Origin of the sequence: Microbacterium sp. 22195 (assembly GCF_052056515.1) — a bacterium.
Classification (GTDB): domain Bacteria; phylum Actinomycetota; class Actinomycetes; order Actinomycetales; family Microbacteriaceae; genus Microbacterium.
Genome location: NZ_JBQEPE010000001.1, coordinates 1 through 54,706, shown reverse-complemented (window position 1 = coordinate 54,706; position 54,706 = coordinate 1). Strand labels below are relative to the sequence as shown.

Below are 54,706 nucleotides of genomic sequence, written 5' to 3'. Positions count from 1 at the left end.
CGTCGCCGGGCGGCGAGATCCGCGGCCTCGCTCTCGATCGCGGTCCGCGTCTCGATGACGGCGAGGATGTCGGCCCGGCGCAGCACGTCGTCCCAGTCGCTCCGCACGTCGAGGGCGGTCAGGAAGACGCCTGCGCCCTGCCGGGTCTGCAGCACGCTCTTCGCGGCGAGCTGGCGGATCGCCTCGCGCACCGTGGATCGGCCGACTCCGAGCTGGGGCGCGAGCGTGGTCTCGCCGGGCAGTCTCTCTCCGAGCGCCCATTCCCCGCTCCGGATCCGGTCGAGCAGCAGCTGCGCCGCCCGGTCAGCCAGTGTCTCGCGCATCACCTGTGCCATCTCAACCCATCTGCTTGTCTGAGGAGTTGTGTTACAGTCTAGCCATGCATCACCAGGGTCTCCTCCTTCGTCGCCACGACGGGGCCTAGTTCGATCGGCTCCCCGTCGTGGAGCCTCGACGTCCCCAGGCCGGTCGCACTCACCAGACCGGAAGAAGAGAACCATGTCCGCATCCATCACTCCTCCCTTCCCCGCCGCCGACTCCGAGCGAGTCGCGCCGGCGTGGAACCGGCAACGGCATTCGCCGATGCCCTCGCACCGGTACTCCGATGCCTTCTCCCGCGTGTCGGTGCCCCTCGGAGACGAGCGGCAATGGCCCGCCCGACGCCCGACCACGGCGCCCCTGTGGGTTCCCGTCGACCTGCGCGACGGCAATCAGGCCCTCGCCGAGCCGATGAGCCCGCAGCGCAAGCGCCGCTTCTTCGAGCTCATGGTCGCGATGGGCTACAAGGAGATCGAGGTGGGCTACCCGTCCGCCTCGCAGACCGACTACGACTTCGTGCGGCTGCTCGCCGAGACCGCTCTGGCACCGGATGATGTCACGATCGTGGTGTTCACGCCCGCCCGACGGGACCTCATCCAGCGCACAGCCGCCGCGATTCGCGGCATCCGGAACGATGTCGTCATCCACCTCTACACGGCCACCGCTCCGATCTGGCGCGATGTGGTGCTGGGCCGCAGCCGGAGCGAGCTGCGGGAGCTGATCCTGGGCGGTGGCCGGGACGTGCTCGAGGCCGCGGGCGATCTGCCGAACGTCCGCTTCGAGTTCTCCCCCGAGGTGTTCAACCAGACCGAGCCCGACTACGTGCTGGAGATCTGCGACGCGATGACCGCACTGTGGGATGCGTCGCCTGATCGCCCCGTGATCATCAACCTGCCGGCCACGGTGGAGATCGCCACGCCGAACGTCTACGCGGATCAGATCGAGTACATGCACCGCAGTCTCGCACGGCGGGATTCCGTGATCCTCTCAGTGCATCCGCACAACGATCGCGGCACCGGCGTCGCGTGCGCGGAGCTGGCGATGCTCGCAGGGGCCCAGCGCGTGGAGGGCTGCCTCTTCGGCAACGGCGAGCGCACGGGGAACGTCGACCTCGTGACGCTCGCCCTGAACCTGCACACCCAGGGCATCGACCCGATGATCGACTTCTCGGACATCGACGAGATCCGCACGACGGTCGAGGAGTGCAATCGCATCGAGGTGCACCCGCGGCATCCGTATGCCGGATCGCTGGTGCACACGGCGTTCAGCGGCACGCACCAGGACGCGATCCGCAAGGGACTGGCCGAGCACCGGAGCCGTGCGGCCGCGGAGGGGCGCAGCGAGAGCGAGATCGCCTGGCGCGTTCCCTACTTGCCGATCGACCCGGCCGACATCGGTCGAGGCTACGAGGCCGTCATCCGCGTCAACTCGCAATCGGGGAAGGGCGGCATCGCGCACCTCCTGGAGGCGGCGCACGGCATCCAGCTCACACGCGAGGAGCAGGTCGAGCTTGCGGTGCGGGTGCAGCAGCACACCGATGCGACGGGTGGGGAGATCACGGCCGACGAGGTGCTGCGGATACTGCAGGACGGGTGACGGCACCGGCATCGTCGAGCGCGGTGCGGCCCCGTGCATCCACGATCGCGGGGTCCGCGCCGACGCCGGATGATGCCGTCAGCGCCGCGGGATCGGGACCGACCAGAGCGACTCGGTGACGCGGTATCCCTCGCGCTCGTACAGCCGTCGCGCGCCCGGGTTGCTGCCGAAGACGTTCAGGGCCAGCACGCCGAGCCCCGCGCGCGCCGTCTCCGCCGCCGCTGCGCGCAGCGTCTGCGTGCCGAGTCCCTGTCCCCGACGATCCTCATCCATGGCGATGTCGTAGATGAACCCAAGGTTCTCGCGCAGATGCAGCCACAGGATCCCCGCACTCCGGTCATCGCCGTCGCGGACGGTCCAGAATCGGTTCCCCGACGTCTGCAGCCCGTCGGGCAGCAGCTCGAGCATCTGCTCGGCCGTGGTCCGGCGCGCGGCCTCGATCGTCGGGTCGGCGCCGGAGTCGAAGCGCTCCTGGGCGTACTCCTCATCCGACGCATCGCGGAAGGCTGCGTAGTCCGCGTCGTCCATCGGATGCAGTCGGATGCCGCTCGGCGCCGGCACCTCAGCCACTTCGACGCGCATCTTCGTCGCGACGCGGCGAGCGTCCGCGGATTCGGCGAGCGCGGCCATGAAGGCGTCGCCGCTGAAGGAGCTGAAATGCCAGATGCCCGTCCAGCCCGCCACGACCGCCAGGTCTTCGAGAAGCGTCCAGACCGCCTCGGGGTCCTGCTCGGCGGTGTGCACATCGGCGAGCACCACCTCGCCTTCGCCAGGGATGGCCCACACGGTCGCGGCGCCGTCGTCGGTCGACCAGATCTCGCCGGAGGGCGACTCGGGGGCCGGGGTCTCCTGCCGCTCGGCCGCGGCCTTCGCCCCGTACGCGCGGGCGACGGCCGCCGCGATCAGCTCGTCTCGCCGCCGGGGCTCGGTGATCTCGTCCCAGCTCACCAGAAGCGGTCCTTCGGCTCGGTGGGCTTCTTGTCCGCGCCGCCCCAGCGATTCGCCTCGGCCTTCGCGGCGCCCGCAGCAGCGTCGGCCTCGCGCAGCGCCTCCTCGGCGTCGACGGCGGCCGGCCGCTCGGGCTCCTCCGCTCGATTCTTCTCCATGACCACACTCTAGGCACCGCGAGCGCTCGGTGGGCGGGGCGGCGGTCAGTCCTCCGGCTGCTGCTGAGTCCACGCCTCGTCGCCGGGTGCGATCTCGCGCGCCATGTCCCTCAGGAAGCGGATCACCACATCGCGCTCGGCTGCGGTGAGTCTGGCCGCCGCGTAGAAGCGCTTCGCCTGCTGCCTGCCCACCGTCTCCATGGCGGCCTGATGCGTCTGCGGGGTGATCGAGATCGCCAGCGCCCGCCGGTCGGTGGGGTGCGGTGCACGCACGATGTGCCCGCCGCGCTCCAGCCTGTCGAGGAGCTTGGTGGTCGAGGCCGACGATATGCGCAGATGGTGGGCGATGCCGCCGGGGGTCGCGAGGATCCCGCGGTGGGCGCACACGATCAGGTAGTGCAGGGCTCGCATGTCGGTGTCGTTGAGCCGCATATAGCGGCGCGAGGCCTCGGAGAGCCGCTCCTCCGCGTCGCGGAGCTCCCCCAGCGACGACATCAGCTCGGTGATCTGCCGCACGTCGACGGCCGGCATGCCCTCGCGATCGACCAGCATCTGGTCCGGATCGCTGTAGTCGACGTCGTAGACGTCGGCATCGGCAAGGCCGTCGGGCGTCTGCGTCGTCCGGTCGCCTTCGGCCGGAGTGCCCGTTGCGGCGGATTCCTCTCGCATGCCCTGCATTCTAGCTTTTCCTCTATTCACGCCGAGTTGTTTTCTAGCTTGGCTAGCAATATCCTCTTCTTGATTCCAGCGAAGAAGGGCCCGGCATGTCGCACAGCACCGAGAAGACGCACCGCACCTGGCCACGAGTCCTGTTCTCGTCCGCGCTCATCCTGCTGTGGCTGGTGGGAGCCGGCCTCGGCGGACCGCTGTTCGGGAAGATCGACGAGGTCTCGTCCAACGACGCCACCGCCTACCTGCCGGATTCGGCGGCGGCCACCGAGGTGCAGAAGTCGCTGGGCAACTTCCTCGGTTCCGACTCGATCCCGGCCGTGGTCGTCTTCTCATCCGATGCCAAGATCGACGACGCCCTCAAGGACGAGCTCGCCGCCGGGCTCGAGGATGCGACCGCCGCCGAAGGCGTGAAGGGCGGCTCCTCCCCTGTGCTGGTCTCGGACGACGGTCTGGCCGCGCAGGCGTTCGTGCCGATCGACGCGGATGCCGAGGTCGGCGAGGTCACCGCCGCGCTGTCGGCCGATCTGCGCAAGAGCGTGCCCGACGGCGTCACCGTGCACATCACGGGACCGGCCGGGTTCACCGCGGACCTCCTCGCCGGGTTCTCCGGCATCGACGGCATCCTGCTGCTGGTGGCTCTGCTGGCCGTGCTCGTGATCCTCGTGATCGTGTACCGCTCGCTCCTGCTGCCCCTGATCGTGTTGTGCACCAGCATGTTCGCCCTGTGCGTCGCGCTCCTGGTCGTGTGGTGGGCCGCGAAGCTCGGTATCCTGCTGCTGAGCGGCCAGACCCAGGGCATCCTGTTCATCCTGGTTATCGGCGCCGCGACGGACTACTCGCTGCTGCTGGTCGCCCGGTTCCGCGAGGAGCTGCTCACCACCGAGAACCGCTGGACGGCCGTGCGCGCAGCGTGGAAGGGCGCCTTCGAGCCGATCCTCGCCTCCGGCGGCACGGTGATCGCAGGTCTGCTGTGCCTCCTGCTGAGCGATCTGAAGTCGAACAGCACCCTGGGCCCGGTCGCGGCGATCGGCATCGTGTTCGCCATGCTCGCCGCGCTCACGCTGCTGCCCGCGCTGCTGGGTCTCGCCGGGCGGGCGGCGTTCTGGCCGCGCCGGCCCGCCTTCGAACCGGGCCTCACGATGCAGGCCGACGCGTTGCAGGGCCGGGGCCTGTGGCCGCGGCTGGCGCGGGGCATCCGCCGTCACCCCCGCGCGATCTGGATCCCGACCGCACTCGTGCTCGCGGTGGCCGCCGCGGGCGCGGTGCAGCTCGATGCCGGCGGAGTGCCGCAGTCCGACCTCGTGCTCGGCACGTCCGAGGCGCGGGACGGGCAGGCCGTGCTCGGCGAGCACTTCCCCGGAGGCTCCGGGAGCCCGGTCTACGTGCTCGCGGAGGAGTCGCGACTGCAGGACGTCGCCGACGTGCTGCTCGCGGACGACGGCGTCGACGGCGTCTCCGTGACGGCGTCGGACTCGCCGTCCGGCAGCGCCCCGATCACCGAGGACGGCATCACCGCCTTCGGTCCTCCCGGCACCCCCGCACCTGAGCCCACGGTCGTCGACGGCCGGGTGCTGCTGCAGGGCACGCTGACGGATGCCGCGGATTCCGCGTCCGCGGAGCGCACCGTCGAGCGGCTGCGGGCAGACCTGAACGGCACGGATGCCCTGGTGGGCGGGGTCACCGCCACCGCCGTCGACACGAACGCGGCGTCGATCCACGATCGCAACCTGATCATCCCGGTGATCCTCGGCGTGATCCTGCTCATCCTCATGCTGCTGCTGCGGGCGGTCGTCGCCCCCGTGCTGCTCATCCTCACCACGGTGCTGTCGTTCGGGTCGGCGATGGGCGTCGCGGCGCTGGTGTTCAACGGCGTGTTCCGCTTTCCCGGAGCCGACCCGGCGGTGCCGCTGTTCGGCTTCGTGTTCCTGGTCGCACTGGGCATCGACTACAACATCTTCCTGATGACGCGGGTGCGCGAGGAGTCCCGCCGCCACGGCACACGCGAGGGCATCCTGCGCGGCCTCTCGGTGACCGGCGGAGTGATCACCTCGGCGGGTCTGGTGCTGGCGGCGACTTTCGCGGCGCTGTCCGTGATCCCGATCCTGTTCCTGGTGCAGATCGCGTTCATCGTGGCGTTCGGCGTGCTGCTGGACACCTTCGTGGTGCGCTCCCTGCTGGTGCCGGCGCTCTCCTACGATCTCGGCCGCGTCATCTGGTGGCCCTCCCGGCTGGCCCGGCGCGATGCCGAGCAGCCCGAGGCATCGCAGGATGCCGAAGCCCGGAATGAGGTCTCGGCATGAGGCTCTGGTCGGTGCACCCCTCGCAGCTCGACCGGGCCGCACTGGTGGCCTGCTGGCGCGAGGCGCTGCTGGCACAGGCGGTGCTCGCCGGGCGCACCCGGGGATATCAGCGGCATCCGCAGTTGGAGCGGTTCCGCGCCGCACCCGATCCGCTCTCTGCGGTGGGCGCGTACCTCAGCGGGGTGGCCGACGAGGCGGATGCCCGCGGCTATCGCTTCGATCGGTCCCGGATCATCTCCCCGTCGACCCCTGGCGCGATCCTCGATGTGGCCGAAGGGCAGCTCGCGTTGGAGTGGGAGCATCTCGGAGCGAAGCTGCGGGTGCGAAGTCCGGCGGATGCCGAGCGGTGGGCTCACGAGCAGCCTCGGCCCCACCCGCTTTTCCGCGTCGTCCCCGGCGGCGTCGCCTCCTGGGAGCGCGCGCTGCCCCTATCGTCGGACTCATGAGCTTCGATGCCGCTGACCGCTCCGCCGTCGCGCAGTTCGTCCGCACCTGCGGAGCGGGCGTGGTCGCGTCGGTCGGGTCGGATGCCGAGCCGCAGGCCGCCTTCGTGGGGCTGACCGCGACGGACGACGGGCTCCTGGTGCTCGACGCCCTCGAGAGCTCCCGGAAGGTCGCGAACGTCCGCGCCCGCCCGCGGGTGGCGGTCGTGGTCACCGACGCCGACGTGACCGTGCAGCTCGAGGGCCGAGCGCGCGTGAGCGTCGACGACGAGCGGCGACGTCTGGGCGAGGCCTACAGTGCGCGCTTCCCCGGATCGCGCGCTCTGGCCGACGGCTTCGCGGTCATCGCGGTCGAGGTGCACTGGGTGCGCGTGTACGACGCCGGCGCTCACCCGCCGCGCGTCACCGAGGCCGCCTGGGCCTGAACGCCTGACGCCCCGGCGGATCACTCGTCGGATTCGGCCCTTTCGGCGGCCAGCTCCGCGCGCAACCCGGCGTTCTCGTCCTCGAGCTCCAGCACGCGTCCGATCCCGGCGAGGTTCATGCCCTCGTCGCGCAGTCGCCCGACCCTGCGCAGACGGTCGATGTCGTTGCCGCTGTAGCGCCGGGTGCCGCCGTCACTGCGATGCGGATCGAGCAGGCCGTGTCGCTCGAAGAGGCGCAGCGTGGCCTCGGGCATGTCCACGAGCTGGGCGGCCACGGCGATCCCGTAGAGCGGTGTGGCCCTGTCAGGTTCTGTCATGTCTGAGACTTCTCCGATTGGGTTGCGATTTTCGGTGTCTTGATCTATAACAAATCTACACCTTCGGATGCAGATCCCCTGCATCCTCCACCTGAGCCCGTCTCACGGGCAGATCGAAAGGAGTACACCATGGGAATGACATTCGATCCGATCAGCCAGCTCGATCGTTTTGCTGCGAGCGTGCTGGATTCCGTTCGATCGCCTCGACTGATGCCGGTGGACCTCTTCCGCGACGGGGACGCCTACGTCCTGCATGCGGATCTCCCCGGCGTCGACCCCGGATCGATCGACGTCGACGTCGACGGGTCCCAGCTGTCCATCCGCGCGCAGCGCACCGCCGACACCGGCGAGGGCTCCCGCTGGCTCACGCGTGAGCGCAGCTCGGGAATGTTCCTGCGCCAGTTCACCCTGGGAGACGGCGTCGACGTCGACCGCATCAGCGCCTCCTACGAGAACGGCGTCCTCACCGTCGTCATCCCGGTGAGCGAGCGGGCTAAGCCGCGCAAGATCGCCGTGGAGTCGTCGGAGCACCGCGAGGAGATCGCGGCCTGACGGCGAGGGCCGGGCGCGCTCGGGCGCCCGGCCCTCCCGCCTCCGTGGAAAGGAATGACATGATGACCGCATCCGTCTCCCGTCTCGACCGTTTCCTCGCCGGGATGGAGTACCCGGCCACGACCGACGACCTCGTCCGCGAGGCGACACGGGATGGCCTCTCCGATGAGGACCTCGCCGTGCTCGACGCCCTGCCCGCCGCACGCTTCGACTCCAGCTTCGACGTGCGACGGACGATGGCGGCACGGCACGAGCTGATCGCCGCATAGCCGCGGCACCGTCGGGAGGTCCGCCACGCTGCGGGCCTCCCGGCGGCGTTCAGCGGATGACCTCGGCGGCGCGCTAGCGCCCGCGCCTCGGACCGGCCACGCCCGCAGCCGCTGCCACGGCGGACGGTCAGCGCGCTCCCGCTAGGCTTCGGGTATGGGGAGCAGAAGGCCCGCGCGCAGCCCCTGGTTGCGTCGCATGCAGCAGAAGCTGCTCGTCTCCCCCGAGGCACTCGCCGCCGACCCGCGCATCGCGTCGCGGGCGCTGCGGCCCGACGCGATCTGCGCGGTCGCCGGCGTGCCTCGTCTCGCCGAGCTCGGCCCGCGGAACACCCGCTTCGTCGAGACCGCGCGGCTACGCGATCCCCTCCAGCGCGTCATCGTGCTGCGCGAGGCGCTCGAGCACGGCATCCGGATGCTGTTCGTCGAAATCGCATCACCCGCGGACGGCGCGCTGCTCGCCGACGATCTGCCGGGGCTCGTCCATTCCGTCGACGACGCCCCGCAGGACGACGACGCGCTGCACGCGGTGAACGTCGTGCAGCTGCTGCGGTTCTGCCTGGCATCCGCTCCCGCCGAGACGGCCGAGGCGCTCACCGGGATGCCGACCAGGCACGTCCCGCGCGCGGCGATGCGCCTGCTTCCACCGGATGCACCCGTCCGGCGCATGCATCCGCTCCGCCGTCTGATGGGTGACCCGAGCGTGCCGGTGTACCTGGCCGTCGGCATCTACTCCGCGCTGCGCGCCCTGCCTGTGGCGTTCATCCCGCAGTTCCACGGCAGTCTGCTCGTGCTCTGGATGATCGACATCCTCACCGCGGTGCCGTACACCTGGGGCGTGCTGGCGATGCTGTTCGCCCCGCGCCGGTGGATCCGGATGCTGGCGACGCTCACCACCATCACGACCTTCGCCGCGCCGTACGTCTACTTCTGGATGCACGGACGTGACTACCCGCCGTTCGTGGTGGCCGTCATCGCCGCGCTCACGATCGCGAGCATCTCGATCGAGGTGGTCAAGTACCTGCAGGAGCGGGCTCTGCGCCGGCGCTACCGCAGCGCGCGGGTCGCCGCGACCGTGCGGATGATGCCGGTCAGGATCACCCAGGCGCCCGAGAGCACCCAGACGACGGCGATCCAGGGCTCGCCGGTCGGGTAGGCGATCACGAGGGCAGCGGATGCCAGGATCCACACCGCGGTCGCGATGAGGTTCAGCGTTCGGAACCGCGCGACCCGCAGCGGATGCACGAACGCGATCGGCGCCCAGGTCAGCAGCGCCAGCACGACCACGATGATCGCGTTGACCGCGGTTCCGGCATCCAGCAGCCAGATCGCGAGCGCGACCACGTTCCAGGCCGCGGGGAAGCCGAGGAAGTAGTAGTCCCCGGTCTTCATCTTCGTGTTGGCGTAGCAGAACATCGACGACACGGTGATGAGCAGCAGCAGGATGACGGCGAGCGCGCCCTCGCCGAGCAGACCCGTGCGGAACAGGAACAGCGCGGGGATCAGCGTCCAGGTCAGATAGTCGATGATCGAGTCGAGGATCACCCCGTCGAAGTGCGGCGCGTAGGTGCGCACCTCGGCCTTGCGGGCCAGCGTGCCGTCCACGCCGTCGACGACCAGGGCGATGCCCAGGTACAGCCACATGAGCTTGGGGTCGTCGTCGAACAGGGCCAGCAGGGCGAGGGTCGCCCAGATGACCCCGGTGAGGGTGAAGGCGTGCACCGCCCAGGCGGAGAGCACGCGGTTGCGTCGAGAGGACATGACCTGATTTCGCGAATGTCGGATGCGGTCGATCGGCGTCGATCGACCGGCGCATCGGGAGCGCCGGTTCCACGGTAGTCGGGCGCAGGGCGGGCTCCATGACCTCGACCGGCATGCCCGGACATACGATGGCGGGATGGATCGCATCCGCACGCTCGGCATCATCGGCGCGGGGCGGCTGGGTTCGGTGCTGGCGGCGCTCGCGGTCTCCGCAGGGTATCGCGTGCTGGTCGCGCGCTCCGGTGATCCGGCGCCGATCGCGCGTGCGATGGCCGCTCTCGGCGCGCAGGCCGTGACGGTCGAGCGGATCGCGACCGAAGCGGATGCCGTGGTGCTGGCGCTCCCGCTCGGCGCATACCGCACGCTGCCCGCCGACCTGCTGCGCGGGATGCTCGTGATCGACGCCATGAACTACTGGTGGGGCGCGGACGGCATCCGCCCCGATCTGACCGATCCGCGCACCTCGACCAGCGAGCTGGTGCAGGCGCATCTGGCGGGCGCTCGCGTGGTGAAGGCGCTCGGGCACATGGGCTATCAGGACCTCGAGGACGATGCGCGACCGGCGGGCGATCCCGACCGGCGCGCGATCGCCATCTGCGGCGACGCGGCGGACGATGTCGCACTCGTCTCGCAGCTCGTGGATGCCGTCGGATTCGATCCCGTGATCGCCGGTCCCCTGGCATCCGGGATCATGCTGGAACCGGGAGCCGAGGCGTTCGGCGCCGACGTCGACGCAGCGGAGCTGCGCGCCATGCTGGACCGGTTCCCGACGTCGCAGCGCGGGATCGTCGTGGCACGGGCGCGCGGCGGGCAGCTGTGGGGTTGAGCTCTCACCTCAGTCGACGATCTCCCCCGCGGTGATCACCATGCGCGGCCTGGTGGCATCCGCGATCGCGTCCAGGTCGACGCGCGGATCGGCGTCGACGAGCAGCAGGTCCGCGTCGTATCCCGGCGCGACCCGGCCGATCCGATCCGCGCGTCGCACGATATCGGCCCCGGAGATCGTGAGCGATCGCAGGATCGCCTCCGGCGTCTGCACGCGCGCCCGGATCCTGATCTCCTCGAGCTGCAGGCGCTGACCGCTGCCGTGCAGATCCGTGCCGAACCCGATCGACACACCGGCGCTCTCCGCGGTCTTCAGGGTCTCCAGGCCGACCTCGAAGAGATCCTGCACCGACTGGCGGGCGTCGTCCCCGATCGTGCCGCGCGACTCGCCCTGCAGCATGCCCCACAGCGCCACGAGGGTGGGCACGAGATGCACGTCCTCGAGTTCGGTGAGCAGCCGGATCGACTCGTCGTCGAGGTAGGTGCCGTGCTCGATGGTTCGCACGCCGAGCCGCAGCGCCCGGTTCACGGCCTCAGCGGTGTAGGCGTGCGCCCCGATGTAGCGCTTGGCCAGCCGGGCCTCGTCGACAGCGGCTCGCAGCTCGTCCTCCGAGAAGCCGAGCGCCTCGATCCGCATCTTGGCGATGACGCCGCCCGAGACGGTGAGCTTGATGTGGTCGGCGCCGTCGCGGAACTGCGCGCGGAGCGCCTTCCGCAGCTCGACCTCCCCGTCGACGGTGTGCGTGAGCCCGTGCCCGCCCGTCGGCGAGAAGATCGGACCGCCCGCGAGCAACCGCGGCCCGGTGAACAGGCGCTCCTCCACCGCGCGCGCCAGCCCGGTCTCGGCGCCGCCCATGTCGCGCACGGTCGTGAATCCGCGCCGCAGCATGTGCTCCATCTCGCGGGCGCTGCGCGCCACGTGGTAGCTGGAGTCCCAGTCGTGGATCTCGGCATGCGTGCCCGCCTGGGTCACGTGCACGTGTGCGTCGATCAGACCGGGCAGGAGCACCATGCCCGTCACGTCCACGGCATCCGCGCCTGCAGGCGCCGTGGCCGCTCCCTCCCGCACCTCGTCGATGGTCCCGTCCCGCAGCAGGACGACGGCGGGTCCGCTGAGCGCGTTCGCGTCGGTGTCGAGCACCCGGGCGCCGACCAGCGCGATCGGAGCGGCGGGACATGTGCTGTCGGAGCGGATGGGCATCCTGGTCAGTTCTCCTTCTGGGCCACGATGGGCACGGATTCGGTGAGGGATTCGAGTGAGCGTCCCTTCGTCGAGACGCCGAAGACGACGACGAGCACCGCGGTGACGGCGAGCACGCTCATGATCATGATGAAGACGCCCGCGAATCCGAGGGCCTGCTGGGACACGCCGATGATGATCGGTGCGGCGATGCCCCCGATGCGGCCGACAGCCGAGGCCATGCCCATGCCGGTCGCCCGCAGGCGCGTCGGATACACCTCGGGGGTGTAGGCGTACAGGGCGGCGTAGGTCCCGTTCATGCCGGCCGAGAGCAGGGCGCCGGAGGCGATGACCTGCCAGGGGTCGACCGACTGCGACAGCAGCCAGGCTCCGGCCGTGCCGATCGCGAGGAACAGGGCGATGTTGGTCTTGCGTCCGATCTTCTCGTTGAGCCAGGCGGCGCCGTAGTAGCCGGGGATCTGGGCGATGGTCATGAGCAGCACGTAGCTGAAGCTCGTCGTCACCGTCAGACCGCGATCGACCAGCAGCGAGGGGATCCAGCTGAAGAACCCGAAGAACGAGAATGTGAGCGACATCCAGATCAGCCACAGCAGCAGGGTGCGCCCGAGCAGATCGCGCCCCAGCAGTTCGTGATGCTGGATCAGCTTCGCGGGACGATTCGTCCCATCTCCCTGCGCCTTCCAGGAGAGCGGCGAGGTCACGGGGACGAGCACGCCGCGCTCGATGCCGCCGACGATCTGCTCCGCCTTGTCGTACGAGCCGCGCGAGAGCAGCCAGCGCGGCGATTCGGGCATCGCGCGACGCCACCAGAGCACCAGCAGCACCGGAATCGCGGTGATGATCTGCCCGTAGCGCCAGCCGTCGTCGAACCGCGCGACGACGAAGTACCCGATCAGCGAGGCGAGGACGTAGCCGAAGGCGAGGAATCCTGCGACGGCGCCAGCGAAGAGGCCCCTGCGCTTTGCGGGGATGAGTTCGGCGACGTAGGTGGGGATGACCGCCGATTCCGCGCCGATGCCGATGCCCGCCAGGACGCGCAGCAGGAAGAACATCTGCCAGTTCATCGAGAACGCCGCGACGAAGGTGGCGAGGGTGAAGAGCAGCAGCGCCCACATCATCACCCGGCGGCGACCGATCCGGTCGCTGATCGGGCCGGCGGTGAGCGCGCCGATGAGCATGCCGATCAGCAGCGAGCTGCCGATCAGACCCGACTGCAGTCCGTCGAGCGCCCATTTCTCGCGCAGGATCGGGAGGATGTACGAGACCAGCGAGCCGTCCATGCCGTCGAACAGCAGGCCGAGGCCGCCGATCATGGCGATCTTCCAGTGCGCCCTGTTGACGGGCAGCCTGTCCATGCGCTCGATGAGTGAGGAAGAGTTCTGTAGGACCACGCTGGCTCCTTGCCGACACGGGACGATCTGCGGCTGACGGATCGCTCTCGTGAAAGTGTATACGAATCTGACAGATTGCATACACTTTTTCGAGATGGACGAGTCTCCCCCGCGAGAAGGCCGCGCCTCGGGCGGCTTGGGCGCAGCGCCGGCCGGAGGGTGCGGGTGAGCCGCGTCAGCGGGCGCGGGCGATCTGCGCCCGGTCGCGCGCCTGCGAGGAGCGCCACAGCTCGTGGCTCGTGCGAAGGTGCGCGAGTGCGGCCGCGGCCGCCGCATCGGGGTCGCGGCGCCGGATCGCGTCGAAGATCTCGAGGTGCTCCTGGTGGTACGTCGCCGGGTGATCGAACCGGCTCACCAGCCACTGCAGGCGCCCCTCGATCGGCTCGTTGATCGTCACGAGCAGGTCGTTGTGCGCGGCGGCGGTGAGCACGTCGTGAAAGCCCTGGTTGATGCGGCCGTGCGCATCCGTCGCCCCGGGACCGGCAGACGGGGCGCCACGCTCGAGCGCCAGGCGCAGCTGCTCGATCTCCCAGTCGGTCGCCCGCTCGGCCGCACGTCGCGCCGTCAGCGCATCGAGCACCTCACGGACCTCGAACAGGTTCTCGATGTCCTGATCGGAGAGCGGTCGCACGACCATTCCGCGGTTCGGGATCGCCGAGACGAAGCCCTGGCCGCGCAGGATGTTGAGCGCCTCACGGATCGGCATCCGCGACACCCGCAGATCGTTCGCGAGCGTCTGCTCGACCAGCCGCTCGCCGGGCTGCAGCTCCCCCGAGATGATCCGCTCGCGCAGCGTGTCGGCGATCTCCCCCACCCGGGGACGGCGGTTCACGACGTTCTTGCCGGACTCGCCAGGTGCGCCGACCGGGGCTTCTGTGCCATTCGGCTCCATGCTCCCCACCATAACGGAGGCGAAGGACCATGACGGAGGCGGAGGACGTGCTCTCCACGCATCGGCAGAGGAGCGGATGCCCGCGCAGGATCAGTGAGATCGTCGCATCCCGGGGGCGCTTCGCGGCGCCGATCGGGTCGATCAGTAAGCTGAGCCTCATGCGCCGTACTCCGTCCCCACGCACGAAGAACGGGCCGGCGAACAGCGCGAGCCGAGCGCGTACCGCCGTCGGAGCCGTGATCTCGGCAATGCTCCCGCTGGCGTTGGCGGCCTGCGCGCCGCTCGGCGGCGGTACGTCTGATGCGGAGCACGCCGACGAGTACAGGAACGCCGTCGATTCTCTTCCCCACGTGTCCAGCGTCGAGAGCAACTACAAGACGATCGCCGGTATGGGCCGGACCGCGGATGTGCTCATCCAGGCGGACACGAACGACGAAGCCCTGCTGAAGGAGCTGATGTCATCCGCATTTCCCGCGATCGTGGAGGCGGCTGAGGGCGATCCGGAGGTGAGCTTGTACATCCAGGTGATCGCGGCCGATGGGCAGGACGCGCTCGGGCCGGAGAGCCTCGGATACAGCGGGACGGGGACGCTCACCAGCTACCGTGAGTTCCTCACGTCTCACCCGATCCCGTGACCGAGCATCCGCAGCCCGAGACCGGGCAAGACACCCCACCCGAGCCCACTCCACGAATGCGATCGGGCCTGAAAGGCGTTCTCTGGACGCTTCTCGTCGTGTGGGCGGCATGGATCGCATGCTCGATCGTCGCGCTGAACGGTTCCAGCATTCGCCCTGCCGCCGGCAGCAGCGGGGGCATGATCGCCTTCGATGTGCTCACCATGGCCGTCACTGGAGACAGCAGCATCACGTGGGCGTTGATCGGATGCTGCATCTTCGGCACGATCATGCTCCTGCTCCTGATCGGCCTGCTGATCTGGTACGTCCGGACCCGGAGGAACGAGCACCCGAGGAAATGACGTCACCGCGATGACGCTCAGCAGTACCATCCCGCAGCACCGGAGGAAGAATCATGCCCAAGTACGCTTTCGCACTGGCCGTCGCCGCGGTCGCGCTCCTCACCGGGTGCTCTGCGGCACAGCCGGAACCGACAACGCCACCCAAGCCGCCGAAACCGACGGCATCCGCCGAAACGGTGAGCGTCAAGGAGTCGTGCGAGAAGTTCAACGAGCTCGACCACCGGCTGGCGCAGACCGACCCGAAGGACAACGACGCGCTCGTCGACCTCTACTCCGAGTTCGACGCCGCAGGGCAGGAGGCTGCCGACGACCAGGTCAAGGGTCTGCTGATCTCGATGAGCATCGTCGTCTTGCAGTACACCGACCCCGCCGGGCCGTCCCAGGAGGACAGGGATCAGGCGAGCAGGTTCTTCCTCAGCGCCTCGGGCTCCTGCACTGCCGAAGGAGTCACTCTCAACATGGAGGTGCTCTGACCAGCGGATCGGCGATGATCGTGAGAAGAGCCGGGCTGCCGCAGGTCAGAGCTCCGGAGGTGCGACATGCACGGAGACGAAGCGACGCGGTTCCGAGTCCCACTTGCAGGACATCTCGAGCCAGACATCGAGGCCGGTGGCGGTACCCACCGGGGTGTTGTAGCCCAGGGCGCCGCAGGTCGAGCGAGGATCGGCCGCGTAACCGGTGATCCACGCGCTCAGACCGTCGCTCTCTATGCCCGCAACCGACGCGTAGTCGCGGACGAACGTCACGAACTGCTCATCGTCTTCGGCTCTGACTGTGAGCCATAACTCACCGATCTCGTCGGAACCGGGGGCGACATAAGGGAGGATGCGGTCGCTCGGCACCCGGATGGTCGTCTTCGGGGCGTGGATGGTGACCGCGATCGGGTGCGCACGGTCTCTGGCGCTCACGGCGTTCGCGAAGTCGGACGCCCCGGTCAATCCGATGTCCTGCAGGAGCAGCCGGCCGCTGCTCCAGTCGAAGTTCGCGCTGCCGTTTCTCTGGATGCGCTCAGCACCGGCATCGCTCAGCGACGAATTGCCCGCAGCTCCTTCGGCGGATCCCGTCGGCCCGGCCTTCGAGACGCTCCATCCGAAGCAGCCGGTCAGCCCCACCATCATCGTCATCGCAACGAGACCCCATGCCACAACGATGGCGGGTCGAGAATGCCCCCGAAACCTCATCGTCTGAGCCTACGGGCTCGGACGAGATCCTTCACGGCCCGGGGCTCCACTCTCTCCAGTGATGCCCGATCATGGGTCGATTCGGCGTCACACCGATGCCGACGGATCCCAGCTGGATGCTGCTCTCGATGCGCGTAGCCTCGCCGAGATCGTCACCGAACGCGCATGGTTCGTCCGGCTCGATCGTCAGCGGCCCGGACCTGATGCGCATCGTCGGGTCCGGGCATTGTGCAGGCGCCGCCCGGTCCGGCGTGAGGAGCCTCTCAGTGCCGCGTGGCGCCTCTTCACAGGTGCGAGTAAACGCACGAGGAGGGCCCCGATCCTTGCGGATCGAGACCCTCCTCGTGCGTTTCGGTCGGGCTGACAGGATTTGAACCTGCGACCCCTTGACCCCCAGGTGGCAGAACAGCCTCGCTCGGGGAAACTTCCGCATGATTCTGCGACTCAGCGGTTGCCCTGCAATGCATGGGATGCAGGGAATCGCATGATTGTGGTCCCCTCTTGGTCCCCTCGGTGCCGCCCGCCAGAGACCTCCTGCTGCCGCTCGGACGCGGCGCGTCTCGACGGATACTCCTCTTGGTCGCCGGGCGATGCCAACCTAGAGGTGACGGCTCGCTAGATCCGTAACCGGTCAGAACGAATGCACGAGGTAGGGCAAGGCCGCCACCCTCTGCTAGAAAGGGGGTCACTCGTGGCTTCGGAGGCTGCTCTGACAACGGGCAAGGTGGTTCTGCGTCCGTGGCGTGTCGGAATAGTCCTGGACACCGCGGACCCGTCCGCGGTCCGTGGGACGATCCGAGCCCTGAGCGCAGTATGGGGTGGCATCTACATGCCGTTGCTGAACGTGAACGATGGCATCGACCGGCTCAAAGAACAGGCCGCCGCGTTCGACGTCGACTCGTTGTACTCCGACATCGATGACGAAGAGCTGCAGAAGTTCCTTCGCTCCCCAGGATGGGCATGGCAAGGCTACGGAGAATACGGACCGCTCGTCGACGATCCCGAGACATCGATCCGGCACGGTCTTCTCAAGTGGGGCGAGTTGGTCGATGTCGCGAAATGGGTGGCGCAACCTCATTGGTCGGACGAGGATCCCGATGATCTCGCCTATGCTGCGATGTTCGGCCTCCCACCGCTGTCCGATCGACCAGATCCGGCAGAGGGCGTCTCGGTGGCGGAGGCGCTGGCGCTTGACCCGTCGCAGTCGACGTCCGGTCTAGTCCATGCCACTGCCAGCCACCTGACGTTGTTCGGAGCAGAACATCGAAACCGTACCGGAGGAGTCCTGGTACTCCGTCCTGGCAACACACACGATGTCGTCGACTATTGGAACCTCCGGGCAATGGGCGTCGACGTCACAGCGATCCCCGCGGGTGCCGCGACTGACACCTTGGAAGCTCTACTAGCCAGCCCACTGCCTACGCAGACGAGGATGTCGGGGGGGCCTAATCCGACGTCACGGGAGGTGCTGCTGGTGTGCGGCGCAGAGGACGCAGACGGCGCCTTGCTCGACCTCCTCAACGCACGGGCTGCTCAACTCGGAGCGACGATCAGCCATGAGGCCGAGATCCCATGGCCAAGGGACTTCTTCCCTGGAATCACGACACGCTTCTCGCGGTCGTTCAGCCAGGACTCCCGACCGACGTCGCAAATGGTTGAGGTCCCGCTTCCCGAACTGCCGCTCGTGGACCGACCTTCGTCCATATGGCGAGGCATCATCGCCGCCGAGTTGCAACCCCATACTTCGCTGGGGCACGATCCTCGACTCACGGTGGCCATCCCGCCGTACCGTCGACACTCCCAGCTACTTGAGCACACCGCCAACTTGCGAGGGATCAGGCAGAGGCGCTCTGCAGCGACAGCACAGGTGATGGGCGTCGACGCCACCGCCGACACGGCACCGCTGGCCTTCGCTTCTAACCTTGATGTCTTCCAACGCCTCTTCGACGACCCCTCAGTTGAGGTCTCGCAATCTGACATCGGCAAGTTCCAATCCCGTGCCGCCGAACGGCTAGGCGGCCCATTTGGTGGCCTCTTCAACCAGCCCGGGGCGCGCGCGGTTCTGTCTGAGACAGCGCGGAAGGGCGAGGGGCTCCACCTCGATCACCTACGCCGCATCTTCATCGACAACAAGGGCCTGTGGCCTGGCTGGTTCTACAGGGACCAGAAGGACTACGGCGTGGGGGAAGTCCGCAGCCTGCTAAATACCGGCCTGTTTGTGCCGACGAGCCGAGTCCAATGCGCTCATTGCCGTGTTAATCGCTGGTTGTCCGCCGACGACCTCGCCACGCGCGTCGAGTGCGAGCTGTGCGGTGAGCAGTTCAACTTGGCGCTATCGCACTCCCTGGTCAGGCCCGAATGGCGCTATCGACTTGCTGCCCATCTACGGCCTGACCAAGTTGACTCCCTGGTCTCGGTCCTCGCCACCGCCTCGTTGCTACGACAGTTTCGACACGTGGAAGAAGCCATGATGCCCCACGTCTTGGGACTCGAAGTCGCTGCCGGCGGGAAGAAGATTGAAATAGACGTAGCGGTCTATCTTCCCGACCGCGACTGGACAGTCGTGTTGGGAGAAGTGAAGACACACAGCCGGATTGACGAGAACGACGTCCTCAACCTTGAGCTCCTCGAGAAGCGTCTCTCGCAGGCAGGAGTCCGGACCGTCACGCTGTTCGCCACGATGAAAGATGAGTTCAACGAAGCCGAGCGCTCCGCACTCAAGGCACGAGTGGAGCGGTCACGCCTCGTGAAGACATCCCGAGGTGATCTCGCTCCCAACGTGCCCCTGGTCCTGACGGGGCCTGACCTCTCGCACCCGCCGATGTCGGAAGGCCACCCCTGGCGTTGGGAGCACAACTACCAAGGACTCCTGGGAACGGCACTGGCCTCCTGCAAGCGAAATCTCGGGCTGGAGGACTACGGACGAGCGTCAGCTGACGAGATCACGTGGCGTTGGAGTACTCCCGCTGACGCCCCGGCAACCAGCGCCGCAGAAGAGCCCGAAGCATGAGCGCGCCATACGTTTCGATCAAACGCCTGGTCGACAACTCCCTCGCCGCGATGCTCTCCGCGGTGGAGATCTACAACAAGCCGCAGATGACCTATCGCGACGAAGTGACCGTGATGCTCATCGTCAACGCGTGGGAACTGGCGCTCAAGGCGGCCCTGCGGCAAACGAACCGGTCCATCTTCTACAAGAAGGAACGTGGCGAGCGCCACCGCTCGATCGGGATCGACGACGCACTCGGGCGAATGAACGCCAACACGCTGTGGCCCCCGGAAGTGGACGGCGCCGCGGTGACCGCTAACGTGAAGGCTCTCGCCGAATATCGCGACCGTGCGATCCACCTGTACAACGCGCACGGACTCGGCGCAGTCGTCTACCCGTTCCTTCAACAAAATGTTCTGAACTACCGAGATTTTGTGCTGGCGAAATTCAAGAAAGACCTTGCCGAATCAATGACGTGGCAACTGCTACCGCTTGGCGCGACGCCGCCTGCCGACGCAGTCCAGTTCATGAGGGTCAACAAGGACGCCGCGATGGTCGCCGAGGTAGAGGAATTCATCAACGAACTACGGTCCTTGATGGACGATACCCAAGCCTCCGGCGGGGACATGGGGCGAGTGGCGACGATCTACGACATCCACATGCAGTCGCAGAAGAAGATGACGAGCGCCGACCTCGTGGTCGCGGTATCACCAACTGCTGACGGGCGGATCGCGATCCGAAAGACGGACCCAAACCAGACGCATCCCTTCAGCGCAACGGAGCTACTCAAGAAGGTCAATGAGAAGCGCAAGGGCCGGCCAATCACGTCGTACGACCATCAGGCCATGTGCTAGAAGGAAGCGCTTCGGACCAACACCACATACGCCTGGAAGCACAGCAACGGTGCAGCACACGTGTGGTCCGGCGACGCCGTGACCTATCTTGCATCGTTGACCGACCGGCAGTACGACGCGGTACGGGCCCACTATCGCGAGCATCTCCGCGACGCGAAGAAGGAAGGCCGGAAGAACTAGTGCGCCAGACGACGTGGCCTGTGGGCCTGAGGGGCGGTCACGGCTCACCGCCAATCGATGGCGCGTTGATGAGCTCTATCCCGTCCCCACGCATCGACGGCGGTCTATCACCATGCGGTAGTAAGTAGAGCTATGAGAATCACCGACGACGTCGACTTGCCCGAAGCCCTCATCAATGCGGCCGCCGCCGGCGATCTAGTCCTGTTCATCGGTGCCGGAGCCTCTATGAACCCACCATCGGGCCTCCCCTCGTTCACCGAGCTAGCCGCACAACTGGCCGTAACGACAGGCGTCAAGTGGGATGAGCGACTGGAGCCCGATGCATTCATTGGGCGATTGTGTGATTCCGATCCCACGGTGAGAGAGCGCGCCCGCTCCATCATCGCCACGCCAACCTCGAATCCCAACGACACACACCGCGCAATCGTTCGGCTTAGTAGGGCGTGCGGCACCATCCGCATCGTAAGCACGAACTACGACGAACACCTCTCGACCGCCGCCGCGGAGCTCGCGATCGAGATTGGCGACGTCTACAACGGGCCCGCAGTACCCCTCGGGCGCGACTTCACAGGGCTCGTGTACCTCCACGGCCGTGTTTCGCGCCCCGCGGCAGAACTCGTGATCACCGACGATGATTTCGGCCGCGCGTATCTCTTTGATGGATGGGCAAGGCGATTCGTCACGGATCTGTTTCTCAATCGCACTGTCCTGTTCGTCGGCTACAGCCACAGCGACGCCGTGATGAAGTATCTTGCACGAGGACTGCCGCCCACCACGAAGAGGTTCGCGCTTACACACACTCCGGACGACCCGAAGTGGAACGACCTACGTATCACCCCGATCGACTATCCGAAGGCAGCCAAACACGTCGCACTGACGACGGCGCTAGACGAATGGGCGCGCCGACTCGAAATGGGCCAGCTCGATCATCGCACCAGGGTCCACGACATCGTCAGCGGTGGACCACCCAAGCTGCCGGTCGAGGCTGACTACCTTGCCGCGGCGCTCAATCTTCCCGCTGGCGTCAGGGCCTTCAGCGAGAAGGCGCGCGGCAAGGAGTGGCTTCTTTGGGCTGAGCAGCAGCCGGCGTTCTTGTCGTTGTTCACCCCAGGGCAGCACACGACTGACGAAAGCCAAGTGCTGGCGCAGTGGTTTGCTGACCGCTATGTGGCTGACCCCGAGATGACGGATCTGGCGCTTGCTACCCTTGCGAGACAAGGACCGATCGTGTGCGCTCGACTGCGCCACGCGATCGCCTACGCCGCCTATGGCCTCCGCGAGTCCTCACCGGAGTTGGCGACAAGATGGACCGTCATCGTGGCAACTGCGCTGCGAACACATGATGAGGACCCCGAAGAAACGTGGAACATCCTGCACCGACCGACGGTGCGCGGTGTGTCCGCACTTCCCCTTCTGCGGCGCGCACTCCAACCTCGGCTTCAATTCAAGATGGAGCGGCCCTGGTATCTCGAAGAGACCGAAGCACACGACCGGACCAAACCAAGTGTGAGGTGGTCAAGCTCGACGTCAGATTTGCAGCAACTCTGGAATGCAGTGCGCGAGGGCCTTCCGGCGGGCGCTACCTCCATCCTTCAGATATTCGAACAGTCTCTGAACGATGCATACGAGTTGCTAGCAACGTGCGAGCCGAACAGGTCTTGGGACAGTTGGTCGCGTCGGCGCTCAGCCATTGAACCGCACGATCAGAATCAGTTCCGAGATTACGAAAGCACCCTAGTCGACGCCCTTCGAGACACAAGCGTGGAACTAATCGGAACAGACGGTTCCATCATCGAACGCTGGCTGAAAAGCGACTTCGCACTCTTCCGTCGGCTGGGTCTCCACCTCGTCACTGAGCATCCCGCCATGAGCGCCCACGACAAGCTCTTGATGCTACTTGCAGGATCGCAGCTCTACGACCATCACAGTAAGCACGAGGTCTTCCGACTTCTTGCGACGATCGCGCCGAACCTGGAGGACGTCGATCGAGAGCTGCTCCTCGAACATGTCCTCATAGGTCCTCCACCATTTGGCCTCGGACCCGAGCGCGAAGAGCAACTGCACGAAAGATGCATCTTTGACATCGTCGAGTGGCTCACACGCTACGTCAACGAATGGGACGAACTTGAACGCGCCGTTGCCGCCATCCGAGAGCACCGACCGACCATCGGAGTGCGCCCGCATCCCGACTTCGACCATTGGATGGACTCGGGCAGCTGGGTCGAGGAGGCAGCACCATTCACCGCCGACGAGTTTGTCGGCGCATTCGACGCGCACGGCCCTGGGGGTGCCGTTGCACTGGCCGTCGATCAGTCGTACGTCGACGACGCGCTCGATGGACCGACTTGGCAAGGCGGGTGTGCCGTCATGCAGGCGGCGATCGAGAGCCGACCGGACGTTGGTCTGGCACTCCTCGGAGAGCCGATCGTCTCGGAAAACACCGATTGGGAGAGCGACTTCAGGGCCGCGATCATCACCGGACTCGGCAACGCGACGCTCACGGACCAGCAGATCCAATCGGCGCTCGCACCACTCCGAGACCTCATCATCGACCCGCGACTCGCCCGTTCGATCAGCGATTTTTTCCTCTCGGCCGTAGACAGCAAAGCACTCGAGCACTCGGAAGCGGTGCTGGTTCGGCTCGATGAGCTAGCAAGCGCTGTGTGGCGCACGCATGCTCCCGAGATGGAGGAACACGACTCCCAAGATTGGCTGATGCTCGGACTCAACACCTGGCCTGGAGTCCTCGCCCAATACTGGGTCAACCGCGTGCGCGTTCGGTGGACAGTGGAAGGAGACGATTGGCGCGGGCTCTCCACCGCTGACAAAGGGGCCGCGGCAAGGCTGCTGGATCCCGCTGACAACGCAACCCGCGCGAGCCTGGCGATCATCGCCGCGGACACCTACTTCATATTCGGCGCTGACCCCACGTTCGCACGCGAGCAGCTCTTTCCATTGTTCGACGCCACGACAGGTGAAAGAGCGATGCAGGCCTGGAAGAGCTACTTACACCACCCCCGAGCCAACGATGCGATGCTGGAGGCCGGCTTCTGGCAGCAGCTGACTTCGGCCCACGTCCTGATCGCCGACCTGGGCTCCGACCACGGTCTTGAGCGCCAGTATTGGTGGATGATGGCGTCGATCTGCATCCGATCGGGGGCAGACGTTATCGATGCGTCGGCCTTTCTCGCCCGCCTCACCGAACCTGCGCAAGTCTGTAGCTTCATCAATGCGATGACCGACGTGCTCCACGACATCGACGAAGCGGAATCGACGAACGCTTGGAGTGCGTGGATTGCCGAGAGCCTCCGAGGCCGCCTCTCCCAGCCGCCCAGCATGATTCCCGTGCAAGAACGTACAGCGTGGGGCGACTTGGCGCTCCGGACGAGCGGCGGAATCGCCCTGGAGGCTCTCGAACTCACCGACTCTGCGCCGGGACCGCTCGGCGAGCACTCCACGTTTGACGATCTTCCGCCAGCCGTCGTCAGCGCGCATCCAGACAGGATCGCCCAGATCGTCACCCGTCGCCTCGCGCAGATGAATCAAGCCGATTGGCACACCGCTCACGAATTGCAGTCGGTCGTGGGCGTACTCAAGGCGAACCACGTCAGCGATCAGGACCTTCGAAACCTCGCGGAACAGGCCATGCGGATCGGCATATACAACGCCGGGTCTTGGGTCGAGGAGGGCACTGTCTGACCGCCTGGACTCGAGCCTCAGGAGACCACTCTGCGCTCGCAATCGACATCGACTTGCGTTGCGCGCAGAAGCGGCGCGCGGAGCCTCTCGGCGCCGCGTGGCCGCTCTTCACAGGTGCGAGTAAACGCACGAGGAGGGCCCCGATCCTCGCGGATCGAGACCCTCCTCGTGCGTTTCGGTCGGGCTGACAGGATTTGAACCTGCGACCCCTTGACCCCCAGTCAAGTGCGCTACCAAGCTGCGCCACAGCCCGTTGTGATCCGCACCGGAGCGCGGGCAACTCCACAATCCTAGCCCACTCGAACCGTGCTCGCGAACCGGCGAAACCGGGCGTGGCGCGAACGGCCCGTTGCCGATGTCCGAGGCTCCGCGTAGCGTGCCCTGCATGACCTCGATCACCACGGAACGCGCGACGATCAGCCGGTGGGACGACGTGCAGCACTCCCTCTCTGGAGGCGGCGACGGTCGCAGCTGCCAGTGCATCTGGCCGGTCGCGAGCAATGCGGAGTGGCAGTCCACCACGGTCGAGCAGCGGCGCGACATGCTGCACGACGAGATCGCGGCCGGTCCCCCACCCGGACTCATCGCCTACGTCGACGGTGAGGCCGCGGGCTGGATCCGGATCGGACCGCGCAGCGCGCAGACGCGCATCGTCCGCACCCGGGCCATCGTCGCCGCCACCGCCGAACCGCTGGACGACGCGAGCGTGTGGGCGGTGACCTGCTTCGTCATCAGACGCGATCACCGCGGGATAGGCCTCAGCGCCCAGCTGCTCGACGCTGCCATCGACTACGCGCGCGAGGCCGGCGCGCGCCTCATCGAGGCGTATCCCGTGGACACCTCCGAGGGCACGCATCACTCCAACGACCTCTTCCACGGCACGCTCTCCACCTTCCTCGCGCACGGATTCCGCCAGACCGAAGCACTCACCCGCGGCCGTGTCCTCGTGGTGCGCGAGCTGGGATGACCGTCCGCGCTACCGTGAAGCCATGAGCGCACAGCATCCGCCGATCGACGACCCCGACCTCGGCCTCCTCACCCGCGCCGAGAGCACCTTCGACGACGGCACCGTCGCGGTCCACGACTGGTATGCGGGCAGCGTCGACGACGGCGACGCGCACGTCGAGCTGATGATCGACGGCCCCGAGGTCGACGACGTGCGTGCCCGGCTCCCCCGCCTGCGCTCGGTGGTCGCCGATATCGACAGCATCCGCCGTCGCGCCTCGGATGCCGTGATCACCCACTTCAGCGATGTCGAGCCCGAGCCGCACGAACTGGATGAGGGCGCGTCCGACCTGCGACTCGAGGCCATCGAGGCATCCGCCGACGACGAGATCGTGCTGCACTTCGTGGACACCTGCGGCCAGCACTTCCCCGAGGGCTACTGGCCCGCCGCGCACCTCGCCGCCGACGGCACCGTCGCCGCCGTGACGGTCGAGTCGTGAGCTCGCCGGCCGTCTCTCGCGCAGGTCGACCGGAGCGGATGCCGCGCACAGCGCGCCCGCTCGATGTCATCACGTGGATTCCCTACGTCGCCCTCGCGCTCATCCACGTCACCGCCATCGCCCTGGACAGCCCTCTCGCACCCCCGACCAAGCTGTGGCTGATGCCCCTGCTGGCGATTCCCGTCGCTTATGCGGCTCCCCGGCTGCGCCCGCGGGTGGTCATCGCGCTCCTGCTCGCAGCCCTGTTCTTCTCCTGGCTCGGAGACTCCGCCGGAGCCTTCTTTCCGGCATTGCCGGAGCTGCCTCTCATGCTGGGCTTCTTCGGCATCGCGCACATCGCGTACATCGCACTGTTCCTCCGCTTCGCGCGCGTCCGTCGCCTCCCGTGGTGGACACTGATCTATGTCGCGTGGTGGGTCGGGATGCTCGCGATCCTCGGCCCGCACACCGGCGACCTCTTCCCCGCCGTGGCCGCGTACGGGCTCGTCCTCGCAGGCACAGCTGCGACCGCGGCACGCTGCCACCCGATCGTCACCATCGGCGGCGCCTTCTTCCTCGCCAGCGACTCGATCCTCGCCTTCCGGCTGTTCCTGCCGGAAGGCCTGCCCGCGTGGATGGGACCGGCGGTCATGATCACCTACACGATCGGACAGGGACTGATCGTGTGGGGTGTGCTCGGGACGCTCGCCGGAAGGACGCAGAGATGACGGATGCCGTGAAGCCGGCGCGCATCGACAGCTGGCTCTGGGCGATCCGCGTCTACAAGACCCGATCCGCCGCCACCACAGCGGTGCGTGCGGGGCATGTGCGCGTGAACGGAGAGCGCATCAAGGCCGCACAGACTGTGAAGCCCGGAGACGAAGTGCGGGTGCGGATCTCCGGATTCGACCGGATCCTCATCGTGCGGCAGACCCTGACCAAGCGCGTCGGAGCACCCGTGGCGGCCACCGCCTACGACGACCGCACGCCGCCGCGTGATCCGGTGGCCATGCTCGCCGTCCGGGATCGCGGTGCAGGTCGACCGACCAAGCGCGAGCGCCGCGAGATCGACCGCCTGCGCGGGCGCGACGATCTCTGAGAACGCGGCGCCTGAAGCGGGATGAACGGGCTGAACCGGCATGCGCGTGATCGGGAAGTCCAGATCATCAGAAGAAAACGGCGCTCGAGTCGCTTCCATTATTCGAATATTTGTACTACACTGGATGCATGATGACGGGACTCGACTCTCTCCTCCAGCGGCGTGACGCGCTGCTGGAGGCGTGGGTGTCGAAGCAGCGGCAGATCGCCCGTCTGCAGGCCGAAGCCGCCGAACTGCTCGCTGAGCGGTGGGAGCTGTTCGAGGAGGAGAACGCCACCGCGCCAGGGCATCAGGGCGTGATCGAACGCTCCATGCTCGCCGAGTACTCCGCGGCCGGACACGTCTCCAAGGGCGCGATGGAGTACTCGTTCACGGATGCCCGGATGCTGGCGCAGTTCCCGGCCATCCGTGCGGCCTTCCAGGACGGGCGAATCACGCCCGCTCATGTGCGGCACCTGCTGGCCGAGTCTCAGCCGGTGCGTGAAGCGATCGATACCGGCGAGGTCACCCCGGACACGCTGGGTTTGTACGAGCAGGCTGCCCTGGAGATCGCCGAGCATGACACCGCCGCCCGCACCCGAGCACACGCCCGTCAGGTCGCCGCGGCCCTGGCCGGTGCGACGGTGGTGGAGCAGCACACGAAGGCCTTCGACGAACGGACGGTCACGATCCGCTCCGTCGGCGACGGGCTGGCGCTGTTGCAGGCGGTGCTGCCCGAGGTCCTCGCGGTGGCGATCCACGACCGACTCACCCGGATGGCGCGCCACCTCTCCGGCCACCGGGAAGACCGCGACCCGACCCTGCCGCCACACGAACCGTCCGCGGAGGAGTGGGCAGCATGGGAAGCCGAGTTCACCGCCGCGGACCGTGCCGAGCAGGCCCTGTTCGCGGAGATCGCCCGCGGCGATGCCCTCACCTCACAGGAGGACGAGGGCCGCTCCACTGCTGCAGGTCAGGCCACCGCGATTGCGGGCCCGGCCGGCCCGACAGCGGGCACCGACGACGCGACGAACAGCATCGGCGGTTCGAACTCCGACGTCGATGACACCTCGGATGATCACTTCGGCGATTACCTGAAACAACGGCTGGACTCGGACGGGTTCTGGCCCGATGAGGATGATCCGGATCCTGGTGGGCCGCGGCAGGAACCGGACCTGAACCACTGGACGGACCCGAACGTCGATCCGGACAGTCCGTGCATCATCCACCTCTCCGACGACCCGCGCACGTACGACCAGCTGCGCGCGGACCTGCTCACCGACCTGCTTCTCACCACGAACCCATCGGATGCGCACGGGACCGCGCTGGGGAGCATCCGCGCGACCGTCCAGGTCACCGTCGCGGCCACCACCCTCCACGGTGAGGACAACAAGCCTGCCGAACTCGACAGTCACGGGCCCCTCCACCCGGACACCGCCCGCACCCTCGCCGGCGCGAACACAGGGTGGACCCGGTTGTTCCTGAACCCGGGCGGGATGATCGCCGAGACCGACACCTATACGCCGACGGAACCGATGCGCAGGTTCCTCAGGGCCCGAGATCAGCACTGCCGGTTCCCCGGCTGCCGCATGCCCATCCACCGATGCGAGTCAGACCATAACCTCGACTGGGCCCTCGGCGGCAAGACCTCCATCGAGAATCTCGCGTACTTCTGCAAGACCCACCACGCCCTCAAGCATCCCGACCTCCCCGACTTCGCTCGCTGGACCGCGAGGCAGACCGAGGATCAGACCGTCGAGTGGGTCAGCCCCACCGGACGCACCCACCCCGATCCCGCACCCAGACGCGTCATGTTCGTCCCATCCGAGACCGAACCGACTGGTCTGTGGCACAGACCCCAGACCGCCCAGCAAGCCGGCTCCCCCTTCTGAATCACAGATGGAAGGCTCGTCGACACCCCCCTGCGACCGGCAACGTCGATACTCGGTTCTGCGATGCCGTGGAGCGCCAACAGGCATCGTCGGGCGCCCGTCGATGCCGTCTGGAGGAATCACAGCGCCCGTCGGTGCGCGAACGGCCCACTGCCGGGATGCGGAGGTTTCCCGGCCGTGGCTGCGAAGCTGCTCTCCGCCTCGATCACTCGCGCATCATGAGCCGAGTTGTCGACGATCAGGTCAGCATGACGCCATGGCGATGCCGCACCGAAGTACAGGCGTTGTCCTCCCACGTACCGGCGCATGCCGACATGCTCAGGATTGGGATTCGTCCCGTCCCTCTCCGCCATGCGAGCAGCCGTCACCGCGAAGGGGACGTCGAGGAACACGGAGAAGTCCCACCGGTCTCTCAGCTCCTCACGATGCAGGAACATGCCCTCCACGATCACGAAGGTTCCGTCATCCGAGGCACGACAAGCATCGTCCACCGCCGCGATCATCGACGGCAGATCGTATGTGTCGAGCCAGAAGCCCTCAGGCGAGGATCGGCCTCTCGCGTGCCGGATCTCGGGCGGGTTCAGATGATCGTCAGCATGGACGACCGTCACAGATGACGGTCGCAGCGAGTCGACGAGCCGTGCGGTGAACGTCGTCTTGCCGCTGCCGTCCACACCGTCGATGGCGATGAGTGCTGCGCGATGCGCCACCGAGAGCCCGCGAACTCCCGCAAGCATGGCATCGAGCGCCTCGCTCACGTCCTCAGTCCAGCCGCTCCAGCAGCCAGCCCGACGACTGCACCTGGGCCCCGAGCTCCTCGAGGCGTGCACGCAGACCGCGGTCACTCGTGATGGCCGTCACGACGAACCCGCCATCGCGCAGCCGCCGCGCCTCGTCGACGATCGCGTCGTCGCCCGCACCGGACGCGCGCAGCGTCACGACGCGCTCATCCACGGCATCCGGGATCTCCCGCGCCTCGCCCTCCACGACCAACGACACCGGCGGATACCAGAGGTCCGCCGCGACACCGAGGTCGGGCGCGACCACTCCCCTGGCCGTCCACGTAGACAGCCGCTCGCGCAGTCGCTCCGCCGCACCAGCACGGTCCTTCCACCATCCGTCCGGCACGGAGCCCACGACGTTGGCCGCATCGACGACGACCGCAGGTCGCGCAGACAGCAGGGCGCGCAGCATCGGCCACGCCGCGCCGAACCCGGGATGCAGCGGACGCTGATCCACCTCGTCCACGGGCACCCACTCCAGCGCGAGGCTCTCGGGGTCGCTGATCACCGGCTCGAACGACGACACCACGTCGGCGACCACGGTCGTGTACGACCAGATCCGCAGATCCAGCACGCTCGCGAACCGTGCCCGCAGGGCGCCATCCGGGATCCCCGCCTCCTCCTGCGCCTCGCGCAGCGCGCCGTCACGCGCGGACTCGCCCTCATGCAGCGCGCCGCCGGGAATGCCCCAGGTGCCGCCGAAATGGCTCCAACCCACCCGATGCTGCAGCAGCACGCCGCGCTCGGGGTCGAACGCGAGCACACCGGCGGCGCCGAATCGACCCCAGTACCGCTCGCCCGACTCGGCGACGACCCATGCATCCCCCGGGTCCCGCGGTCCGTCCGGACGGCGCGGCTCACCGGGTTGCACAGGAATGATCGTCACCCGTTCAGCCTTTCACAGCTGCACGGCGCAGCGGCCACGAAGACGAAGTGAGTCAGCCCAAGGCATCCGGGGCGTACCGCAGCACGTTCGTGTCGCGGCGGACGAACCCGACGGATTCGTACAGCCGCAGCGCCGCCTCGCGCGACGGGCGTGAGGTCAGGTCCAGTGTTCTCAGCCCGCGTTCGCGCGCGAGAAGGGTCGCCCGCTCCAGCAGCAGACGGGCGATCCCCTTCCCGCGCATCGACTCGTGGACGGCGACATCCTCGACGATCCCGCGAATGCCCGTCGGGAGCGGGAACGTGACGATCGTCGTCATGCCGACGATCCGCCCCTGCTCGCGGACGACCAGCATCTCCGTCGCATCGTGCGTGATCATCGACTCGATGCGAGTCCGATCGAACACGGCGGTCGTCGACAGCAGCCCGAGCAGATGCCGCAGGTCGACGGCATCCTCATCGCTGACCGAGACGAGCACCTCGACCTCGTGCCGCACACTGTCGCCCATCGTCATCCTCTCGTCAGCCGGTTCGGACGTTACCGTGCGCCCACCGCGGCGCCCGCACGCAGCCGCGACGCGGCGAGCTCCTCGGCCGCCTGCAGGGGCGTGACACCACGCTCCTCCGCGTCGTCCAGGATCGTGCGCACGGTGTCGCCGATCGCGGCGACGCGGGCCATGATCTCGTCGCTCGTGCCGAGCTGCTTCGCCTCCAGATCGAGGTAGATCACGCCGCCCGCGTTGACGACGAAGTCGGGCGCGTACAGGATGCCGCGCCCGGCGAGGCGATCCGCGCCGGAGCGGTCCGCCAGCGGGTTGTTCGCCGGACCGCACACGGCCTTCACATCCAGCGCGTCGATGACCTCGTCGGTCAGCACACCGCCGATGCCGGCGGGAACGAACACGTCGCCGGGGACCAGGTGCTCGGTGCCCGGCTCGACCCAGGTCGCACCGATCTCCTCGGCGAACGAGCGCCGCACGGGATTGATGTCGGTCACGGTCAGCTGCGCGCCCTGCTCCGCCAGGCGCGCGGCGAGTCGTCCGCCGACCTGCCCGAGGCCCGAGATCGTCACCCGACGCCCTTCGGCGGATGCCGATCCGGTGACGCGCTCCAGCACCGCCTGCAGCGAGGCGTACACGCCGAGACTCGTCGGCCCTGCGGGCTCACCCGAACCACCGACGGTCGACGGCAGCCCGACCACATGCTGCGTGCGCTCGCTCACGGTGAGCATGTCCTCGGTCGTCGAGCCCACATCCTCCGCGGTGCGGTACAGCCCGCCCATCAGCTCCACGGCGTCGCCGAGGTCGAGGAACGCGGCGCGACGCTGGTCGGCATCCAGGGTCTGCCCCGGCTCCAGACGGATGACGGACTTGCCGCCACCCGCATCCAGACCGGCCGCGGCGTTCTTCAGCGTCATCGCGGCCGAAAGGCGCAGGGCGTCGCCGAGGGCGTCGCTCCAGTGCGGGTAGGTCCACAGCCGCGCCCCGCCGAGGGCGGAGCCGAGCACCGAGGAGTGCAGAGCGACGGCGATGAACAGTCCGCTGCGGCATCCCGTCGTCACCTCCACGCGCTCGTGGGCGAAGTCGGGCAGGGGCAGGGTGTGCGTCATCGCAGTCTCCTTCGGCGGGCCTCGTGGGCCAGGCGGGAACGGATGCCGGGATCATGGCATCCGCTCCCCATTCTGCCTCAGAGAGCGTCAGCGCTGCCGGCGCTCCCGTACGCGCATGTTGATCACGATCGGCGTGCCCTCGAAGGAGTACAGCTCGCGCAGGCGACGCTGCACGAACCGGCGGTAGCCCGGGTCGAGGAAGCCCGTCGTGAACAGCACGAATGTCGGCGGACGGGTCGACGCCTGAGTTCCGAACAGGATGCGCGGCTGCTTGCCGCCCCGCAGCGGGTGCGGGTGCGCGGCCACGAGCTCGGTGATGAACGCGTTGAACTTGCCGGTCGGGATACGGCGGTCCCAGTTCTCCAGCGCGCGCTCCAGGGCGGGCACGAGCTTGTCGAAGTGCCATCCGGTCTTCGCCGAGATGTTCACGCGCGGAGCCCACGCGACGTGCGCCAGGTCCTGCTCGATCTCGCGCTCCAGGTACCGGCGGCGGTCGGAGTTCTCCATGTCGTCGTCCGACAGGCGATCCCACTTGTTGAACGCGAGCACCAGGGCACGGCCCGACTCCAGCACCATGTCGATGATGTTGAGGTCCTGCACGCTGATCGGCTGGCTCACGTCGAGGACGACGATCGCGACCTCGGCCTTCTCCAGCGCCGCGGAGGTGCGCAGCGAGGCGTAGAAGTCGGCGCCCTGCTGCAGGTGCACACGACGACGGATGCCGGCGGTGTCGACCAGCCGCCACATCTTGCCGCCCAGCTCGACGATCTCGTCCACCGGGTCGCGCGTGGTGCCCGCGAGGTCGTTGACGACCACGCGCTCCTCCTTGGCCGCCTTGTTGAGCAGCGAGGACTTGCCGACGTTCGGCCGGCCCAGGATCGCCACGCGGCGCGGTCCGCCGATCTCGGCCTTGGCCACCGCCGAGACCTCGGGCAGCTTCTCCACGATCATGTCCAGCAGGTCGGCGACGCCGCGTCCGTGGATGGCGGAGACGGGGTACGGCTCCCCCAGGCCCAGGTTCCACAGCGCAGCCGCCTCGGGCTCCTGCCGCGCATCGTCGATCTTGTTCGCGATGAGGAACACCGGCTTGCCGCTCTTGCGCAGCAGCTTGACGACGTGCTCGTCGGTGGAGGTGGCGCCCACCTTCGCGTCGACGACGAACAGCACCATGTCGGCCAGATCGATCGCGACCTCCGCCTGCGCTGCCACGGAGCGGTCGATGCCCTTTGCATCGGGCTCCCACCCGCCGGTGTCGACGAGCGAGAAGCGCCGCTCCATCCACTCGGCCTTGTAGGTGACGCGGTCGCGCGTGACGCCGGGAGTGTCCTCCACGACCGCCTCGCGGCGGCCGAGGATGCGGTTCACCAGCGCCGACTTGCCCACGTTCGGCCGGCCCACGATCGCCACGACCGGCAGCGCCGGCATGACCGTGATGCCGTCCTCGCCGAGGGTCACGCCCTCGAGCAGGTGCGCGTCCTCCTCGTCCAGGTCGTAGTCGGCGAGGGTCGCGCGCATGAGGTCGGCGCGCTGGTCGGCCAGCTGCTCGTCGAGCTCGGCCATCTTCTCGGCGAGGTGGTCGGGGCCGCCCTCGTACTCTTCATCAGCCATGGTGGGGCTCCTTGTCGGCATCGAAGGCGCGCTCGATCACTGCGAGCACGGCGTCGATGGTCTGTGTGAAATCCAGGTGCGTGGAGTCGACCACCGTCACGCCGGGGGCGGCGTTGAGGAAGTCGACGACGCTGCTGTCGGAGGCATCGCGCTTGCGCATGGCCTCACCGACGGCGGCCGCGTCCGAGCCGGCGAGCTCGCCCGCACGGCGGGCGGCGCGCACCTCGGGTGCGGCGGTCAGCAGGATGCGCACCGGCGCATCCGGGGCGACGACGGTCGTGATGTCACGGCCCTCGACGACCACGGCGGGATAGGCGGACTCCGCCACCATCCGCCGGAAGATCTCGTTCACCTGCACGCGCACCTCGGGCACGCGCGCCACGCCGCTCACCGCGGCGGACACGCGGGGATCGCGGATCGCGTCGGTCACGTCGACGCCGCCGACCAGCACGCGGCGGTCGTCGGCGTCGAGCTGCTGCGACAGGGGGAACTCGGATGCTGCGGAGCGCACGGCCTCGGCATCCGCGGTGTCCGCTCCGCGCTCCAGAACATGCCAGGCGAGCGCACGGTAGGCGGCGCCGGTGTCGAGGTAGCCGTAGCCGAGGCGACGCGCCACGGCCTTGGAGACGCTGGACTTGCCGGACCCGGCGGGCCCGTCGATCGCGATGAACTTGTGCGCGTCAGTCATTGGTGTTCCCTGCAATCCGCCAGCCACGTGCTTCCAGGCCCTCGATGGCGCCGCGCAGCGCGGCCGGCGCCACGCTGATGTCCGCCAGGCCGAACTGCGCCCCGGGCGAGTGCTCCAGGCGCAGGTCCTCCACGTTCACGCCCAGCTCGCCCAGCTCGCCGAACAGGCGGCCCAGCTGGCCGGGGGTGTCGTCGACCATGACGATGAGCTGCTCGAAGCGGCGGTTCTGGCCGTGCTTGCCCGGGAGCCGTTCCACGCCCTCGTTGCCCTGCCGGATGGCATCCGCCACCGCACGGCGCGCGCCCGGCGCGTCCGGCTCGCGCAGCGCATCGGAGACGGCGCGCAGATCGGATGCGAGCGCGTCGAGCACCTCGACGACGGGCTCGGCGTTCGCGCTCAGGATCTGCACCCACAGCTCGGGGGCGGATGCCGCGATGCGAGTCGTGTCGCGCACGCCCTGGCCCGCCAGCTGCAGCGCGTCAGCATCGGCATCCGCGAGACGGGCGGCCAGCAGGCTCGCCACCACCTGGGGCACGTGCGAGGTCAGCGCGACGGAGCGATCGTGCTCCTCCGGGGTCATCTCCAGCGGCGTGGCACCGAGGTCCAGCGCGAGCGCCTCGACCAGTGCGAGGTCGGCGGCACGGGTCTCCTCGTCGCGGCACACCACCCACGGACGGCCGATGAACAGGTCGGCGCGCGCCGAGATCGCCCCGCCGCGCTCACGTCCCGCGAGCGGATGCGAGCCGATGTAACGGGTGAGGTCCACGCCGCGACGGCGCAGCTCCTGGTACGGCTCCAGCTTCACGCTCGCGACGTCGGTCACCACGGCATCCGGGTGCGCCTCGAGCTCCGCCTGGATGACGTCGGCGGTCACGTCCGGCGGCACCGCCACCACGATCAGGTTAGGAGCATCGTCGTCGCGCGCCGCACGTCCTGCTCCGTAGTCGATCGCGAGCCGCAGCTGCGAGGGCGAGGCGTCGGAGAGCACCACGTCCACGTCGTGCGACCGCAGCGCGTGTCCGATGCTCGCGCCGAGCAGGCCCGCGCCGACGATGCGCACGGTGCCCGACACGCGCGATGCGCGGGCGTTCGTGGTGTCGCTCACTCGGTCTCCTGCTTGTCGTCATCTCCCGCGGCCGCAGGTGTGTCCTGGCGCGACAGAGTCAGCAATGCGCCTCGTTCGATTTTAGTCAGCTCCCTGGCCTTCCCGACCGGGAGAGTTCCCAGGTGCAGCGGACCGAACTGGCGACGCACGAGCTCCTCGACCGGATGACCGACGGCGGCCATCATGCGACGCACGATCCGGTTCCGCCCGGAGTGCAGGGTCAGCTCCACCAGGCTGCTCCCCCGCGACGCGTCCAGCAGCCGAGCCTTGTCGGCCTTGATCGGGCCGTCCTCCAGGTCGAAGCCGCGGGTCAGCTTGGCGATGGTCTGCGCGGTCACCGTGCCGGTGACCTTCGCGATGTACACCTTCGTCACGCCGAACGAGGGGTGCGCGAGCACGTGCGCGAGCTCGCCGTCGTTGGTGAGGATCAGCAGCCCGCTGGTCTCGGCATCCAGCCGGCCGACGTTGTAGAGGCGCTCCTCCCACTCCTTCGTGAAGCGGCGCAGGTCGGGGCGGCCCTTCTCGTCGCGCATGGTGCTGTAGATGCCGGTGGGCTTGTTGAGCATGACGTACCGCTTGGACACGTCCAGCTGCACGGCTGTGCCGTCCACGTCGATCAGATCGGTCTCCGGGTCGATGCGGGTGCCGAGCTCGCTGACCGTGCGTCCGTTCACCCGGATGCGCCCCTCGACGATGTACTGCTCGATCACGCGTCGCGACGCGACGCCCGCATTGGCCAGCGCCTTCTGCAGCCGCACACCGTCCTGGGACATCTCGTCGCTCATCGGGTCACTCCCTCATCGAAGCCGTCGGCCCGGAATCCAGCCCCGGCATACTCTCGCCGCGAAATCCTCATCGGACCACTCCTTCATCGAAGCCGTCGGCGCCGTCGTCCAGCAGCGGTGAGATCGGGGGCAGCTCGTCGATCGAGTTGATCCCCAGATGCTGCAGCAGCTGGTCGGTGGTGCCGTAGTTGATCGCGCCGGTCTCGGAGTCGGCGAACAGCTCGGTGATCAGTCCGCGCGCCAGCAGCGTGCGCACGACCGAGTCCACGTTCACGGCGCGGATGGACGCCACCTGCCCTCGCGTGACCGGCTGCTTGTAGGCGATGACGGCCAGGGTCTCCAGCGCCGCCTGCGACAGGCGCGCGGGCGCCTGCCCGCCGATGAAGTCCGCGACCAGGTCGTCGTGGTCCTCGCGGACGTAGAGGCGCCAGCCGCCACCCACCTCGCGCAGCTCGAATCCGCGCCGCGGCCCGGTGCCGCGGCCGTCATAGTCGTCGACCAGCGTCTCGAGCGTCTGCCGCACGGCGGGGACGGGCGCGTGCACGGCCGCCGCGAGGGCGACCAGGGCGATCGGCTCGTCGACGATCAGCAGGATCGCCTCGACGCGCTCGCTCAGCGGCGTCTCCAGGGTCGTCTCGAGGACGGCATCCTCACTCATCCGGGCATCCTCATCTGTCATGATCCGCTCACCTGTCGTAGTCCGCGCCGAGCGTCGCCAGCTGCTCATCCGACCAGTTCTCCGCCGACCAGCGCAGGGTCAGCTCGCCCAGCGGCTCGAGCTGCTCGAAAGAGAGCGCGGCGTGCCGGTACAGCTCGAGCACCGAGATGAAGCGTGCCACGACGATACCGGGCTCGCTCACCCCGCTCACCAGTTCGCGGAACGTCAGCGAGTCGGTGCTGCGCAGCAGCGTGACGACGACGGCCGCCTGCTCCCGGATGCTGACCAGTGGCGCGTGCAGGTGATCGAGCCCCACCGAGGGGATCTCCTTCGGCGCGAACGCCAGCAGCGCTAGCGCTGCGAAGTCGTCGACGCTCAGCGACCACACCAGCTCCGGGGTCTTCCTGCGGTGCTTCTCGTCGAGCGGTGCCGCCCGCACGTGCCGCCGGTCCTCCCGCTGCAGGCAGCGCGCGAACCAGGCGGAGACCTCCTTGAAGGCGCGGTACTGCAGCAGCCGGGCGAACAGCAGGTCGCGGGCCTCGAGCAGCGCGACGGACTCCGCATCCACCAGTTCGCCCTGCGGCAGCAGCCCCGCCACCTTCATGTCCAGCAGGGTCGCGGCGACGACGAGGAACTCGGACGCCTGGTCCAGCTCGTCCGGCCCGTCGAGATCGCGCAGGTACGAGATGAACTCGTTCGTCACCCTGCTCAGCGACACCTCGGTGATGTCCAGCTCGTGCTTGGAGATCAGGTTCAGCAGCAGGTCGAACGGGCCGTCGAAGTTCGACAGCGAGACCCGGAACCCGGATGCATCCGCATCCTGGTCCACCGGGCCCGTCGAAGCGTCCTCAGGCGACGGCGCCACGGGCGACCAGCTCCCGCGCCAGTCGCAGGTAGGCCTGGGCGGCTGCGTGCTCCGGCGCGAACTCGGTGATGGGCACGCCCGACACCGAGGCGTCGGGGAACTTCACGGTGCGGCCGATCACGGTCTCGAGCACGTCGTCGCCGAAGGCCTCGACGACGCGCTCCAGCACCTCACGGGAGTGCAGCGTGCGCGGGTCGTACATGGTGGCGAGCAGCCCGTCGAGCTTGATCGACGGGTTCAGCCGGTCACGCACCTTGTCGATCGTCTCGATGAGCAGGGCCACGCCGCGCAGCGCGAAGAACTCGCATTCCAGCGGGATGAGCACGCCGTGCGCGGCCGTCAGGGCGTTGACGGTGAGCAGCCCGAGCGAGGGCTGGCAGTCGATCAGGATGACGTCGTACTCCCCCGCCACGTGCCGCAGCACGCGGGCGAGGATCGTCTCGCGGGCGACCTCGTTGACCAGGTGCACCTCGGCGGCGGACAGGTCGATGTTCGCCGGCAGCACGTCGAGGTTCGGGGTCGAGGACTGCACGATCGCCTCGCGCGGGTCGCGCTTGGTGTCCAGCAGCAGGTCGTAGACCGTCGGCACGTCGTGCACAGTGATGCCGAGTCCGGCCGAGAGCGCGCCCTGCGGGTCGAAGTCGACGGCGAGCACCCGGCGACCGTACTCGGCGAGAGAAGCGGCCAGGTTGATCGACGTAGTCGTCTTGCCGACGCCGCCCTTCTGGTTGCACAGCGCGATGATGCGCGCGGGGCCGTGCGAGTCCAGCGGCGCAGGGGCGTCGAAGCCGTGGTACGGGCGACCCGTCGGGCCGATCGGGAGGTCGTCCCCCTTCGTCGCCTTCGACTTGGTCTTCGTCACCTTGTCCGCCACCGGTTCTCCTGCTCGTCGTGCTTGCTCGAGTCTAGCGGCAGGGCCCTCCGGCTCAGCCTCGGCGCGCGGCGCGCTCCCGGGCCGCGGCCACCAGCCCGTCGAAGACGCCCGAGTCGTCGGCGGTCTCCGGATGCCACTGCACCCCCACCGCGAAACGATCACCGTCGGCCTCCATGGCCTGCACGACCCCGTCGCCGTCGCGGGCGACCACACGGAACCCGGGGTGCTCGTCGACCGCCTGATGATGGTGGCTCGGCACCGTCAGACGATCGGCGATCAGCGCCGCGATACGCCCTTCGCCGTCGACCGTGACGTCGGTCGAGCTGTACCCGGCCGGGGTGCCCCCGTGATCGCCGTGCCCGACGACGTCCGGCAGGTGCTGCACCAGCGATCCGCCGGCGGCCACCGCCATCATCTGCATCCCGCGGCAGATGCCCAGCGTCGGCAGCCGCTCCCGATCCGCCTCCGCGAGCAGCCACAGCTCCCAGGCATCCCGGTCGTCGTACCAGGTGGTGACGTGCTCGTGGGGCTCCTGCCCGTAGCGGGCGGGGTTGATGTCCGCCCCGCCCGCTATCAGCAGACCGTCGATCCGGCTCAGTGCGATCCGCGCGGACTCGGGCGAGCCGAGCGGCGGGAGCAGCACCGGCACGCCGCCGGCGCGCTCGACCGAGAGCGCATAGTCGGCGGGCAGCAGGTCGGCCGGGATGTGGCGCCAGTCGCCCCAGTTGGCCAGCTGCCGGTAGGTGCTGATGCCGATGACGGGCCGCACGGCCGCCTGCTCCGGCGAAGGATCACTCAAAGTCGCTCTCCAGGGGTGTGACGTAGGCGTTGGACAGACCTCCGTCCACAAGGAAGTCCATCGCGGTGATGAAGCTGGATTCGTCGCTGCCCAGGAAGGCTACCGCGTTCGCGATCTCCTCCGGCTCGGCGAAGCGTCCCATGGGCACGTGGATCAGCCGGCGCGCGGCCCGCTCGGGGTCCTTCGCGAACAGCTCCTGCAGCAGCGGCGTGTTCACCGGGCCGGGGCAGAGCGCATTCACGCGGATGCCCTTGCGCGCGAACTGCACGCCCAGCTCACGGGTCATCGCCAGCACGCCGCCCTTGGACGCCGTGTACGAGATCTGCGAGGTGGCTGCTCCCATGATCGCGACGAACGACGCCGTGTTGATGATCGAGCCCTTGCCCTGTTCGAGCATGTACGGGAGCACGGCCTTGCAGCAGTAGTAGACGCTGGTGAGGTTGACGTCCTGCACCAGGTTCCAGGCGTCGATGCCGGTCTTCAGGATCGAGTCGTCGGATGCCGGGGAGATGCCGGCGTTGTTGAAGGCGATGTCGATGTGACCGTAGGTGTCGTTCGCGACCTTGAACAGGTTCTCGACCTCGGCCTGGTCCGTGACGTTCACCTTCACGAACACGCCGTCGAGCTCCTCGGCGATGCGCGGACCGTTCACCTCATCGAGGTCGCCGATCACGACCTTGGCGCCCTCCGCGACGAACTTCCTCGCCGTCGCGAGGCCGATCCCGCTGCATCCGCCGGTGATGACGCCGACCTTGCCGTCCAGCTTTCCCATCTGTTCTCCCTGTCGTCTTTCCTGAGATCTGATCAATTGTCGGTCGAGATGAAGACGTTCTTCACCTCGGAGAAGGAGTCCGGTGCATCCGGTCCGAGCTCGCGCCCCAGACCCGACTGCTTGAACCCGCCGAACGGGGTCCAGTAGCGCACCGAGGAGTGCGAGTTCACCGACAGGTTGCCGCTCTCCACGCCGCGCGCGACGCGCAGCGCACGGCCGACGTCGCGGGTGAAGATCGAGCCGGACAGGCCGTACTCGGTGTCGTTGGCCTTGGCGATGGCGTCCGCTTCGTCGGTGAACGGCATGACGGCCAGCACCGGGCCGAACAGTTCCTGCGACCACACCGGATCGGACGCTCCCCGCGGCATGACCACGGTCGGGGCGAGCCAGTACCCGCTGGAGGCGTCCGGAGCCTGACCGCGGAACGCGACATCGGCGCCCACCAGCGCGTCGGCGACCGAATCGCGCTGCTTCGCCGAGATGAGCGGCCCCATCTCCGCGTCCTCGGCAGCGGGATCCTTCACGCGGAACGACTCCACGGCGGGCTGCAGCAGCTCCAGGAACCGATCGTAGACGCTCTGCTGCACGAGGATGCGCGAGCGGGCGCAGCAGTCCTGCCCCGCGTTGTCGAGGCCTGCTCCGGGCGCGGATGCCGCAGCCCGTTCGAGGTCGGCGTCCTCGAAGACGATGTTCGCGTTCTTGCCGCCGAGCTCCAGCGTCAGCCGCTTGACCTGGTCCGCGCAGCCGCGCATGATGCCCTTGCCGACGTCGGTGGAGCCGGTGAAGCACACCTTGCGCACCAGTGGATGCGTCACGAAACGGTCGCCGACGATCCGGCCCTTGCCCGGGATGACGGTGAACACGCCCTCCGGGATGCCCGCTTCGAGCGCCAGCTCGCCGAGACGCATGGCGGTGAGCGGGGTGAGCTCGGCTGGCTTGAGCACGACGGTGTTGCCTGCCGCGAGAGCCGGGCCGAAGCCCCAGCCGGCGATCGGCATGGGGAAGTTCCACGGCACGATGATGCCGACCACGCCGAGCGGTTCGTGGAACGTGATGTCCACACCGCCCGGTACCGGGATCTGCCTGCCGAAGTGCCGCTCGGGCGCAGCGCTGTAGTAGTTCAGCACGTCGCGGACGTTGCCCGCCTCCCAGCGGGCGTTGCCGATGGTGTGCCCCGCTCCTGCGACCTCGAGGTCGGCAAGCTCGTCGATGTGCGCGTCGACGACCGAGGCGAACGAGCGCATCAGCCGGGCCCGCTCCGCGGGAGCGATGGCGCGCCACGCGGGATAAGCGCGATGCGCGCGCTCGATCGCCGCATCCGTCTCGGCGAGATCGGCCTGCGGGACGGTGGCGACGGCAGCGCCGGTCGCGGGGTTCAGCACCGTGAAGGCGCCGCCGGCGCCGAACGGGGTGGTGGGGATCCTCATGCTCACAGCCTCTCGAATCCGCGGGTCAGCTCCCAATCGGTGACGGCGGCGTCGAAGGCCTCGATCTCGACATCCGCGTAATGCACGTAGTGCCGGACGACGTCCTCGCCGAACACCTGCGCGGCGATCTCGGAGTTCGCCAGCGTGTCACGGGCCTCGTGCATGGTTGTCGGCACGACCGGCGCCCCCGACTCGTAGGCGTTGCCGCGGGTCTCCGCCTCGAGCGAGAGCTCGTTCTCGATGCCGTACAGGCCGCCGGCGAGCATCGCCGCCAGCCCGAGATACGGGTTCATGTCGCCGCCGGGGAGGCGGTTCTCCATCCGGGCGCTCTTCCCGCTGCCGACCAGCCGCACCGCGGTGGTGCGGTTGTCGATGCCCCACGCGACGGACGTGGGCGCGAACGAGCCCTTCACGAAGCGCTTGTAGGAGTTGATGTTCGGTGCGTAGAACAGCGTGAACTCGCGCATGGTCGCCAGCACGCCGGCGATGAAGTGGTCGTACACCGCGGAGCGGCGGCCGTTCTGCTCGTCCCAGAAGACCAGGCCGTCGTCGTCCTTGCCGCGCAGCGACATGTGCACGTGACAGGAGTTGCCCTCGCGCTGGTTCGGCTTGGCCATGAACGTGATCGACTGGCCGTGCTGACGGGCGATGTCCTTGGCCGCGGTCTTGTAGTACGAGTGGTTGTCGGCGGTCGCGATCACCTCGTCGAACAGGAACGCGATCTCGTGCTGGCCGAAGTTGCACTCCCCCTTGGCCGACTCGACCGTCAGTCCCGAGGAGTACATGGTGTTGCGGATGTCGCGCAGCAGCGGCTCGACGATCGAGGAGCCCAGGATGGAGTAGTCGATGTTGTACCGGTTGGCCGGGATCAGGTTGCGGTAGCCGTCGTCCCACGCCTTCTCGTAGGGCGTGTTGTAGATCACGAACTCCAGTTCGGTGCCGGCGACGGCCTTCCAGCCGTGCCCCGCCGCACGATCGACCTGCGCGCGCAGCATGCTGCGCGGCGACACCCGCACCGCCTCGCCGGTCGTGCTGGTCAGGTCGCACTGGATCAGCACACTGCCAGGGCGGTGCGGCATCAGCCGGATCGTCGACAGGTCGGGGATGAACTCCATGTCACCGTAGCCGCTCGCCCAGGACGCGTGGTCGTAGCCGTCGACCGTGTTCATGTCGACGTCGACGGCGAGCAGGTAGTTGCAGCCCTCGGTGCCGTGGCCCAGCACGGAGTCGAGGAAGAAGCGGGCGTGCAGCAGCTTGCCCTGCAGGCGGCCCTGCATGTCGGTGAAGGCGAGGACGACCGTGTCGATCTCCCCCTCCAGGATCATTCCGCGCAGACGGTCGACGGTCAGCATCCGATCGTTGCGGGGAGGTGTGGGGGTGATGTTCATCGTGCTCATTTCAGAAGGCCCTTCAGGAGTGCGGCCGTGGCGTCGCAGTGCGCTGCCATGACACGGCGCGCACGCTCGGCGTCGCCGTCGAGGATCGCCATGACGATCTCCCGGTGCTCGGCGTCGGCGTGTTCGATGTTCTTCTTGAGGAATGGGATCTCGGCGAGCAGCTGGTGGATCTTCGCCTGCACGCCGCTGCAGGCGTGCGCGAGCTCGTCCGAGCCGCAGACGGTGCTGATGGCGAGGTGGAGCCTGGCATCCGCCTGCCGGTAGTCGGCGGGCGTCTCGGCGGCGTCGACCTCGGCGAGGCCGGTCTGCAGCAGCTGCCGCTGCTCGTCGGTGAGGTCGGTGAGAGCGGCGCGGTGCGCCGCGCCCGGTTCGATCACCGAGCGGAAGATGATCAGGTCGTCGATCTCGGCTCGGCGGGGCGGATGCTGGCCGGCCGGCCACGCCTCCTTCGGTGGCTCGACGACGGTGCCCCCTCCGCGTCCCCGGGTCGTCGAAACGAGCCCGGCGGCGCGGAGGGCGCTGATGGCCTCCCGGAGTGTGGCGCGCGAGACGTTCAGCCGCTCGGCGAGGTCGCGCTCGCCGGGCAGCTTCTCGCCCACCCGGAAGATGCCGAGCTGGATGGCCGATCCGAGCTGCTCCACGCAGGATTCGAAGGCCATCTGCCCGCGCACCGGGTGCAGCGCGGCGTCCACCAGGAGGGAGTCCATCATCGTCGTCCGGTCGCACTCACTCGTCGAGCAGCGTGTCCGCGGACTTGGTGAGGTGCTCGGCCTCTGCGCTGCTGTTCATGAAGTCGCGCTTGCCGTAGGCGTACCACAGCACGATCGACAGGATGGCGACGACGGCGACGGCGATCGGCGCGTAGTTGAACGTGTCGACCGTGATCGGGGTGACCGGCGGCAGCACGAACAGGATGACGATGAACACCACCCAGACCACCGCGATCCAGCCGATCAGAGCGCTCCAGCGGCCGAGGTTCCACGGACCAGGCTGGAACGCCGGGTTCAGCCGGCGCAGGAACACCGGGGTCACGTAGGCGATGTACAGGCCGATCACCGCGATGGAGGTGACGGCGGCGTACGCGGTCGTGTTGAACAGCGCGGGGACCGTGACGACGATCGACAGCACCACGCACAACCAGATCGAGTTGGTCGGCGTGCCGGTGCGCTTGTTCACCTGCGCCCACAGCCGAGCGCCGGGGATCGCGTTGTCCCGCGAGAACGCGTAGCTCATCCGCGAGTTGGCGGTGACGGATGCCATGCCGCAGAAGAACTGCGCGCCGCACACGATGAACAGCAGGAACTTCGCGACGTCGGGGTTGTTCAGCGCGTCCATGAAGATCTGCGCCGGGCCCGAGCCGAGACCCGTGCCGACGATCTTCGACAGCCCCGCCTCGCTGCCGTCCTGGATCGCCGCGACGATCGTGTACAGCAGGATCCAGCCGCCGATGATCGAGATCAGCACGCTCATCACGATGCCCTTCGGCGCCGCGACCGAGGCGTTCTTGGTCTCCTCCGCGACATGCGCAGAGGCGTCGTAGCCGGTGTAGGTGTACTGGGCCATCAGCAGGCCCATCAGGAACACGTAGGGGCCGAAGCCCCAGCCGGTCTCGTTGTGCCAGGTGGTGAAAGTCCAGGCGACGTCCTGGTGCTGCGAGGGCATGATCCACAGCACGGCGACGATGATCACGACGCCGACGATGTGCCACCACGCCGACACCGAGGAGAGCAGGCTCACCAGGTTCACGCCGAAGGTGTTCAGCAGGCCGTGGACGACGATCAGCACCACGAACAGCAGGAAGGTGTTCAGCGCGGTGACCTCGGTCCCCCACATCAGGTTGGCGAAGGCCATCATGGTGGCGGCCGCGCCGTAGTCGATGGCGGCGGTCACCGCGACCTCGCCGAGGAAGTTGTACCACCCGACGAACCAGGCCCACTGGCGCTTGTTCTTCTTGGCCAGGCGTCCGGCCCAGAAGTACAGGCCGCCGGCGGTGGGATAGCGGGAGCAGACCTCCGCCATCGCCAGCGCGACGCACAGCACGAAGACGCCGACCAGCGGCCATCCGATGGTGATCGCGCTCGGTCCCCCCGACTTCAGCGCGATGTTGAAGGACGTGATGCAGCCGGCAAGGATCGAGATGATCGAGAACGACACCGCGAAGTTCGAGAAGCCCGACATCCCGCGATGGAGTTCCTGCTTGTAGCCGAGTTCGGCGAGGGCGGCGGCGTCATCGTCGACGGGGCCGGTCCCCACAGCCTTTGTGGATTCGCTCATGGAAGTGCTACCTGCTTTCAGTGGAGGGAGCGTTTGGAGCGATTCTGGCCTCATCCACCGAAAGCTGTCAATGGTCTGACTTCAATCCATTAAATCTGGGTCCCTGAGCCTGTCGAAGGGCTAGGTCGCCCGCGGATGAGAGGTCGCGTAGACGTCCCGCAGGGTGTCGACCGAGACGTGGGTATAGATCTGCGTCGTGGCGACGGATGCATGACCCAGCAGCTCCTGCACGACGCGGACGTCGGCGCCGCCCTGCAGCAGGTGCGTGGCGAAGGAGTGGCGCAGCGTGTGGGGCGAGACCTCCACGGTGATCTGCGCCTTCTCGGCCGCGGCTCGGATGATCAGCCAGGCGCTCTGTCGCGACAGCGGGGCGCCTCGCGCACCCAGGAACAGCCGGGCGGTCGCGCGCCCCTTCGCCGCCAGTCCTGGGCGCACCCTGGTCAGGTACGCGTCGACGGCGGCACGGGCGTAGGAGCCCACCGGGACGATGCGCTCCTTGTCGCCCTTGCCGCGCAGGCGCAGCACGTCGCCGTAGGAGAGGTCGTCCACATCCAGCGACACGGCCTCGGACACGCGGGCGCCGGTCGCGTAGAGCAGCTCGAGCAGGGCGCGGTCGCGGATGCCCATCGGATCCTCCGGCGAGGGTGCGGCGAGGAGCCGTTCGACCTGCTCGATCGTCAGCGCCTTCGGCAACCGCTGCGGGGTCTTCGGAGGGCGCATCCGACCGGTGGGGTCGTCCTCCTCGATGCCCTCCCTGGCGAGGAAGCGGTGCCAGCCCCGCACCGAGGACTGCAACCGGGCGAGACTGGTCGCCGCCGGCGGCGGCTCGGCCGCGGAGCGCTCGGCGATGAACTCCGCCACCACCGCCTGGGTGATGCCCTCGGTCGACTCGATCCCCCGCTCACGGAGCCAGTCAATGTACGCGTTCAGGTCGCGGCGGTAGGCGGCGATCGAGTGCTCGGAGAGGCCGCGCTCGATCGTGATGTGCCGCAGGTAGGCGTTCAGCGCACGGTCGAGCTGCATGTCGTCAGCGGCGGTCGCGCTTCGTCGCGGCCGCGAGCACGCCGATGGAGAGGATGCCGTTGTGCATCCGTCCTTCGAGCACGGCATCCACGGCATCCACCAGCGGCACCCACTCCACGCGGATGTCGGCCTCCTCGTCCTCCCGCGCGTGCGCGGCGGCGGCAGCGCCGATGCCGGTGGCGAGGTAGACGTGGATCATCTCGTCGTTGCCGCCCGGAGTCGTCCAGCTCGAGACGAGGTGCTCCCAGTGCTCGGCGGTGATGTCGGCCTCCTCCGCCAGCTCGCGCTGCGCGGCGACCATGGGGTTCTCCCCCGGGATGTCGAGCAGGCCCGCGGGCAGCTCCCAGTCGCGGTGCCGGATCGGATGCCGGTACTGCTGGATCAGCAGCACGCGGTCCTGATCGTCGATCGCGACGACGGCCACGGCGCCCGTGTGCGCGACGTACTGGCGGCGGATCTCACCGTCGCCGTACGCCACGCGCTCATCGAGCACGTTCCACACGGCTCCTCGGAACCCGATCTCGCTGGAGAGGACCTCGGGCTCGAAGGGCTCGTCCCGCAGGCCTTCTCCCGAAGGATCAGGACTCGTCATCGCCGAACAGCTCGCTGGAGCGGTGCCGCTCGATGGCGGCGCCGATCAGGCCGCGGAACAGCGGGTGCGGCGCGGTCGGGCGCGAGCGCAGCTCGGGGTGCGCCTGCGTGGCGATGTAGTACGGGTGCACATCGCGCGGGAGCTCGACGTACTCGACCAGGTCGAGGTCGGGGTTCAGGCCGGAGAACACCAGCCCGGCGTCGGTGAGGCGGTCACGGTAGGAGTTGTTCACCTCGTAGCGGTGACGGTGACGCTCGGAGGCCGTGTCCGCGCCGTACAGCTCGCGGGCCAGCGAGCCCTCGGCGAGGGCGGCCTCGTACAGGCCCAGGCGCATGGTGCCGCCCAGGTCGCCGCCGTCGAGGATCTCGACCTGCTCGGCCATGGTCGCGATGATGGGCTCGGCGGTCTCAGGGTCGAACTCGGTCGACGACGCCCCTGCGATTCCGGCGACGTGGCGGCCGTACTCGATGACCATGCACTGCAGGCCGAGGCAGATGCCGAGCGTGGGGATGCCCTGCTCACGCGCGAAGCGCAGCGCGCCCAGCTTGCCCTCGATGCCCCGGATGCCGAAGCCGCCGGGCACGAGGATGCCGTCCAGGTCGCCGAGGTTCTTCGCGGCGCCCTCCGGGGTCTCGCAGGTGTCCGAGGCGATCCAGCGGATGTTGACCTTGGTCTCGTGCGCGAAGCCCCCGGCCTTGAGCGCCTCGGTCACGGACAGGTACGCGTCGGGCAGGTCGATGTACTTGCCGACCAAGCCGATCGTGACCTCGTGCTTGGGGTTGTGCACGGCGTGCAGAACCTGGTTCCAGCGGGTCCAGTCGACCTCGCCTGCGCGCTCGGCCAGGCCCAGCTTGGAGATGATGTACGCATCCAGGCCCTGATCGTTCAGGGTGGACGGGATGTCGTAGATGCTCGGCAGATCGACCGTGTTGACGACGCCCTCGGTGTCGACGTCGCACATCAGGGCGATCTTGTTGCGGTTGCTCTCGCTGACCGGGCGGTCGCTGCGCAGCACGAGGGCGTCGGGCTGGATGCCGACCTGACGCAGGGCGGCGACGGAGTGCTGGGTCGGCTTGGTCTTCTGCTCGCCGGAGGCGCCCATGAAGGGCACCAGCGAGACGTGCACGAAGAACACGTTGCCGCGGCCGAGCTCGTGGCGCAGCTGACGAGCGGACTCGAGGAAGGGCTGCGACTCGATGTCGCCGACGGTGCCGCCGACCTCGGTGATGATCACGTCGGGGCGGGGCTCCTCGGTGGCCTGCAGGCGCATGCGGCGCTTGATCTCGTCGGTGATGTGCGGGATGACCTGCACGGTGGCGCCGAGGTAGTCGCCGCGCCGCTCCTTGGCGATCACCTGCGAGTAGATCTGGCCGGTGGTCACGTTGGCCGCGCGGGAGAGCTCGATCCCGAGGAAGCGCTCGTAGTGACCGATGTCGAGGTCCGTCTCGGCGCCGTCGTCGGTGACGAACACCTCGCCGTGCTCGAACGGGTTCATGGTGCCCGGGTCCACGTTCAGGTACGGGTCGAGCTTCTGCATGACCACGCGCAGTCCGCGGGCGGTGAGGAGGTTGCCCAGGCTGGCCGCCGTGAGACCCTTCCCCAACGACGAAACGACACCGCCTGTCACGAAGATGTGTCGAGTGGTGTCGTTCTTGGGCCCCGCAACAGAAGAGTTCATCACGGGCTTTTATCCTATCAGTTCGTTCCCGAGCCGAGGCTCAGGAGTTCACGGGCGTGGCTGAGCGCGGCATCCGAATCGGCGAGCCCGGAGAGCAGTCGCGCCATCTCGGCCTCGCGCTGCTCGCCCGAGAGTCGCGTGACGCTGGAGGCGGTGACGGAGCCGTCGTTCGACTTCACGACGGACAGGTGGTTGGTCGCGAATGCGGCGACCTGGGCGAGGTGGGTGACCGCGATCACCTGCGAGGTGCGGGCGAGCTGCGCGAGCCTGCGGCCGACCTCGATCGCGGCGGCACCGCCGATGCCGGCGTCGACCTCGTCGAACACGAACGTCGGGACCGGGTCGGTGCCGGCGATGACGACCTCGATGGCGAGCATGACGCGGGACAGCTCGCCACCCGAGGCGCCGCGCGACACGGAGCGCGGCTCGGCGCCGGGGTGCGGGGCGAGCAGGATCGCGACGTCGTCGCGTCCGTGCGCGGATTCGGTGCCGGGCGAGACCCGCGCTTCGAGCCGGGCATCCGGCATCGCGAGGGCGTGCAGCTCCTCGGTGACGGCGTCCGACAGGCGCACGGCGGCGTCGGTGCGGGCTGCGGTGAGCGCGTCGGCGGCGGCGTCGAGCGCGCTGCGCGCCTCGGATGCCTGGGCGGTGAGCCGCTCGATGCGGTCGCCGTCGTCGTCGAGCTCGGCCAGGCGCAGCGAACCCGTCCGCCACACCTCGAGCGCCTGCTCCAGGGAGCCGTGCTGTCTGATCAGCCCGCCGATCGCCGCACGGCGCTCCTCGACCGCCGCCAGCTCGTGCGGGCCCGACTCGTCGAGGTCGGCGAGGTAGGTGGACAGCTGCCCCGCGAGGTCGGCGGCCCGGTAGCCGAGATCGGCGAGGATCTCCGCGATCTCAGTGAGCTGCGGGTCGGCGGCCCGCTCCAGGGCGCGTCGCGCCTCGGCGACGAGTCCGGCCACGTCGGGCTCGTCGTCCTCGCTGGAGAGCGCGGTGCGTGCCTGGGACGCGGACAGCCGCAGCTCCTCCGCGTTCGCGAGGCGCTCGGCGCGCTCGTTCAGGGAGACGTCCTCCCCCGCCTCGGGCTCGAGCTGCTCGATCTCGGCGAGCTGCTCGCGCAGCTGCGCGGCCTCGGCTGCGCGACGGTCGCGGTTCTCGGTGAGCTCGGCGATCTCGGCATCCAGCGCCCGCCAGGCCTGGAAGCGTTCGGTGTACTCGGCCAGCGCGGTCGCGATCCGCTCGCCGCCGAAGCGGTCGAGGGCGTCGCGCTGAGCGGATGCCGACCGCAGGCGCAGCTGATCGGACTGGCCGTGCACGACCACCAGCTCATCCGCGAGGGCGGAGAGCACGGAGGCCGGGGCGGCACGGCCGCCCACGCTCGCGCGGCTGCGCCCCTCGGCGCTCAGCGTGCGCGAGACGTACAGCTCGGAGGCGTCGCCGGCGGGTTCGAGCTCGCCGCCGGCATCCGTGACGATGTCGGCGACCGGCCCGTGCGGCGGCACGAGCCAGACACCCGCGACGGATGCCTGGGAGGCTCCGGCGCGCACGGCGGACGAATCCGCCCTGGCACCGAGCAGCAGGCCAAGTCCGGTGACGACCATGGTCTTGCCCGCACCGGTCTCGCCGGTGACGGCGGTGAACCCAGGACCCAGCGGCAGCACGGCGTCATCGATGACGCCCAGGCCGCGGATGCGCATCTCATCGATCACGAGGCACCTCGCCATCCTGCGACGGGCAGCTGGAACTTGCGGACCAGGCGGTTCGTGAACGCGGTCGGATGCAGTCGCGCGAGCCGCACCGGCCGTGACGACCGGCGCACGATGACGCGCGCTCCGGGCGGAAGGTCGTGCGAGCGTCTGCCGTCGCACCACAGGATGCCGGTGCCGCTGGTGCGCTCGAGCATCTCGATCGCGACGGATGCCTCGGGTCCGACCACGAGCGGCTTCGCGAACAGCGCGTGCGCCGACAGCGGCACGACGGCGATGGCCTCCACGGTCGGCCAGATCACGGGTCCGCCGGCGGAGAAGTTGTAGGCGGTGGAGCCTGTCGGCGTGGAGACGACCATCCCGTCGCATCCGAAGCTCGACAGCGGCAGCCCGTCGATCTCGATGACGACCTCGATCATCCGCTCCCGGCTGGCCTTCTCGACGGTGGCCTCGTTCAGGGCCCACGTCTCGTAGACGACCGTGCCCTCGACGTCCTTCACGCGCACCGAGAGCGCCATGCGCTCCTCGACCTCGTAGTCGCGCGCGATGACCCGGTGCACGGCGGCGTCCATGTCGTCGCGGTCGATCTCGGCCAGGAAGCCGACGTGCCCCATGTTGATGCCGAGCACGGGCGCTCCGGAGTCGCGGACCAGTTCGGCCGCGCGCAGGATCGTGCCGTCGCCGCCGAGGACGATCGCCAGTTCGAGATCCTCTGCCGCCACGTCCTCGCCGAGCTGCGCGATCTCGGCGAACCGGGCGTCGACGTCGGAGAGCTCCTCACGATCGGGGGCCGCGAGCACGGGGACCGCGCCCGCCTGGTGCAGTGCGTCGATCACGCGCAGGGCCGCATCGACCGTGTCGGGCCGCTTCGCGTGGGCGACGACCAGGATCCGGCGCTCGTTCATCGTCCTCCTGCCACGTGTGCGATCTGCTCCGACCATTCTGACGGATCCGTGCCGCGGCCGGGCGCGAGGTGCACCAGGTATTCGGCGTTGCCGTGCGTGCCGAGGATGGGCGAGGCCAGGATGCCGAGCACGCCCAGCCCGCTGTCGTGCGCGGTCCACAGGGTGCGCTCGACCGCGTCCACCCGCAGGGCGGGTTTGGTGACGAGCCCTCCCTTGATGGCCGTGCGGCCCACCTCGAACTGGGGCTTCACCAGCAGCACGGCGTCACCGCCGGGCGCGATCACGCCGGCGACGGCCGGCAGCACGTGCTCCAGGGAGATGAAGGAGAGGTCGCCGACCACGAGCTCGGGTCGGGCCGGCTCGCCCGTGGCTTCTGTGAGGCTCTCCGCGGTCATGTGCCGCACGTTGAATCCCTCGACCGACGTGACGCCGGCATCCGCGGCGATGGACGGGGCCAGCTGGCCGTGACCGACGTCGACCGCGAGCACGCGCCGTGCACCGCGCTCGCGGAGCACCTGCGTGAACCCGCCCGTCGAGGCGCCCATGTCGAGGGCGAGCCTGCCGTGGACGTCGATGGCGAAGCCGTCGAGTGCCGCGATGAGCTTGTGGGCGCCGCGGCTGACGTAGTGGTCGGCTCCGTCGACGCGGATCTCGGTGTCGTCGGTGACGGGCGTCGAGGCCTTCACGACGGGGTGACCGGCGACCCGGACGAGGCCGTCGGCGATGAGGGTCGCGGCGTGCGAGCGCGAGCGGGCCAGGCCCCGCGCCGCGAGGGCCGCATCGAGTCTGGTCATCGCGTTCCCGGGGCGGCGTCGCCTCGAGGAGCGCTCTCGAGTCGCTTCATGAGCTCGTCGTGCAGGGATCCGTAGGCATCAGCGCGGGAGTCGAGGGGCTGCCCCTCGATCAACCGCAGCCGACTCCACAGGGCGTCGGCCGGCTCGTCGCGCGTGTGCTCCATCCGACCACTGTAACGCGCACCGCCGACGAGCAGAGGGAGACGCTCAGGGCCTGTGGAAACGAACGGAGACCGTGCGGGTCTCAGGGCTTGTGGAACGGATCCGCGTACAGCCGCTCCGGCACCCGGAACGCGTAGATCATCAGGCCCGTCGCCCAGATCGCGGCCGCGCCGGCGCGCAGCAGGTCGATCTGCGACGAGCCCTCGGACACGATCTGCACGTCCGCATCGACCACGCGCACGGCGGCATCGTTCACGGTGAAGACGCCGTTCTTCTCGATCGTCTCCGGATACGGCTCGTGCAGTTCGCGCAGGTCGCTGAGGATGTAGTCGGGACGCGAGCCCTGCGGAGCGGCGAGAACGTGCTTGGGACGGTCGATGCCCGTCAGGACCAGCGCGGAGTCGATGCCGGCACGGGCGGCGCCGGCGATGTCGGTGTCGAGCCGGTCGCCGATGAAGAGGGGGCGCTGCGCGCTGAAGCGCTCGACGGCCACCTCGAAGATGGGCTTCTCGGGCTTGCCCGCGACGATCGAGAGCCGGCCGATCGCGGTGTGCACGGCGGAGACGAGCGTGCCGTTGCCCGGGGCCACGCCGCGATCGCGCGGGATCGTCCAGTCGGTGTTGGTCGAGATCCACGGGATCCCGCCCTCCTCCTCCGGCACCTGCAGCGCGAACGCGGCTTCAGCGAGATCGGTCCAGCCCACTTCGGGGGCGAAGCCCTGCACGACCGCGGCCGGCGAGTCCTCGGCGCTGCGGGTGACCGTGTATCCGGCCTTGTGCGCCTCGTCGACCAGGCCGTCTCCCCCGACGATGAGGATCGTCGCGGGCGCCGGCACCATGGTCGCGAGCAGCCGCATGGCCGCCTGCGGGCTCGTCACGACGTCGGCAGGAGCCACGGTGAGGCCCAGCTCGCTCAGGTGCGCGGCGACCGCGGCATCCGTGCGGGATGCGTTGTTCGTGATGTACCCCAGGCGCAGCTGTTCGGCGGCGCGGTTCAGGCTCTCGATCGCGTACGGGAGGGCACCGGGTCCGGCATAGACCACCCCGTCGAGGTCGGCGAGCAGTGCGTCACGGTCGGTCAGCGGAGTGGGCGCCGACTTCATGCGGCGGAACAGCGCCATCAGGCCTCGGACTCCGGCTCACGATCGGTGCCGTTCTCAGGCACGTCGGCAGATGCGTCGTCGGAGGTCGTCGCGGTCTCGGCCTCCGCAGCGTCGGAGGGCTCGTCCGACTCGGGAGCCTCGGCGTCCTCGGACTCGTCGACGTCACCGGACTCGTCCACGTCGTCCTCGTCTTCGTAGTCCTCGTCGAAGTCCTCGATCAGACCGTCCTCGACGATCATCTCGTCGAACTGGCCGTCGAGGCCCAGAGCGGATGCTGCGACGTCGGCGCGCTCGGTCCAGAACGCCGCCTCGTCGGTGCGGCCGAGGTCCTCGAGCACCGCCGCGCGCGCCGAGAAGAGTGCGGGGCTCCACTCGAACGCGCGATCGGGGTCGAGTTCCGGGATCTCGAGTTCGCCGAGCGCGAGCTCGGTCTCACCACGGTCGAGCCTGGCACCGGACATGGCGATCGCCAGCGCGACGCGGACCTCGGGCTCGAGCGCCGAGCGATCCACGGCACGGCCCTCCTCGAGGGCGCGGTCCGGCCGACCGACACCGCGCTCGCTGTCGACGATCAGGGCGATCATGTCGTCCTTGCCGGAGAGACGCCGGTAGGTGCGAAGCTCCCGAAGGGCGAGGGCGAAGTCGCCGATGCCGTACGCGGTGATCGCGAGGGTGGAGCGCACCACCGGAATGCGGCCGGCACGACGGGATGCCGCCAGGGCGTGCGCGTGCGCGCGCTCCGGCTCCTCGTCGATCAGCTGCGCGGCCATCGCCAGGTGGCGGGCCGTCTGGTCGGCGTTCTCCTTGCTGAGGGTCTTCAGCTCGTTGCGCGCCGAGGGGTGCAGGTCACGCGCGGTGATCTCCTCGGGGATCGGCGGCTCCTCGATGCGCTCGCGCACCGGTGCGAATTCGTTGACCGGGCGATCGGCACCGCCACGCGGACGGTCCCGGTAGGACGGACGCTCGCCGCGATCACGATCGCGGTCCCCGAAGGAGCGACGCTCGCCCTGCGGGCGGTCACCACGGTAAGGGCGGTCGCCCTGGAGACGGTCACCCTGAGGACGCTCGCCATAGGGACGACGCTCACCCTGGGGACGGTCGCCCTGGCTGCGGTCGCGGTCACCGAACGAGCGACGCTCACCCTGCGGACGGTCACCACGATACGGACGGTCACCCTGGCCGCGATCACGATCACCGAACGAACGGCGCTCACCCTGAGGACGGTCACCATACGGACGACGCTCTCCCTGCGGGCGGTCACCGCGGTACGGGCGGTCGCCCTGGCTGCGATCACGATCACCGTAAGGACGGCGCTCTCCCTGCGGGCGGTCGCCACGGTACGGGCGGTCGCCCTGGCTGCGATCACGATCACCGAAAGAGCGACGCTCACCCTGGGGGCGGTCACCGTACGGGCGACGCTCACCCTGCGGACGGTCACCATATGGGCGACGCTCACCCTGCGGACGGTCACCGTACGGGCGGCGCTCGCCCTGCGGACGGTCACCATATGGGCGGCGCTCGCCCTGCGGACGGTCACCACGGTACGGTCGGTCCCCCCGGCTGCGGTCGCGGTCGCCGTAAGGGCGACGTTCGCCCTGGTTGCGATCGCCGTACGGCCGACGCTCACCATCACGGGAGCTGCCGGCGTCGTTGCGGCGAGGCGACCTCGAGGAGGAGTCCGAGTATCGCGGCTTGCGCTCGGAGCCCGAACGTCGATCGCGCGCGCCCTCACCGTCTCGGCGGTCCCGCTGCTCATCCGACATTCTGACTCCCTTTTTGCTTGTTAACGCAAGATGGCCACCCAACCCTGGGTGGCCATCTTACTTAAGAGAAGTCCGGCGGTGTCCTACTCTCCCACAGGGTCCCCCCTGCAGTACCATCGGC

56 protein-coding genes and 1 tRNA gene (1 of these 57 cut by a window edge) are annotated in these 54,706 nt (G+C 68.6%); 20 read left to right on the top strand and 37 right to left on the bottom strand.

The window, feature by feature from the left end; translation table 11 throughout:
• On the bottom strand, positions 1–335 hold the 5' portion of the coding sequence (locus ACTJJ4_RS00285) for a FadR/GntR family transcriptional regulator (protein WP_440941543.1). 361 nt of this gene lie to the left of the window's left edge; 335 of the gene's 696 nt are visible here — the first part of the coding sequence; it begins with the start codon at positions 333–335; its stop codon lies beyond the left edge, outside the window.
• A gap of 163 nt (positions 336–498) precedes the next feature.
• Between ACTJJ4_RS00285 and ACTJJ4_RS00280 the strand changes: the two genes are divergently transcribed.
• Positions 499–1,914 carry a 2-isopropylmalate synthase gene (locus ACTJJ4_RS00280; protein ID WP_440941542.1) on the top strand — a complete coding sequence of 472 codons (1,416 nt, stop codon included), beginning with the start codon at positions 499–501 and terminating at the stop codon, positions 1,912–1,914.
• 78 nt (positions 1,915–1,992) lie between these two features.
• Here the strand turns inward: ACTJJ4_RS00280 and ACTJJ4_RS00275 are convergent, their stop codons facing one another.
• The 3 genes from ACTJJ4_RS00275 to ACTJJ4_RS00265 are packed head-to-tail and all read right to left on the bottom strand — an operon-like array spanning position 1,993 to position 3,689.
• On the bottom strand, positions 1,993–2,862 hold the full coding sequence (locus ACTJJ4_RS00275) for a GNAT family N-acetyltransferase (RefSeq protein WP_440941541.1): 870 nt from the start codon (positions 2,860–2,862) through the stop codon (positions 1,993–1,995).
• Positions 2,859–3,020: a hypothetical protein gene (locus ACTJJ4_RS00270; RefSeq protein ID WP_285630038.1), complete on the bottom strand. Its 162-nt coding sequence runs from the start codon at positions 3,018–3,020 to the stop codon at positions 2,859–2,861. The genes ACTJJ4_RS00275 and ACTJJ4_RS00270 overlap by 4 nt, the downstream gene beginning before the upstream one ends.
• 45 nt (positions 3,021–3,065) lie before the next feature.
• Positions 3,066–3,689 carry a MarR family winged helix-turn-helix transcriptional regulator gene (locus tag ACTJJ4_RS00265; protein ID WP_440941540.1) on the bottom strand — a complete coding sequence of 208 codons (624 nt, stop codon included), beginning with the start codon at positions 3,687–3,689 and terminating at the stop codon, positions 3,066–3,068.
• A 95-nt stretch (positions 3,690–3,784) separates the two neighbouring features.
• Here ACTJJ4_RS00265 and ACTJJ4_RS00260 point away from each other — a divergent pair, with 95 nt between their 5' ends.
• From ACTJJ4_RS00260 to ACTJJ4_RS00250, 3 genes are read left to right on the top strand one after another with little or no spacing between them, the layout of a single operon-like run.
• A complete protein-coding gene (locus ACTJJ4_RS00260) occupies positions 3,785–5,992 on the top strand; it encodes an MMPL family transporter (RefSeq protein ID WP_440941539.1) in 2,208 nt (735 codons plus the stop codon).
• Complete coding sequence (locus tag ACTJJ4_RS00255) at positions 5,989–6,438, top strand: pyrimidine dimer DNA glycosylase/endonuclease V (RefSeq protein WP_440941538.1); 450 nt, start codon at positions 5,989–5,991, stop codon at positions 6,436–6,438. The genes ACTJJ4_RS00260 and ACTJJ4_RS00255 overlap by 4 nt, the downstream gene beginning before the upstream one ends.
• Complete coding sequence (locus ACTJJ4_RS00250) at positions 6,435–6,860, top strand: pyridoxamine 5'-phosphate oxidase family protein (RefSeq protein ID WP_440941537.1); 426 nt, start codon at positions 6,435–6,437, stop codon at positions 6,858–6,860. Before ACTJJ4_RS00255 ends, ACTJJ4_RS00250 begins: the two co-directional genes overlap by 4 nt.
• Positions 6,861–6,880: 20 nt before the next feature.
• Here the strand turns inward: ACTJJ4_RS00250 and ACTJJ4_RS00245 are convergent, their stop codons facing one another.
• Positions 6,881–7,177 carry a MerR family transcriptional regulator gene (locus tag ACTJJ4_RS00245; RefSeq protein ID WP_292703802.1) on the bottom strand — a complete coding sequence of 99 codons (297 nt, stop codon included), beginning with the start codon at positions 7,175–7,177 and terminating at the stop codon, positions 6,881–6,883.
• Between the two features lie 129 nt (positions 7,178–7,306).
• Here ACTJJ4_RS00245 and ACTJJ4_RS00240 point away from each other — a divergent pair, with 129 nt between their 5' ends.
• From ACTJJ4_RS00240 to ACTJJ4_RS00230, 3 genes are all read left to right on the top strand, one after another.
• Positions 7,307–7,729 (top strand): Hsp20/alpha crystallin family protein, encoded by a 423-nt coding sequence (locus tag ACTJJ4_RS00240; protein ID WP_292703805.1) that lies wholly within the window; start codon positions 7,307–7,309, stop codon positions 7,727–7,729.
• Positions 7,730–7,788: 59 nt separating this feature from the next.
• Entirely contained in the window at positions 7,789–7,998 is a 210-nt protein-coding gene (locus ACTJJ4_RS00235; RefSeq protein WP_311255799.1) for a DUF2795 domain-containing protein, read from the top strand.
• Between the two features lie 154 nt (positions 7,999–8,152).
• On the top strand, positions 8,153–9,151 hold the full coding sequence (locus ACTJJ4_RS00230) for a hypothetical protein (protein ID WP_440941536.1): 999 nt from the start codon (positions 8,153–8,155) through the stop codon (positions 9,149–9,151).
• Here the strand turns inward: ACTJJ4_RS00230 and ACTJJ4_RS00225 are convergent.
• Positions 9,043–9,756 carry a CDP-alcohol phosphatidyltransferase family protein gene (locus ACTJJ4_RS00225; protein ID WP_440941535.1) on the bottom strand — a complete coding sequence of 238 codons (714 nt, stop codon included), beginning with the start codon at positions 9,754–9,756 and terminating at the stop codon, positions 9,043–9,045. The genes ACTJJ4_RS00230 and ACTJJ4_RS00225 overlap by 109 nt on opposite strands.
• Positions 9,757–9,892: 136 nt before the next feature.
• On the opposite strand from ACTJJ4_RS00225, the gene ACTJJ4_RS00220 reads away from it, so the two are divergent.
• Positions 9,893–10,582, top strand: a complete 690-nt coding sequence (locus tag ACTJJ4_RS00220) for an NADPH-dependent F420 reductase (protein WP_440941534.1) — start codon at positions 9,893–9,895, stop codon at positions 10,580–10,582.
• Positions 10,583–10,591: 9 nt separating this feature from the next.
• Here the strand turns inward: ACTJJ4_RS00220 and ACTJJ4_RS00215 are convergent, their stop codons facing one another.
• The 3 genes from ACTJJ4_RS00215 to ACTJJ4_RS00205 form a co-directional block, all read right to left on the bottom strand.
• A complete protein-coding gene (locus ACTJJ4_RS00215) occupies positions 10,592–11,782 on the bottom strand; it encodes an amidohydrolase family protein (RefSeq protein ID WP_440941533.1) in 1,191 nt (396 codons plus the stop codon).
• Positions 11,783–11,787: 5 nt separating this feature from the next.
• A complete protein-coding gene (locus tag ACTJJ4_RS00210) occupies positions 11,788–13,173 on the bottom strand; it encodes an MFS transporter (RefSeq protein ID WP_440941532.1) in 1,386 nt (461 codons plus the stop codon).
• A 175-nt stretch (positions 13,174–13,348) separates the two neighbouring features.
• Positions 13,349–14,065, bottom strand: a complete 717-nt coding sequence (locus ACTJJ4_RS00205; RefSeq protein ID WP_440941531.1) for a GntR family transcriptional regulator — start codon at positions 14,063–14,065, stop codon at positions 13,349–13,351.
• A 248-nt stretch (positions 14,066–14,313) separates the two neighbouring features.
• Between ACTJJ4_RS00205 and ACTJJ4_RS00200 the strand changes: the two genes are divergently transcribed.
• Genes ACTJJ4_RS00200 through ACTJJ4_RS00190 form a run of 3 tightly spaced genes read left to right on the top strand, consistent with a single transcriptional unit; the run spans position 14,314 to position 15,514 of the window.
• Positions 14,314–14,700, top strand: coding sequence for a hypothetical protein (locus ACTJJ4_RS00200; RefSeq protein WP_440941530.1), 387 nt, complete (start codon positions 14,314–14,316; stop codon positions 14,698–14,700).
• Positions 14,697–15,041, top strand: a complete 345-nt coding sequence (locus ACTJJ4_RS00195) for a hypothetical protein (RefSeq protein WP_440941529.1) — start codon at positions 14,697–14,699, stop codon at positions 15,039–15,041. The genes ACTJJ4_RS00200 and ACTJJ4_RS00195 overlap by 4 nt, the downstream gene beginning before the upstream one ends.
• A gap of 53 nt (positions 15,042–15,094) precedes the next feature.
• On the top strand, positions 15,095–15,514 hold the full coding sequence (locus ACTJJ4_RS00190) for a hypothetical protein (RefSeq protein ID WP_440941528.1): 420 nt from the start codon (positions 15,095–15,097) through the stop codon (positions 15,512–15,514).
• Between the two features lie 45 nt (positions 15,515–15,559).
• Here the strand turns inward: ACTJJ4_RS00190 and ACTJJ4_RS00185 are convergent, their stop codons facing one another.
• Complete coding sequence (locus ACTJJ4_RS00185) at positions 15,560–16,165, bottom strand: hypothetical protein (protein WP_440941527.1); 606 nt, start codon at positions 16,163–16,165, stop codon at positions 15,560–15,562.
• Positions 16,166–17,051: 886 nt separating this feature from the next.
• Between ACTJJ4_RS00185 and ACTJJ4_RS00180 the strand changes: the two genes are divergently transcribed.
• From ACTJJ4_RS00180 to ACTJJ4_RS00170, 3 genes are all read left to right on the top strand, one after another.
• Positions 17,052–19,232 carry a hypothetical protein gene (locus tag ACTJJ4_RS00180; RefSeq protein ID WP_440941526.1) on the top strand — a complete coding sequence of 727 codons (2,181 nt, stop codon included), beginning with the start codon at positions 17,052–17,054 and terminating at the stop codon, positions 19,230–19,232.
• Positions 19,229–20,065: a DUF3644 domain-containing protein gene (locus ACTJJ4_RS00175; protein WP_440941525.1), complete on the top strand. Its 837-nt coding sequence runs from the start codon at positions 19,229–19,231 to the stop codon at positions 20,063–20,065. The genes ACTJJ4_RS00180 and ACTJJ4_RS00175 overlap by 4 nt, the downstream gene beginning before the upstream one ends.
• A gap of 312 nt (positions 20,066–20,377) precedes the next feature.
• Positions 20,378–23,944 carry an SIR2 family protein gene (locus tag ACTJJ4_RS00170; RefSeq protein WP_440941524.1) on the top strand — a complete coding sequence of 1,189 codons (3,567 nt, stop codon included), beginning with the start codon at positions 20,378–20,380 and terminating at the stop codon, positions 23,942–23,944.
• Positions 23,945–24,123: 179 nt separating this feature from the next.
• On the opposite strand, the gene ACTJJ4_RS00165 is transcribed toward ACTJJ4_RS00170, so the two are convergent.
• Positions 24,124–24,197 (bottom strand) — tRNA-Pro (locus tag ACTJJ4_RS00165).
• Positions 24,198–24,329: 132 nt separating this feature from the next.
• On the opposite strand from ACTJJ4_RS00165, the gene ACTJJ4_RS00160 reads away from it, so the two are divergent.
• From ACTJJ4_RS00160 to ACTJJ4_RS00140, 5 genes are all read left to right on the top strand, one after another.
• A complete protein-coding gene (locus tag ACTJJ4_RS00160) occupies positions 24,330–24,911 on the top strand; it encodes an N-acetyltransferase family protein (protein ID WP_440941523.1) in 582 nt (193 codons plus the stop codon).
• Between the two features lie 22 nt (positions 24,912–24,933).
• A complete protein-coding gene (locus tag ACTJJ4_RS00155; protein ID WP_440941522.1) occupies positions 24,934–25,389 on the top strand; it encodes a hypothetical protein in 456 nt (151 codons plus the stop codon).
• A gap of 38 nt (positions 25,390–25,427) precedes the next feature.
• Complete coding sequence (locus ACTJJ4_RS00150; RefSeq protein ID WP_440941521.1) at positions 25,428–26,096, top strand: lysoplasmalogenase; 669 nt, start codon at positions 25,428–25,430, stop codon at positions 26,094–26,096.
• Complete coding sequence (locus ACTJJ4_RS00145) at positions 26,093–26,467, top strand: RNA-binding S4 domain-containing protein (protein ID WP_440941520.1); 375 nt, start codon at positions 26,093–26,095, stop codon at positions 26,465–26,467. Before ACTJJ4_RS00150 ends, ACTJJ4_RS00145 begins: the two co-directional genes overlap by 4 nt.
• Positions 26,468–26,850: 383 nt before the next feature.
• Positions 26,851–28,338 (top strand): HNH endonuclease signature motif containing protein, encoded by a 1,488-nt coding sequence (locus ACTJJ4_RS00140; protein WP_440941519.1) that lies wholly within the window; start codon positions 26,851–26,853, stop codon positions 28,336–28,338.
• Between the two features lie 119 nt (positions 28,339–28,457).
• Here the strand turns inward: ACTJJ4_RS00140 and ACTJJ4_RS00135 are convergent, their stop codons facing one another.
• The 26 genes from ACTJJ4_RS00135 to ACTJJ4_RS00010 all read right to left on the bottom strand — a co-directional run bounded on the left by ACTJJ4_RS00135 (position 28,458) and on the right by ACTJJ4_RS00010 (position 53,721).
• Entirely contained in the window at positions 28,458–29,096 is a 639-nt protein-coding gene (locus tag ACTJJ4_RS00135; protein WP_440941518.1) for an AAA family ATPase, read from the bottom strand.
• A 4-nt stretch (positions 29,097–29,100) separates the two neighbouring features.
• Entirely contained in the window at positions 29,101–30,006 is a 906-nt protein-coding gene (locus tag ACTJJ4_RS00130; protein ID WP_440941517.1) for an NUDIX domain-containing protein, read from the bottom strand.
• Between the two features lie 52 nt (positions 30,007–30,058).
• Complete coding sequence (locus ACTJJ4_RS00125; protein ID WP_440941516.1) at positions 30,059–30,511, bottom strand: N-acetyltransferase family protein; 453 nt, start codon at positions 30,509–30,511, stop codon at positions 30,059–30,061.
• A 29-nt stretch (positions 30,512–30,540) separates the two neighbouring features.
• Positions 30,541–31,611, bottom strand: coding sequence for a Glu/Leu/Phe/Val dehydrogenase dimerization domain-containing protein (locus ACTJJ4_RS00120; RefSeq protein WP_440941515.1), 1,071 nt, complete (start codon positions 31,609–31,611; stop codon positions 30,541–30,543).
• A gap of 87 nt (positions 31,612–31,698) precedes the next feature.
• Positions 31,699–33,219, bottom strand: coding sequence for a ribosome biogenesis GTPase Der (gene der, locus ACTJJ4_RS00115; RefSeq protein ID WP_285629963.1), 1,521 nt, complete (start codon positions 33,217–33,219; stop codon positions 31,699–31,701).
• Positions 33,212–33,907 (bottom strand): (d)CMP kinase, encoded by a 696-nt coding sequence (gene cmk, locus ACTJJ4_RS00110; RefSeq protein ID WP_440941514.1) that lies wholly within the window; start codon positions 33,905–33,907, stop codon positions 33,212–33,214. Before cmk ends, der begins: the two co-directional genes overlap by 8 nt.
• On the bottom strand, positions 33,900–35,012 hold the full coding sequence (locus ACTJJ4_RS00105) for a prephenate dehydrogenase (protein WP_440941513.1): 1,113 nt from the start codon (positions 35,010–35,012) through the stop codon (positions 33,900–33,902). Before ACTJJ4_RS00105 ends, cmk begins: the two co-directional genes overlap by 8 nt.
• Positions 35,009–35,797: a pseudouridine synthase gene (locus ACTJJ4_RS00100; RefSeq protein ID WP_440941512.1), complete on the bottom strand. Its 789-nt coding sequence runs from the start codon at positions 35,795–35,797 to the stop codon at positions 35,009–35,011. Before ACTJJ4_RS00100 ends, ACTJJ4_RS00105 begins: the two co-directional genes overlap by 4 nt.
• Before the next feature lie 67 nt (positions 35,798–35,864).
• The gene (gene scpB, locus ACTJJ4_RS00095) at positions 35,865–36,455 is read right to left on the bottom strand and encodes an SMC-Scp complex subunit ScpB (RefSeq protein WP_440941511.1); all 591 of its coding nucleotides are present in this window, start codon (positions 36,453–36,455) and stop codon (positions 35,865–35,867) included.
• A gap of 28 nt (positions 36,456–36,483) precedes the next feature.
• A complete protein-coding gene (locus tag ACTJJ4_RS00090) occupies positions 36,484–37,320 on the bottom strand; it encodes a segregation and condensation protein A (protein WP_440941510.1) in 837 nt (278 codons plus the stop codon).
• A complete protein-coding gene (locus ACTJJ4_RS00085; RefSeq protein ID WP_440941509.1) occupies positions 37,304–38,194 on the bottom strand; it encodes a ParA family protein in 891 nt (296 codons plus the stop codon). Before ACTJJ4_RS00085 ends, ACTJJ4_RS00090 begins: the two co-directional genes overlap by 17 nt.
• Before the next feature lie 52 nt (positions 38,195–38,246).
• Positions 38,247–38,963 carry a gamma-glutamyl-gamma-aminobutyrate hydrolase family protein gene (locus ACTJJ4_RS00080; protein WP_440941508.1) on the bottom strand — a complete coding sequence of 239 codons (717 nt, stop codon included), beginning with the start codon at positions 38,961–38,963 and terminating at the stop codon, positions 38,247–38,249.
• 22 nt (positions 38,964–38,985) lie between these two features.
• Positions 38,986–39,765 carry a 3-oxoacyl-ACP reductase gene (locus ACTJJ4_RS00075; protein ID WP_440941507.1) on the bottom strand — a complete coding sequence of 260 codons (780 nt, stop codon included), beginning with the start codon at positions 39,763–39,765 and terminating at the stop codon, positions 38,986–38,988.
• A gap of 32 nt (positions 39,766–39,797) precedes the next feature.
• A complete protein-coding gene (locus tag ACTJJ4_RS00070; RefSeq protein WP_440941506.1) occupies positions 39,798–41,192 on the bottom strand; it encodes an aldehyde dehydrogenase family protein in 1,395 nt (464 codons plus the stop codon).
• A gap of 2 nt (positions 41,193–41,194) precedes the next feature.
• Complete coding sequence (locus ACTJJ4_RS00065; RefSeq protein WP_440942789.1) at positions 41,195–42,580, bottom strand: glutamine synthetase family protein; 1,386 nt, start codon at positions 42,578–42,580, stop codon at positions 41,195–41,197.
• Between the two features lie 5 nt (positions 42,581–42,585).
• Positions 42,586–43,299, bottom strand: a complete 714-nt coding sequence (locus ACTJJ4_RS00060; RefSeq protein ID WP_440941505.1) for a FadR/GntR family transcriptional regulator — start codon at positions 43,297–43,299, stop codon at positions 42,586–42,588.
• Between the two features lie 16 nt (positions 43,300–43,315).
• The gene (locus ACTJJ4_RS00055) at positions 43,316–44,863 is read right to left on the bottom strand and encodes an amino acid permease (RefSeq protein ID WP_440941504.1); all 1,548 of its coding nucleotides are present in this window, start codon (positions 44,861–44,863) and stop codon (positions 43,316–43,318) included.
• A 120-nt stretch (positions 44,864–44,983) separates the two neighbouring features.
• A complete protein-coding gene (xerD, locus tag ACTJJ4_RS00050; RefSeq protein WP_440941503.1) occupies positions 44,984–45,886 on the bottom strand; it encodes a site-specific tyrosine recombinase XerD in 903 nt (300 codons plus the stop codon).
• Between the two features lie 4 nt (positions 45,887–45,890).
• Complete coding sequence (locus ACTJJ4_RS00045; protein WP_440941502.1) at positions 45,891–46,478, bottom strand: NUDIX domain-containing protein; 588 nt, start codon at positions 46,476–46,478, stop codon at positions 45,891–45,893.
• Positions 46,465–48,156, bottom strand: coding sequence for a CTP synthase (locus tag ACTJJ4_RS00040; RefSeq protein WP_440941501.1), 1,692 nt, complete (start codon positions 48,154–48,156; stop codon positions 46,465–46,467). Before ACTJJ4_RS00040 ends, ACTJJ4_RS00045 begins: the two co-directional genes overlap by 14 nt.
• 17 nt (positions 48,157–48,173) lie before the next feature.
• Positions 48,174–49,862, bottom strand: coding sequence for a DNA repair protein RecN (gene recN, locus ACTJJ4_RS00035; RefSeq protein WP_440941500.1), 1,689 nt, complete (start codon positions 49,860–49,862; stop codon positions 48,174–48,176).
• On the bottom strand, positions 49,859–50,764 hold the full coding sequence (locus tag ACTJJ4_RS00030; RefSeq protein ID WP_440941499.1) for an NAD kinase: 906 nt from the start codon (positions 50,762–50,764) through the stop codon (positions 49,859–49,861). Before ACTJJ4_RS00030 ends, recN begins: the two co-directional genes overlap by 4 nt.
• The gene (locus ACTJJ4_RS00025) at positions 50,761–51,558 is read right to left on the bottom strand and encodes a TlyA family RNA methyltransferase (protein ID WP_440941498.1); all 798 of its coding nucleotides are present in this window, start codon (positions 51,556–51,558) and stop codon (positions 50,761–50,763) included. Before ACTJJ4_RS00025 ends, ACTJJ4_RS00030 begins: the two co-directional genes overlap by 4 nt.
• Positions 51,555–51,722: a hypothetical protein gene (locus ACTJJ4_RS00020; RefSeq protein WP_292698698.1), complete on the bottom strand. Its 168-nt coding sequence runs from the start codon at positions 51,720–51,722 to the stop codon at positions 51,555–51,557. The genes ACTJJ4_RS00025 and ACTJJ4_RS00020 overlap by 4 nt, the downstream gene beginning before the upstream one ends.
• 80 nt (positions 51,723–51,802) lie before the next feature.
• Positions 51,803–52,840, bottom strand: a complete 1,038-nt coding sequence (locus ACTJJ4_RS00015; RefSeq protein ID WP_440941497.1) for an HAD-IIA family hydrolase — start codon at positions 52,838–52,840, stop codon at positions 51,803–51,805.
• Complete coding sequence (locus ACTJJ4_RS00010; protein ID WP_440941496.1) at positions 52,840–53,721, bottom strand: hypothetical protein; 882 nt, start codon at positions 53,719–53,721, stop codon at positions 52,840–52,842. Before ACTJJ4_RS00010 ends, ACTJJ4_RS00015 begins: the two co-directional genes overlap by 1 nt.
• On the opposite strand from ACTJJ4_RS00010, the gene ACTJJ4_RS00005 reads away from it, so the two are divergent.
• A complete protein-coding gene (locus tag ACTJJ4_RS00005) occupies positions 53,662–54,609 on the top strand; it encodes a hypothetical protein (RefSeq protein ID WP_440941495.1) in 948 nt (315 codons plus the stop codon). The two genes, ACTJJ4_RS00010 and ACTJJ4_RS00005, sit on opposite strands and share 60 nt — an antisense overlap.
• The last annotated feature ends 97 nt before the right edge of the window (positions 54,610–54,706 follow it).

Bases quoted from the DNA above. Each gene is read 5' to 3' on its own strand.
- ACTJJ4_RS00015 (WP_440941497.1), bottom strand. From the start codon at position 52,840: ATGGCGCTGTTCCGCCGCATGAAGTCGGCGCCCACTCCGCTGACCGAC.
- xerD (WP_440941503.1), bottom strand. From the start codon at position 45,886: ATGCAGCTCGACCGTGCGCTGAACGCCTACCTGCGGCACATCACGATC.
- ACTJJ4_RS00030 (WP_440941499.1), bottom strand. From the start codon at position 50,764: ATGAACGAGCGCCGGATCCTGGTCGTCGCCCACGCGAAGCGGCCCGAC.
- ACTJJ4_RS00190 (WP_440941528.1), top strand. From the start codon at position 15,095: ATGCCCAAGTACGCTTTCGCACTGGCCGTCGCCGCGGTCGCGCTCCTC.
- ACTJJ4_RS00250 (WP_440941537.1), top strand. From the start codon at position 6,435: ATGAGCTTCGATGCCGCTGACCGCTCCGCCGTCGCGCAGTTCGTCCGC.
- ACTJJ4_RS00060 (WP_440941505.1), bottom strand. From the start codon at position 43,299: ATGATGGACTCCCTCCTGGTGGACGCCGCGCTGCACCCGGTGCGCGGG.
- ACTJJ4_RS00280 (WP_440941542.1), top strand. From the start codon at position 499: ATGTCCGCATCCATCACTCCTCCCTTCCCCGCCGCCGACTCCGAGCGA.
- ACTJJ4_RS00025 (WP_440941498.1), bottom strand. From the start codon at position 51,558: ATGACCAGACTCGATGCGGCCCTCGCGGCGCGGGGCCTGGCCCGCTCG.
- ACTJJ4_RS00265 (WP_440941540.1), bottom strand. From the start codon at position 3,689: ATGCGAGAGGAATCCGCCGCAACGGGCACTCCGGCCGAAGGCGACCGG.
- ACTJJ4_RS00045 (WP_440941502.1), bottom strand. From the start codon at position 46,478: ATGACGAGTCCTGATCCTTCGGGAGAAGGCCTGCGGGACGAGCCCTTC.
- ACTJJ4_RS00145 (WP_440941520.1), top strand. From the start codon at position 26,093: ATGACGGATGCCGTGAAGCCGGCGCGCATCGACAGCTGGCTCTGGGCG.
- ACTJJ4_RS00040 (WP_440941501.1), bottom strand. From the start codon at position 48,156: ATGAACTCTTCTGTTGCGGGGCCCAAGAACGACACCACTCGACACATC.
- ACTJJ4_RS00155 (WP_440941522.1), top strand. From the start codon at position 24,934: ATGAGCGCACAGCATCCGCCGATCGACGACCCCGACCTCGGCCTCCTC.
- ACTJJ4_RS00125 (WP_440941516.1), bottom strand. From the start codon at position 30,511: ATGGGCGACAGTGTGCGGCACGAGGTCGAGGTGCTCGTCTCGGTCAGC.
- ACTJJ4_RS00230 (WP_440941536.1), top strand. From the start codon at position 8,153: ATGGGGAGCAGAAGGCCCGCGCGCAGCCCCTGGTTGCGTCGCATGCAG.
- ACTJJ4_RS00020 (WP_292698698.1), bottom strand. From the start codon at position 51,722: ATGGAGCACACGCGCGACGAGCCGGCCGACGCCCTGTGGAGTCGGCTG.
- ACTJJ4_RS00220 (WP_440941534.1), top strand. From the start codon at position 9,893: ATGGATCGCATCCGCACGCTCGGCATCATCGGCGCGGGGCGGCTGGGT.
- ACTJJ4_RS00065 (WP_440942789.1), bottom strand. From the start codon at position 42,580: ATGAACATCACCCCCACACCTCCCCGCAACGATCGGATGCTGACCGTC.
- ACTJJ4_RS00160 (WP_440941523.1), top strand. From the start codon at position 24,330: ATGACCTCGATCACCACGGAACGCGCGACGATCAGCCGGTGGGACGAC.
- ACTJJ4_RS00245 (WP_292703802.1), bottom strand. From the start codon at position 7,177: ATGACAGAACCTGACAGGGCCACACCGCTCTACGGGATCGCCGTGGCC.
- ACTJJ4_RS00070 (WP_440941506.1), bottom strand. From the start codon at position 41,192: ATGAGGATCCCCACCACCCCGTTCGGCGCCGGCGGCGCCTTCACGGTG.
- ACTJJ4_RS00205 (WP_440941531.1), bottom strand. From the start codon at position 14,065: ATGGAGCCGAATGGCACAGAAGCCCCGGTCGGCGCACCTGGCGAGTCC.
- ACTJJ4_RS00255 (WP_440941538.1), top strand. From the start codon at position 5,989: ATGAGGCTCTGGTCGGTGCACCCCTCGCAGCTCGACCGGGCCGCACTG.
- ACTJJ4_RS00140 (WP_440941519.1), top strand. From the start codon at position 26,851: ATGCTGGCGCAGTTCCCGGCCATCCGTGCGGCCTTCCAGGACGGGCGA.
- ACTJJ4_RS00150 (WP_440941521.1), top strand. From the start codon at position 25,428: ATGCCGCGCACAGCGCGCCCGCTCGATGTCATCACGTGGATTCCCTAC.
- ACTJJ4_RS00100 (WP_440941512.1), bottom strand. From the start codon at position 35,797: ATGAGCGACGAGATGTCCCAGGACGGTGTGCGGCTGCAGAAGGCGCTG.
- ACTJJ4_RS00175 (WP_440941525.1), top strand. From the start codon at position 19,229: ATGAGCGCGCCATACGTTTCGATCAAACGCCTGGTCGACAACTCCCTC.
- cmk (WP_440941514.1), bottom strand. From the start codon at position 33,907: ATGACTGACGCGCACAAGTTCATCGCGATCGACGGGCCCGCCGGGTCC.
- ACTJJ4_RS00055 (WP_440941504.1), bottom strand. From the start codon at position 44,863: ATGAGCGAATCCACAAAGGCTGTGGGGACCGGCCCCGTCGACGATGAC.
- ACTJJ4_RS00225 (WP_440941535.1), bottom strand. From the start codon at position 9,756: ATGTCCTCTCGACGCAACCGCGTGCTCTCCGCCTGGGCGGTGCACGCC.
- ACTJJ4_RS00270 (WP_285630038.1), bottom strand. From the start codon at position 3,020: ATGGAGAAGAATCGAGCGGAGGAGCCCGAGCGGCCGGCCGCCGTCGAC.
- ACTJJ4_RS00240 (WP_292703805.1), top strand. From the start codon at position 7,307: ATGGGAATGACATTCGATCCGATCAGCCAGCTCGATCGTTTTGCTGCG.
- ACTJJ4_RS00170 (WP_440941524.1), top strand. From the start codon at position 20,378: ATGAGAATCACCGACGACGTCGACTTGCCCGAAGCCCTCATCAATGCG.
- ACTJJ4_RS00185 (WP_440941527.1), bottom strand. From the start codon at position 16,165: ATGACGATGATGGTGGGGCTGACCGGCTGCTTCGGATGGAGCGTCTCG.
- ACTJJ4_RS00235 (WP_311255799.1), top strand. From the start codon at position 7,789: ATGATGACCGCATCCGTCTCCCGTCTCGACCGTTTCCTCGCCGGGATG.
- scpB (WP_440941511.1), bottom strand. From the start codon at position 36,455: ATGAGTGAGGATGCCGTCCTCGAGACGACCCTGGAGACGCCGCTGAGC.
- ACTJJ4_RS00075 (WP_440941507.1), bottom strand. From the start codon at position 39,765: ATGGGAAAGCTGGACGGCAAGGTCGGCGTCATCACCGGCGGATGCAGC.
- ACTJJ4_RS00120 (WP_440941515.1), bottom strand. From the start codon at position 31,611: ATGACGCACACCCTGCCCCTGCCCGACTTCGCCCACGAGCGCGTGGAG.
- ACTJJ4_RS00215 (WP_440941533.1), bottom strand. From the start codon at position 11,782: ATGCCCATCCGCTCCGACAGCACATGTCCCGCCGCTCCGATCGCGCTG.
- ACTJJ4_RS00200 (WP_440941530.1), top strand. From the start codon at position 14,314: ATGCTCCCGCTGGCGTTGGCGGCCTGCGCGCCGCTCGGCGGCGGTACG.
- ACTJJ4_RS00260 (WP_440941539.1), top strand. From the start codon at position 3,785: ATGTCGCACAGCACCGAGAAGACGCACCGCACCTGGCCACGAGTCCTG.
- der (WP_285629963.1), bottom strand. From the start codon at position 33,219: ATGGCTGATGAAGAGTACGAGGGCGGCCCCGACCACCTCGCCGAGAAG.
- ACTJJ4_RS00180 (WP_440941526.1), top strand. From the start codon at position 17,052: ATGCCGTTGCTGAACGTGAACGATGGCATCGACCGGCTCAAAGAACAG.